We start from the raw sequence: 40,706 nt of genomic DNA on the forward strand, positions 1-40,706 counted from the left end.
GGAGGCCTTGGTCGCGATTATATGAGGGGCGATGCGGGTACCGATCTATTCATCATCGGAGTCGAGGCAAACCAATATGATGTTATCAATTCATTTGCTCCCGCTACAACGGCAGATAAAGTGGATATTTCAGCCTTTAGTGATATTTATTTTGATGATGCTCTGAGCCAAGTGAGTGCACATGTTTATGTAGACCTTGGTAATGGACAGGAGATACGTTTCTATAACGTAAATATTGCTGACTTTACCATTGATAACTTTATTGGCATGAATCCAGGAAGCGGCGTTTCCACTTCTCCAACGCTAGGGAATGATAGCATTACGGGTACTGCTGCTGCTGATATTATTGATGCCCTAGCGGGAGACGACACTCTAAACGGTGGCGATGGTAATGATTATTTATCTGCCGGACTTGGCAATGATAGTGTGACTGGTGGCGATGGTAATGACACGATTGCTGATGTTGATCTCTATAGTTCAACAATAGAAGTGGGTGGAGATGACTATCTCTATGGAAATAACGGTAATGACTCTCTGGTAAGCACGGGGGGGAATGATCACCTCTTTGGTGGAAGTGGAAATGATGAGTTCATGTTTCTTCCCTATAACGGAAGCCTCGGTGCTGTTGCTGAAGATTTTATTCAGGGCGAAGATATTATCTATATTTTAAGTATCTCAGGCTCAGGCACTCTTATTCTAGAAGTAGATTTCTCCACATTAAATATTTCTGAAAGCGGCGGAGACTCAAATATCTCTTTTGCTAACGGGAGTGCAATCCAAATTGCAGGAGTTACTGGACTTACTGAAGCCGATTTCTACACTATATAGGCTGAGCACACCTCAAAACTAGATAGCATTATTTCTCTAGAAACAGTCATAAAACTGTAACTCTTTGTTGATAAGATGGATATATATTTCTTTTCTAGAACCTGTTGCTGCAAGGGTTGGGGCTTCAACAGATTTCGAAAGACTAGCTATTTACCGCAATAGAAGCGGTGGTGGAGCGGCTGGCAGGAGTTTGAATAACTTCTGCAGGATTACAATCTACAGCCCTGATTAAGCATTCCACGTGTGGATGTGCCGTTTATGGGCGTCGGCAATAGAACGATAGCGCTTCGCAACGATCTCTTGAGCCTCAAGTGTTTCGGTCTCAGAAGAGAATGCTGCATCAAAAACGTTCCCAATCACACTCTTTCCTGTCGCTTCTTCAAAAACGGTGTCGATCGCAGAAAGAGCAAACCCCACCGGACCGCCCAATAAAGCACTACCAACCATACGCACGACCGGCGAAACAGGGTTATCCTGCAAGTCAGAAACAAGAGGAATATGGTTAAGCGGGTTCATCACCTCCAACACATCATCAAAGGTGATCTGTGCAATCTCATGCGTTTGCTTTTGCACAGAGTGCCATCCGCGCGGGCGCACAGAGGAGTTAATCGAAAGTGTTCCTGTATCCATAACAGATAACAAGAAGCAAGGAACGTGCCAGAAGTAGGGAGATTACAGGGCGTAAGCGACTTGGTAAGCACCACCAACAAAAGCGAAAGCGCTAAAGGCCATCATCCAACCGATCGGTTTGACCGTCGTGCGATCACGACGATGCACCGCCTCACACAAAACCGGCATAAAGAAATCAAAGCAAAGCCATAAGCCAATGAGAGAAACAAAACCAAGCACAACGATAAAGTCTGCAAAAGGATTATGCAAACCAAGCAAGATCGTTTTCGTACTGCCATACAGCACAAAATGCATCAACAAGAACATCAAGTTAAGCTGTAGGACCTTATTTAAACGGTTCCGCGTGGTATCTATTTCCCCATACATAGTCCAACCTTAGATTAAACCCGTTAAGATTTCATTAATAAATTGCTCTCAGCCACTACCGAGGCGCTTTTTTCTTGCCTCCTGTCGCTTGACTCTCATAGTGAGCGCATGAAATTATTGATCTCTGTTCTGTTCCTCCTCGCCAACATGCTGTCGCCCTGCTGGGCAGAAGTAAAACCAATCACTCTGCCTAACGGACAAAGCATCTTGACGCTCCCGGCCCAAAGCTTGCCCATGGCCGTTATCCAGATTAGCTTTCAGGATGCAGGCAGCATTAGCGATAGTGACGGCAAAGCTGGACGGGCTTACGTAGCGGCCGCCATGCTTAAAGAGGGTGCCGGCACCTTAAATAGCCCCGCACTGAGCCGTCGCTTGGAAGATAAAGCGATTGAGCTATCGGTTTCGGCCAACCGCGAAGAAACGACACTCACCTTGCAAGCATTAACCAAACATATTCCGGAAGCGCTCGATCTCGCCACTCAGATACTGACTCAGCCGCGCTTTGAGACAAATTCATTTGAGAAAATACGCTCGCAGGCTTTGACCGATTTGAAACAGCGGTCGCAAAGCCCAGGCTGGTTAGCTTCGATTCACTTTGATGCAGAAGCGTTTGGTGAGCATCCCTATGCCTTACCGACAGTGGGGACTGAAAAATCCATTAAGGGCCTGACCGTCGATGACTTACGTCATTGGCATAAACACTTAACCGCACAAAATATGATAGTAAGTGCCGCCGGTGATATTGACGAAGATAGCCTCTCACAAGCCATTACGAAGCTATCCCTCGCATTACCCAAGAAGGCTAAAATCACGAAACTTACGTCCGCGCCGGCCATCCCGCAAAAAATAGAACCAACTCTTATCAAACAGACCGTGCCGCAAACGGTTGCAATGTTTGGCTTAGCCGCTCCAAAGCGCAATGACCCCGATTTCTATGCTGCCTATGTGATGAATCATATTTTAGGCGGTGGAGGCCTGACAAGCCGCCTATCCAACGCAATCCGCCAACAACGAGGGCTCGCTTACTATGCCTCCACCTCCCTCTCACCAGGACGTTACAGCGCGGCTATTTACGGGAGCTTTGCCACACGCAACGAAAGCGCGTTAGAGGCACTCAACGTCGCAAAAGAGGTGTTATCAACTTTTGCCGAAAAAGGGGCGACTCAAGAAGAGGTTCAAAATACCATTGATTACCTCACCGGCTCTTTCCCACTGGCGCTCGACAATTTACGCACGCAAGTCAGCTATCTCACCTCGATACAGCGCTACGGGCTCGGCACCGATTATCTCAAAAAACGCAATGCTTACTTCAAGGCGGTGACGCTTGACGAAGTAAACCGCGCCGCCGCGAAAATCCTTGCCAAGCCGCCGCTAGTAGTGTTGGTAGGCGACCCTAAATAATGACAAATCGTGCGAGCTTCTTATGACTCTTCCTTATCTCCAAGATATCTCTTCTTCCCTTTCTCATACAATAGCCACTGAGGGCGTATCTCAGGCCGATATTGATACGGCTTTGGCGCGCATTCCAAACATCATCGCTAGCTTAAAAGCACGTAATAAAGCTGGTGAGCTTTCGGTCATTTCGGAGCCGTTTAAAACCGACGACCTACCGCTCATCCTGCACAAAGCCCAAAAAATTCGCGAGGATTTCTCGCATTTGGTCGTGATGGGAACAGGCGGTTCAAGCCTCGGCGCACTCACTTTGTGCAGCACGAAACAGCCCCGTTTCGGCACGAGCGGCATGACAACGCATTTTGTCGATAACACCGACCCAGACAGCATGGACCAGCTCTTCAGCCAGTTACCTTTAGCTAACACTTACTTCCTACTGGTTAGTAAATCTGGAAATACGGTCGAAACTATGATGCAAGCGATGCTCGTCATCCAACGCCTTGAGGCGGAGAGCCTTCCCGTTAAGGAACATTGCATGGCGGTTAGTATGCCTATCGATAGCGCATTGCGCAAAATGGCGACAAAATACGAGATGGAAATTTGGGAACATGACCCTGAACTGGGCGGACGTTTCTCCATACTTTCATGGGTTGGCCTGCTCCCCGCAGCGGTCGCCGATCTTGATATCCACGGATTACGCAACGGTGCCAAAGCCGTTATGGAGCAAATTGCTGAATCGCCAGAGACCTCTCCTGCCGCCATTGGCGCCGCGCTGAATTACACACTCAGCCTTAAAGGCAAGAGTATCTCGGTCGCCATGCCTTATGTCGATCGCTTGCAAAACCTTGGTCGCTGGTATCAGCAGCTTTGGGGCGAGTCTGTCGGCAAGCAAGGCAAAGGCACCACCGCCGTTGCGGCTTTGGGTGCGGTCGACCAGCACAGCCAGTTGCAGCTTTATGCTGAAGGGCCCAAAGACAAGCTCATCACCTTCATCACACTCGAAAATGCGGGTAAAGGCGATAAAATCAACCCGGAGCTCGCGGCAAGTATCGGCATGAATTATCTCGGCGGCCTCACCATCGGCGATGTGATCGACGCCCAAGCGAAGGCAACGCAACAAAGCCTTATCAATTCTGGCGTCGCAACACGCCATATTGGATTGAAAGATGATTCCGAATTCTCAATCGGCGCCTTACTCCAGCATTATATGATGGAAACTATCTTCATGGCCGGTCTGATGGAAGTGGATGCTTTTAACCAACCCGGCGTCGAAGAAAGTAAGAATATTACCCGCGAAATTTTATAGGGCTATTGCCTCTTCCCTAATAGCAGCTTAAACTTTTGGGCATGGATGCGATTCTTCAACTTTTAATTTTACTAGCGGCGGCCGTTGGCGTTGTGGCGGTGTTTCGTAAATTACGCCTTAGTTCTGTTTTGGGCTACCTTGTCGCTGGCGCACTGATTGGCCCTTTTGGCTTTAGTATCATTGAAGATGTGGCAGAGATTTCACATATTGCAGAATTAGGCGTCGTTCTGCTCCTGTTCGTTATCGGTACCGAGCTTTCTTTCACCCAGATGCGCGCGATGCGTACTCAAGTCTTCGGCTTTGGTGGGCTGCAAGTGCTGCTTTCAGGCATTATCATCGGTTGGCTTGCCCATCTGACAGGACAATCCGTTGAGGCCTCGATCATTATCGGCTTTGGTCTTGCGCTTTCATCCACCGCTTTGGTTCTGCAAATTGTCGCGGAGAAGCGCAAACAGCAGGCACAATTGGGGCGTTTATCGCTTTCCGTGCTGCTCATGCAGGATCTCGCCGTCGTGCCATTGTTGGTGCTCGTACCGCTATTGGCGGTTACAGACTCCTCCATTACCCAAGCCCTGCAAGAGGCTGGGCTAAAGGCAGTCATCACCTTCGCGCTTGTGTTTATCGGCGGTCGCTTATTATTGCCACCGATCTTCCGCCTGATCGCTTCTTTGGAACAAAGTGAAGTTTTTTCCGCGTTTACCTTACTGGTCGTACTCGGCATCAGCTACGGTTTTCATGCCGCCGGCTTATCCATGGCTTTGGGCGCCTTTGTCGCAGGCTTACTCGTCGCCGAAACCGAATATAAACATCAGGTTGAAGCCGATATTCTGCCCTATAAGGGGATCTTACTAGGCCTCTTCTTCATGGTGGTCGGCATGTCGGTCGATATTGCCTTGCTCATCAAAGAACCGGTAACCATCTTCGGACTCGCCTTTGCTCTCATGCTCGGCAAAGCCGCCGTTATTGTTGCCCTCTGCCGCCTCTTTCACTTCAGCATGGGCGCCTCCATGCATGCCGGCTTACTTCTGTCGCAAGGCGGAGAATTCGCCTTCATTCTCTTCGGACAGGCCCTCACAACCGGATTGTTAAGCGCGGAACTTGCCCAACATCTGATGCTGGTCGTTGCCGTAACCATGGCACTGACCCCGCTGGCTTACGCTCTAGGTGCGCATCTCGCGCAGAAACGCCGCTTGCCGGAAATTCCTGAAGCGACCGATAGCACCGGCGAAACGCTCGATCTTGCTAACCACGTCGTGATCTGTGGCTATGGCCGCGTAGGACAAACGGTCGCCAAACTTCTGGCAGCCGAAGGCATTAACTATATCGCCCTCGATACCGACCCATCTATCGTCAATCTCTGCCGTAAAGACGGAAAATCCGTCTATTTTGGGGATGGCACCCGCCGCGAGGTACTGCACGCCGTCTCCCTTGAAAAAGCCAGCGCAGCTGTGGTGACCATGAATGATTTCCCCAGCGCCCATAAAACGGTGATTGCCATGCATAGTATGGCTCCAGACCTTCCCATTATCGCGCGAGCCGATGATTTGCAAAATCTGCTTAAGTTGGAAGGGGCTGGCGCGAGCCTCGCCGTTTCGGAAATGTACGAGGCTAGCCTGCAATTAGGGGCCGCTGTTTTGGGCCGCATGGATATTGCCGAACATGAAATTAGCCGCATAACTTCGCTTTACCGCGAACGTGATTATGCCCTCACACGGGCCAATGAGATTAAGAGTGTCGAAGATGCAAAGCCCGCAAAGACACAGAAATCCTTGCTTTTTAGGACAATTAACTCCATAAACACCCCTCAAGATAAATGAGTGGAGCGTTCTAAAATGCAAGTTTACTACGATGCCGATACAAATTTCGGCCTTATTAAAGATAAAAATATCGCCATTATTGGTTATGGTAGCCAAGGTCACGCGCATGCGCTGAACCTTAAAGATAGCGGCTGTACGAATGTGAAAGTCGCATTGCGTGAGGGCTCAAGCTCCGCAGTGAAAGCCAAGAATGCTGGTTTTGATGTGACGACTCCTGCGATGGCCGCACAATGGGCTGATATCGTGATGATCCTCGCACCGGACGAGAACCAAGCGGAGATTTTCGCCAACGACATCGCGCCTAATTTGAAAGACGGCGCCGCGCTTGCTTTCGCGCACGGTTTTAACGTTCACTTCGATTATATCAAAGCCCCTGAAAGCTCTGACGTGATCATGATCGCTCCGAAAGGCCCTGGCCACACAGTACGCGGTGAATTCCTCAAAGGCGGCGGCGTGCCTTGCCTGATCGCAATCGCACAAGATGCCACTGGCAATGCAAAAGAGATCGCACTGGCATGGGCAGCAGGCGTGGGCGGCGGCAAAGGCGGCATTATCGAAACTACCTTTAAAGACGAATGCGAAACCGATCTATTTGGCGAGCAAGCCGTGCTTTGCGGTGGCCTAACCCACCTGATCCAAGCCGGCTTTGAGACGCTAACAGAAGCGGGTTACCCACCTGAAATGGCTTACTTTGAGTGCTTGCACGAAACGAAATTGATCGTTGATTTAATGTATGAAGGCGGTATGGCCAACATGCGTTACTCTATCAGTAACACCGCTGAATATGGCGACTATGTAACGGGTCCACGCATTATCACTTCGGAAACCAAAGCCGAAATGAAACGCGTCTTGGAAGATATCCAATCGGGTAAATTCGCTGAGAACTTCATGAAAGATCGCGCCACACAAGGCCCTCATGAGCTTGAACAATATCGCGAGAAACATGCAAAACACCCGATCGAAGCCGTCGGCGAGAAACTCCGCAGCATGATGCCGTGGATCAATAAAAACAAAATGGTCGATAAAGCGCAGAACTAGTTTCTGACTTCCATTTAAACAAAATAAAAGCCCCTGCAGCACGTTGCTCAGGGGCTTTTATTTTGTCAGACTCTTTTGAACCTATATTTAAGAACTATCACCCTTTTGGGAAAGCCGGAAGAGAGAGATTTAAACTAAAATTAAAGTTTCGCAACCGCCGCAGCAATACGTGTACAAGCTTCTTCGAGGGCTTCGTCGCTGGTGGCGTAGGAGATGCGGAAGTGACCGTCCATGCCGAAGGCTTCACCCATGACGACGGCGACTTTGGCTTCATCCAGCAAGTAAGCGCTAAAATCGGTTGCCGTTTTGAGTGTGCCGCCTAGCAAGGCTTTGCAGCTTGGGAACACGTAAAATGCGCCTTCAGGAGTGAGGCAATCGATACCTTCAATGGCGTTCAATTTGCTCACGACGAGATCACGGCGACGCGCGAACGCAGTACGCCACTCCTTAAGGAAGCTTTGGTCGCCATTTAAGGCTTCCACCGCTGCCGCTTGAGAGATGGAGCATGGATTGGACGTGCTTTGCGACTGAATCTTGCTCATGCCTTTAATCAAGGCTGCCGGGCCACCCGCATAACCAATACGCCAACCAGTCATACCATAGGCTTTCGATACGCCATTGACGGTAAGGATACGTGATTTTAACTGCGGGGCGAGCTGCGCGAGCGTGTAGAATTTCGTATCGCCATAAACCAAATGCTCGTAAATATCATCAGACATCACCATGAGGTGCGGGTGGCGTTCAATCACGGCGATAAGCGCGAGCAGCTCGTCCTTAGTATAAACGGCACCGGTTGGATTTGATGGACTGTTAAGAATGAGCCATTTTGATTTGCTCGTAATCGCCGCTTCTAGGCTGTCAGCCGTTAGTTTGAAGCCTTGCTCTGCCGGACAATCCACCATTACGGGCAGGCCTTCTGCAAAACGCGTCATATCCGGGTACGACACCCAGTATGGCGCGGGAATGATCACTTCATCACCTGGGTTTACGCTGGCAAGCAATGCATTAAATAGCACTTGTTTACCGCCACAGCCGACGATGATTTCGTCCGCCGCATAGTCAATGTCATTTTCGCGTTTAAATTTAGCAACAATCGCTTGTTTTAACGCAGGAGTCCCACCCACTGGCGTATAGCGCGTCTGACCCTCGTCCATCGCCTTTTTCGCGGCATTACGGATCGGCTCTGGTGTATCGAAATCAGGCTCACCCGCACCAAGGCCAATCACATCAATGCCTTCAGCCTTCATCTGTGCTGCTTTTGCCGTTACCGCCATGGTCGGCGAAGGTTTCATCGAATTTAAGCGATCAGCAAGGACGAGTTCAGACATGTTATTTACTTTTCAATTTGAGGGTTAATGACAGGCGCTTGCGTAGCAGGGCTTTGCATCTGAGGCAAGCGTGGGCTTGCGGCAGCCGGCAGTTCTTTTGGATAATCAATATCGACCAAAACCATCTGACCTTCCGGCAATTCTAAATCCATCGGGAACGCTTGCACCGCGTAAGGCGGAGGCGGACTTACCGTGCCTCCTTGTACGAGAGGCTTCATCAGCTCTGGCGAGAGTGCAAGGCTATATAAACCCTCCGGCGCCATTTTCAGCACGCCGCGCTCAATCCCGTAAGGCGCTTTCCCTTCACCCAGATAAAAATAAACCGGCGCGCCACCAAGCGAGCTAAAGAGTTTTTTACCTTCACCACTCCAGAGCGTTAAATGCATAATTGCGAGATCACCGCATCGTAGCGGAAACCCGCTCCCACCACGTATCAAGAAGCGGCGCAATGGCATTTCTGCTTGCGGCACCTCGCCGGCAATCTTTTGCAATTCTGCCGTGACATGGGTTACTTGAATGGGCGGCCCTTCTGTTGGGCGAGCGCCCGTCCAAAGCGCTGGCGGAATGCCTATTTTGCGCACTTCGCCTACACGCATGCCTTCCAAGCCGAGCGTTAAACCCTGCGGCGCATCAACGCTACCAAGCCTTAGGGTTTTCGGTTCGCTCACCGTCTGGTCGCTACCAAATCCGCTAATTAAACGATAGGTCACTTCTTGCCCACAACTTGCCGGAGCGCCGGCACCCTCTTGCAGTGCCTGCCATGTTACGCTTGAACGTTCCTGTGGGAAAATACGCGAAAGCGCATTAGCGCGTTGATGGTGCTTTAACCGATCAATACGCGGATCTCCTGCGCGCGGCGTTTCTATGACATCGAGCTGATCGCCCAACTCATTGAGTATGCCTGCATCTCCGCCCCTTTGCATATAAAGATAAAGAGCATAGGCCATAAAGGCGAGAATAAAGAGGTTAAACGCTTTATTCGCAGGGTGCGATTTTTTGCGCTTTTCAATATGCGGCAACTTACCCTTTGGGCGACTGCCGCCTAAGCGAGCATCTTTTGGTTCTTTATCCGTCATCATGGGTCCTTTTAGAAATGTTTCAAACCCTGCACGAGGTAATTATACCCAGTATAAAGCGTTAAGGTAGCGGCAAGCCACAATAGTAGCAGGCCAAAACTATCGCCGCCCAGCCATAAGGGCGTGATCGGCCCAAGCAGCATGAAAAATAACGCACCCATCTGCACGCCGGTTTTCCATTTCGCCAAATTCGTCACAGGTACGACCACTTTTACTTCGGCCAGAAACTCACGTAAGCCGGACACGAGAATCTCACGGCAGAGGATCGCAATAGCCGGCAAAATATGCCAACCCTCAACCACTCGCGCATCAACGAGAAGGATTAAAATAGCCGCGATCAATAGCTTATCGGCAATCGGATCTAGAAAGCGCCCCATAGAAGATTGCACATTCCATTTGCGCGCTAAATAGCCATCGAAGAAATCTGAAATGCTCGCCAACACGAATAAACCCGCCGCAACCACGTTGCCTATACCGTCCGGGATCACGAATACCGCCAGCATAAGCGGGATAATCGCAATCCGCAGAGCCGTCAGATAATTCGGTATATTTTGTTTTAAGATCATGTTCCTAATTTAAACATAAAAGATAAGCTATTGCCATGCCAATCCTATCTGCTAAATCTAGCACCATGATAAAATGGATAATGATAGCAACCACCGCCCTTTTCCTAAATGGCTGTGATGTATTAAAGGGCGGTGTAAATGACACCCCCCTTACCCCTGAAGATGCACGTGAAGAGCGCCGCGGCAAGTTAACGGGCTCCGATGGATGGAATATCCTTGGCGGCGATGGTGGCGCAAGCGAAAGCGGCGCTCGTCTCGGTGTGAACAGCTTCCTATGGCGCGCAACCCTTGATACGCTCGCTTTCATGCCCTTCACCGCAGCGGATCCTTTTGGTGGCACGGTATTAACTGATTGGTACGAAGATCCGAACAGCCCGGGCGAACGTTTTAAAGTTAACGCCCTGATTTTAGATTCCACCTTGCGCGCAGATGCGATTAAATTGACGCTCTTTAAGCAAGCAATCGGCAGCGAGGGCAACTGGCGCGACATTAAAGTTAGCCCTGATTTGGCTCGTAAGCTTGAAAATACCATCCTCACGCGGGCACGCGAATTACGTGTTAACCGCTTGAGGGATGAATCTTAACCCTAAATTATCCTAGAATATTATGATTGATACTCCTGAGCGTTACCCCTTCCGCGCCGCTGAAACCAAGTGGCAAAAACGTTGGGATGAGAAAGAGTGCTTCAAGGCTGAAAGCAATAGCGACAAGCCCACTTACCATGTGATGGAAATGTTCCCATATCCTTCGGGTAATATCCATATGGGACACGTGCGTAACTATACGCTCGGCGATGTTGTTGCGCGCGCGCGTAAAGCTCAGGGCTATAATGTACTGCACCCTATCGGTTGGGATGCGTTTGGTTTGCCGGCAGAAAATGCGGCGATTGAACGTAACGTGCATCCGGGTGACTGGACTAAACAAAATATCGACACCATGCGCGAGCAGCTTAAGGCTATCGGTTTTTCTTATGATTGGAGCCGCGAGCTCGCCACCTGCACGCCCGAATATTACCAGCATGAGCAAAAGTTCTTCCTCGATTTTGTAAAGAACGGCCTCGCTTACCGCAAAGAATCCTACGTCAATTGGGACCCGGTCGATAATACCGTACTCGCCAATGAACAAGTCATCGATGGCCGCGGGTGGCGCTCTAACGCCTTAGTTGAGCGTCGCAAGCTCAATCAGTGGTTCCTTAAGACGACTGAATTTTCTGAAGAACTTCTCAGCGCGCTAGATGAGCTACCCAACTGGCCTGACCGTGTTAAAATCATGCAGGAAAAGTGGATCGGCAAGTCGATCGGCGCCACCCTTAAGTTCGACCTTAGCAGCGGCGAAAAACTGGAAGTCTATACAACCAGACCCGATACACTGTTTGGTATGAGCTTCGCGGCACTTTCTCCGGGCCACCCAATCGCCATAGAGCTCGCTAAAACCAATGCGGAACTGCAAGAATTTATTGATGATTGCAACCGCAGTGGCACCTCTGAAGAGGCCATTGAAACAGCGGAAAAGCGCGGCTTTGATACGGGCCTGACCGCCACTAACCCTTTCACCGGCAAGGCGCACCCGCTCTATATCGCGAACTTCGTGTTGATGGATTACGGTACCGGCGCCATTTTCGCCTGCCCCGCGCATGATCAACGCGATTTCGATTTCGCCAAGAAGTACGATTTACCCATTCTTCCCGTCATTCAAGGTGATGAAAAAGGCGAACTCACTGAAGCCTATACAGGCCCCGGCGCGTTGATAAATTCAGAATTCTTGAACGGCCTAACGAGCGATGAAGCAAAAGCAACAGCGGTTGCAAAACTAGAAGCGCTTGATATCGGCACCAAACAAACCAATTATCGCCTGCGTGATTGGGGTATCTCTCGTCAGCGTTATTGGGGCTGCCCAATCCCGATGATTCACTGCGAAGACTGCGGTATCGTGCCGGTTCCAGAGGATCAGCTCCCCGTAGAACTCCCCGAAGATGTTACGTTCGATAAGCCCGGAAACCCGTTGGACCATCACGCAACCTGGAAGCATGTCGATTGCCCAGAATGTGGCACCGCCGCGCTGCGCGAAACCGATACGTTCGATACGTTCTTTGAATCGAGTTGGTATTTCGCACAATATGCCTCCGAAGACCAGAATCGTCTTTTCACTCCTGAAGAAGCCAATAAATGGCTGCCGGTGGATCAATATATTGGCGGGATCGAACATGCGGTGCTGCATCTGCTCTATGCACGATTCTTCACGAAGGCATTAAAGAAATGCGGCTATCTTAACGTCTCAGAGCCATTTAAGGGCCTAATGACCCAAGGCATGATCTGCCACGAAACCTATCAAGATGCCAATGGCGACTGGCTTTACCCTGACGAAGTGGAAAAAGATGATTCCGGCATATGGGTGAAGATCGAAAGCCAAAAGCCAATCATCCTCGGTCGTATCGAGAAGATGAGTAAATCCAAGCGCAATACGGTCGACCCGCGCGGCATTATTGAAGGCTACGGTGCCGATACCGCCCGCCTCTTCATGCTGTCCGATTCGCCGCCAGAGCGCGATCTGGAATGGACTGAAGCCGGCGTTGAAGGTGCATGGCGCTATCTCAACAAGCTATGGCGGTTGGCTAGCACCCCTGCTGAAGGCAAAGCCTCCGACGGCGAAGTGCTGGAGTTACGCCGCACAACGCATAAGACAATTGAAAGTGTGACAGCCGATATTGACGGCTTCCACTTTAACAAAGCGGTCGCCCGTTTGCGTGAGTTAACCAACGCCATCACCGCGCACCAAGGTGCATCTAATGCACGGTCAGAGGCTATCTGTGCTCTATTACAAATGCTAAACCCGTTCCTACCTCACTTTACAGAAGAATGCTGGGAGTTGCTCGGCAATAAGGAATGGTTGGTGGATACGGCTTGGCCAAAAGCCAACCTCGAATTCCTAGTGGAAGATAAAATCACGCTCGGCATTCAAGTCAATGGCAAGCTGCGCGGCACGATTGACGTCCCAGTCGATCATCCCAAAGACGCAACAGAAGAAGCAGCACTTAAAGTGGATAATGTCGCCAAATTCCTCGAAGGCAAAACCGTGCGTAAAGTGATTGTTGTGCCTAATAAGATTGTGAATGTCGTCGCCGCTTAGATTCTTTACTCTCATCGCCTACAAACGTGTTTCTCAGCACATGCTAACAAATTTTACGTTAAGGTAATCTGATTATGACCCAAAACAAAATCCACATCATCGCCGGCCCCACCGCTAGCGGAAAATCTGCACGAGCCATTGAGTTAGCGACCGCCGCAAATGGCGTGATTTTAAATGCCGATGCCACGCAATGTTACGCAGATTTACAGATTCTTTCTGCGCGGCCAAGCGCGGAAGAACTCGCACAGGCTGATCATCGCCTTTACGGTATTTGGTCCGGCGATAAAGTCGCGAGCGTCGGCGATTGGCTCAGCATGCTTAAACCTGAAATCGAACAATGCTGGACTGAGAATAAATTACCGATCGTCTGCGGCGGCACAGGATTTTACTTAAAAGCGCTGATGGAAGGCCTCTCACCGATCCCCGATATTGCGCCTGAAATTCGCGCAGAAATCACCCGAGAAACAGAGTCAGACGGTAACTCTAGCATTTATGAGAAACTCTCTAGAGTTGATCCGAAGGTCGTAAAGAACATCCCGCCGGCCAATACTCAGCGCATGATTCGTGCCTATGAAGTCTATCTGGGAACAGGCAAACCAATGAGCGAATGGCAAGCCATGCCAAAAGAACCGCCCTTCCCACAAGCGACCTTCGAATTAGACATTATCGAACTGCCCCGCAAAGAGCTTTATGAACGCTGCGATACTCGATTTGAGAGCATGCTAGCCGCCGGAGCCTTGGATGAGGTGAAGGGCCTACTTGCCAAGAAATATGCGCCGGATGTGCCCGTGATGAAAGCGGTTGGAGTGGCGGAGTTAGCCTCTCACCTTGCCGGAGAGCTCTCCATCGAAGAAGCGGGCGCCCTGTCTAAACAGAACACCCGCCACTATGCAAAACGCCAATTAACTTGGCTTCGCAATCAGTTCTAGTTCTTTACTTCGAACGTGATTTTTACGTTCACGCGAAATTTAGTCACTTCGTTATCTTCAACAACGGTGCTAAATTCTTGTACGTAAGCAGAACGAATGTGCTTGATGGTTTTGCCAGCATGTTTAACGCCTTTTTTCGTCGCGTCTTCCCATGATTTTTCTGACTCAGATAGTAATTCGATAACTTTAAGCATGATATATTCTCCTATTTACTTGGAGCGCACTTATAGGTGCTTAAGTATTTCGCTGTAAAGAGAAACCTCTGTTGAATTGGGCTGCGCGCCCCTATCCATTGCCGTGACAAGCGCTGGAATCTGCGGGATTTGCGCTAGTAACGGCACGTCTATTGCTTCCGCCAGCTTTGCTCCCCCCCCCTCGCCAAATAGGGCGTGGTGGTTACCTTGCGCATCTTCAAACCAGCTCATATTCTCGACCACGCCTAGGATGGGAATATTCACCTTCTGGAACATATCAGCTGCTTTGCGCGCATCGGCCACTGCGACATCCTGCGGCGTCGTGACGATAACCACACCATCCATCGGCACTTGCTGCGCCATCGAAAGCTGCACATCACCGGTTCCTGGCGGGAAATCGACAAGTAACTTCGTCTGCTCACCTTGCGCCGTCCACCGCGTGCCGCGCGCTAATTTAGCCAGCGCCTTAGTGACCATTGGCCCGCGCCATACAGCAGCAGTCTCTTCTGGCAACAAAAAGCCCATGGAGTTGCAGCCAATGCCGTAATTGGCTGGCGGAATCATCAGACCCTCTTCTAGCTCAGGCTGACCGGCAAGGTTCAACATTCGCGGAACGGAAGGGCCGTAAATATCAGCATCTAGAATGCTAATCGACTGACCTTGTGCGGCTAAAGCATGCGCAAGCATGACGGTGGTTGTTGATTTTCCAACACCGCCTTTGCCTGAAGCAATGGCAATAACACGCTCGACTCCATTGAGCGGGAGATGATTTATCTGCGGGGGCTTCAGTGCCATTTTATTCTCCTGATCTTAAAGGTAGGTGAACAAGGACGTAAATAAAGCGACCAATCGTCGAGATATCCTTGAACCAGTGAGTTGAATGCCTATATATGGAGCATCACAACAAAAACACAAGCAGGGTAAATATGGCGAATGATTCAGGCCCATGGGGTCGTCCAAAACCAGGAAGTTCAGGCGGCGGCGGTAAACGTCCCCCTCCTCCAGGCAACGATTTTGATGATATGTTCCGTAAAGGACAGGATCAATTCAAACATATGTTCAATAAAGGCGGTGACGAACCTGATCAGAAAAAAGGGATAATCCTTGCGGTTGTCGCAATTTTCGTATTGTGGCTTGCTTCAGGCATCTACCGTGTCGGTGCTGATGAACAGGGCGTTGTGCTTCGCTTCGGTCAATATACGAACTCGACGGGTCCAGGCTTACATTACCACCTACCTGCCCCGTTTGAGACGGTTTACACACCTTCGGTTACCAGTATCAACAAGGTAGAAATTCGTGGCGACCAATTTAGCCGTAACGAAGATAACCGCATGCTCGCCGGTGATTTGAACCTCGTAGACATTAACTTTGATGTTCAGTGGAAAATTGATCCAAACCGGACGGCAGATTTCTTGTTTAACATCCGTCAACCGGTGGAAACGATCCGTCCTGTTGCAGAATCTGTGATGCGCGAAGTGATCGGTCAAATGCCTTTAGCCTATATTATTGACAAAGGTCAGGCAGAAATTGCGGAACGCAGCACGAAAAGTATCCAAGACGTTCTCAACCAATATAAGGCCGGTATCACGATTGTCGGCGTTAACTTGCGTAAGCCTGATGTGCCCGATGAAGTCATTGACTCCTATCAGGACGTCAAAAAGGCAGAGCAAGATTTAGAGACCGAAGTCAGTAAAGCGAACCGTTATAAAAACCAGATCATTCCGGTGGCCAAAGGTAAGGCGGCTCAAATGGAGCAGCGTGCTTTAGCTTATAAAGCGGAAACGGTGGCTGAGGCTAAAGGTCAGGCTTCACGCTTCTTATCGGTTTATAACGAGTATAAAGTGGCAAAAGATGTCACGCGAAAGCGTATGTATTTGGAGTCTATGGAGAAAATCATGGCGGACATGCCAAAAGTGATTATCGACAAAAAAGCCTCTGGCGGGGTGCTGCCTTATTTGCCGCTGCCAGAAGTGCAAAATAACCGTTTGAAGAAAGCTGGTAATTAAGATGAAAAAAACTCCTTTCCTCATTGGTATTTTGGCTGTTGGCGCATTTGCGTTGATGCAGGCCGCGTTTATTGTGCATCAAACCGAGCAAGTGCTGGTGCTACAATTTGGTAAACCGATCCGTAGCATACAAGAGCCTGGGCTTTATTTTAAAACACCGTTCATTCAGGATCTTACGCGTTACGACAAACGGATCTTGGAATTTAACGCCAAACCCGAAGAGATCAACATGGTCGATGAAAAGCGCGGCATTCAAGAGCGTGTCGTCGTCGATGCATTCGTGAAATACGTGATTGTTGACCCGCTCCTTTTCTATCAATCGGTGCGTAATGAACGGAACTTGAACGAGCAACTTCGCTCTATCGTTTTCTCTTCTGTGCGTGAAGTCTTGGGTAAAAAGGGTCTGCGCGATCTACTTTCGGATCAACGGGTGCAAATTATGCTCGATATCCGTAAGGAAGTGAACCGTCGTCTCCTTCGCTCCGCGCGTGAAACCGTAGAGAGTCTTGCAGCAGCAGCGGTCGATGGCTTCGTAAAAGAAGAAGTGGCGCGTCGTGGCTTCGGTATTGATGTGGTTGATGTTCGTATCAACCGTGCCGATTTACCGGAAGAAATCTCGCTCTCTACCTTTAACCGTATGCGGGCAAATTTTGCTGAAGAAGCACAGAAATTCCGCTCGCAAGGTCAAGAAGAGTCGTTGAAGGTTAAATCAACAGCGGAACGTGAGCAGGCTGAGATCATGGCCGATGCGAACCAGAAAGCTCAAACCATCCGTGGTGAAGGCGAAGGAATAGCAACGAAGATCTATGCGGAAGCATTTGAACAAGATGCTAGCTTCTTCGAGTTTTACCGTGCGCTACAAGCTTACGAAACTTCTATCGATAGCGATGATACGACGATGATTCTCTCTCCCGATAGCGACTTTCTTAAGTATTTGGGGAACTAATTGATGATGCGTCTTTTTAGCTCAATTTTTGCTGGTTTATTCATGTTAACCGCCCCCGCCTTTGCGCGGGGCGCGCCGGAAAGCTTTGCCCCTTTAGTGGAAAAGCTTACTCCAGCCGTTGTTAACATCTCAACCACGCAGAAGGTGAAGCAAAAGAAAGGCGAAATGGCCGGCATGCCGTTCATGTTCCAGCTCCCGGATGATCCACAATTTGATCCGTTCCGACAGTTTTTCGACCAGCTCGAAAAACAACAAGGCGGTCGCGGTGGCATGGCCAAACCCAAAGAGCGCGAGGTCACGTCACTCGGTTCCGGCTTTATCATCGATGCAGCAGGCTATGTCGTGACCAACAACCACGTGATTGCGGAAGCGGATGAAGTGAGTGTTATCCTGCAAGATGACACATCGCTAAAAGCCAAAGTTGTAGGTCGCGATCCTAAAACTGACCTCGCCTTGCTCAAAGTAGAGAGCAAAGAGCCACTGCCTTTCGTACGTTTCGGAGGCTCTGATAGCGTTCGTGTGGGTGACTGGATTATGGCAATCGGCAACCCGTTTGGCCTTGGCGGAACGGTCACTGCGGGGATTATCTCTGCGCGCTCTCGTTCTATTAATGCCGGCCCGTTTGATGATTTCCTACAAACCGATGCTGCGATCAATCGCGGCAACTCCGGCGGCCCTATGTTCAATATGGACGGCGAAGTGATTGGTATCAACACGGCTATCTTCTCGCCTTCAGGCGGTAATGTCGGAATCGGTTTTGCCGTTCCTTCTGCATTAGCAAAGCCCGTGCTCGATCAATTACGCGAACATGGCCGGACCTATCGCGGCTGGTTGGGCGTCAAAATTCAAGAAGTCACCGATGAAATGGCCAGCGCCGTTGGGTTAACGGATGCCGCCGGCGCGCTCGTATTGGAAATCACCAAGGATTCTCCCGCCGCTAAAACAGACCTCAAACCCGGTGATATTATTCTCAGCTTTGATGGCAAGCCCGTCACCGGAATGCGCAAATTACCGCGTATTGTGGCAGAAACGAAAGTCAGCAAAGAAGTCGCAATCGCGTATTACCGCGATGGAAAGAAGCGCTCAACCAGCGTTATCCTTGGCGAGCTAGACGAAACGAGTGAATTGGCCGACGGTAAAGACGCTAAGCCAAAGGCCGATATGCCCGCAGGCGTAAAAACGAAAAAACTCGTAGGTCTGGAGCTTGCCACGATCGATGGCGTGATGCGCAAGAAATACCGCTTACCCGAAGCATTAAGCGGCGTGCTGATTGTTGATATCAAAAACGATTCGGCGGCCGCGAAGCAAAACCTGCGCATCGCCGACATTATTGTTCGTATTAACGATCAAGAGATCAAAGTGATCGCAGATGTTGAGAATGCTCTAAGCTCTGCACGCAAAGCCGGTCGCGATTATGCACTCACCCGCCTTATCCGCGATAAAAACGAGCTCTTCACGACCATTCCAACCGGGAAGTAATGAGCCCCGGGTAAGCGGCTTAGGCTAGAGCAGCGTATCAGCGAGTACTCTAAGGCGCTTAATATGATTCGTGATAATGCCCAGAGGCAGGCCACATTTTGAAACTCTCTCAATCACTCCCATAATTGTGGCGTCCATCGCTTCATTCGCATTCTCTTGTAAGCACCACGTATTAACAGCGAGCTTCTTACCTATCGGCGAACGGTAGCACTTATCTTGACTCAGCGCCGTCAAAAGATCGCGCGCGTCATCTGGCCTTACCAAATGTGTCATTTCTGGATGCACGGCGCAGAGCTCTAATTGCGCATGCAATTGCCTCACTCGGTCAGATGCAAACGCGTCATAACAGGATACATCCCCGTTATCTGCCTCATGCAGAAACGTCTTTTGTCCGTATCCTTGATCTTCCACCGCCGTAAAAAGCATGCCGCGCGCAATGTTCGGCATAACCTCTTTCGTCTCTTTTAAGTACGTCTGCACAAAGGAAGACAATAAAATATGCTCCGGCTGTAACTCGCTCGCCTCTATCGCTTTGTGCACTGCCTCGGCCAAATGGGGAGATTTCCTGCGCGGGGCATCAGTTCCCCGCACACCTTTCAGTTCGATATTGAGCATAATGGCAGGTCGATCCCGTGACTTTGAGGCACGATTACGCTTTGCCAGCATTTCCATCACTTGCATTAACGTGGGGATCGTCGCATCGCGAGATTCTCTGCGACCAACACGCATTCCCTGCAGCTCTTGACTGGTATATTGCCCGACAAAATATTTATCCTCGGGCAGCTCCTGCTTAAACACATGCTCGCGCAGATCGTTACCGTGAATCACCATCGGAATGGCATCTTTGGAGAGCACGACATCTATTTCGATAAAATCGGCGCCCGCTTTAATCGCGGCTTCAATTGAGGCAAGCGTATTCTCAGGGTACTTCTGCACGTAGTCATTCGCGTTCAAATCGGGATGGTCCGTTTGGCCGTTTCCGCGATGCCCGCCAATGCTCAACTTATACTTTCGTTTTGGGTTATTCTTTGTCATTCGGCCCCTCAACGCATGAGACTATCAGCAAAAGCCTACCATAAAGTTAAACGAATCATCATTGGCATAAGAATTATTCCTGCGTTATAGCATTAGGCCATGCGCATTTTATTTTTACTCCTTTTTCTATTGCCGCTTTCAACGCAAGCCGCGAGCTGGAATCATGCACTCGTGCTGTTTGGCAGTCCGAAATATTCAGCGGATTTCACGCATTTTGACTATGCCCACCCCAACGCGCCTAAAGGCGGCACGGCGAAGATGGCGAGCTCCTCTAGTTTCGATAGTGTGAATGCCTTTATCCTCAAAGGCGTCAAAGCGCCTGGATTAAACCTGATTTATGACTCACTCATGACAGGTGCGCTGGATGAGCCGCAAACCTATTACCCCTTGCTCGCCAAACGCTTCAAGCTGGCAGATGATAAAAGTTGGATTGAGTTTGAGCTCAATTCTAAAGCAACGTGGCAGGACGGAAGACCGGTCACACCCGAAGATGTGATCTGGACGCTAGAGACCCTTAAGACAAAGGCTGACCCTGTTTATCGCATCACCTATCAGCCACTGGAGAAAGCCGATAAAACCGGCCCTAATCGCGTGAGAATCACCTTCACCGATGACACAAATCGCGAAGCGCCCATCCTCGCCGCGACCCTGCCGATCCTACCAAAACACTATTATGAAACGGTCGAGTTTGAGAGAACCACCCTCACTCCCCCCGTTGCAAGCGGCCCCTACCGCATATCTCAGGTCGATGTCGGGCGCAGCATCACCTATCAACGCAACCCTGATTACTGGGGTAAAAACCTCCCCGTAAATCGCGGTCATTATAATATGGATACGCTGCGTTACGATGTGTATCGCGATTCGACCATACAGCTGGAAGCGCTCAAAGCCGGCGAGTTCGACATTCACCGTGAATACATCTCACGCAATTGGGCCACAGCTTATGATTCTCCAGCCGTCAAAAACGGGCGTCTGATTAAAATCGCACTGCCCGATGCCACGCCGCAAGGTATGCAGGCATTTTTCTTCAATCTACGCCAACCGGACTTATCCGATCGTGCCGTGCGCGAAGCCATTGCACTCACCATGGATTTTGAATGGACCAATAAAGCACTCTTTTACGGTGCTTATTTGCGCAACGCGAGCTTCTTCGGAAAAACGCAATTTGCGGCTACTGGCCTGCCCTCAAAAGCTGAACTTATACTGCTAGAGCCATTTAGAGACTCATTGCCTGCTGAACTTTTTACACAAGAACATAAGGTGCCCGCCTCCGATGGCAGCGGCCAGAATCGCGACAATTTACTCAAAGCGCAGGCAATTTTGAAGGCGGCTGGCTATGAGCTAAAAGAAGGCAAGCGCATCAACCCTGTGACCGGAAAACCTCTAAGTATCGAGTTCATGCTAAACCAGCCGACCATGCAGCGTGTGATTATGCCTATGCTGCGCGGGCTTAAGAAACTCGGCATTGAGGGGCGCATTCGCTTAGTTGATGATGCACAATATCAGCGCCGAGTCGAAACCCGTGACTTCGATATCGTCAGCAACTGGATCAATCTGGGCGTCGTCTTCCCCGGCATTGAGCAGGTCAATTACTGGCATTCGAGCCAAGCCAAGGTGGAAGGCAGTAATAACATGACCGGCATGAGCCACCCTGCTGTGGATGCAATGCTGACGCGCATTAGCCAAGCCCGAACTTTGGAAGATTTAGAACCTGCCGCACGCGCCTTAGACCGTATTCTACTGCATGAGCAGGTTATTATTGCGCATTGGTATAGCGGTAGCTTCCGCATGGCTTTTTGGAATAAATTTGGCCGCCCGAAAACTCCGCCGCAATATGGGCTCGGCTTCGATACTTGGTGGATTAAACCTGAAAACTAGGCTAGAAGACCCTCATGGACGCAAATCTCTATCTCACGCTTAAAGCGCTGCACATCATTAGTTTCACTGCATGGATGGCCGGGTTATTTTACCTGCCGCGTCTTTATGTTTACCATGCGGAGGCGAAGGTCGGTTCAGAACTCTCTGAAACACTGAAGGTGATGGAAAATAAGCTCCTACGTTACATCATGAACCCTGCGATGATTCTTACCTTCGGCCTCGGTATCTGGCTTGTGGTGATCACCGGCTATGGCGGCCCGGGTACCGGCGCGTGGATTCACGCAAAATTAGCGCTCGTGCTTGGCCTTGCCGGCTTTCACGGTGCCTGTTCTGTTTGGCGCAAAAAATTCGCCGCCGATACCAACACAAAAAGCCATAAGTTCTTCCGACTCGCCAATGAAGTACCAACCGTGCTGCTGATTCTGATTGTCTTTCTGGCGGTGCTGAAACCGTTTTAATCTTTATGGAAAGGTGATCTCCTTCTCACCAGATTTTCCGTTTGCAATTTGCTCTCCGATTGCTTCTCTCCAGCCAGACGGGGAGAAATTTCTTTTATTAAGAACAGCGTTTTTCTCTTCAATTCCTAAGCGACTTTGGTGCGTTGCTACCTTATCAGGCTCTGAAGTGGCAAACATGATCGGGGTTGTTACCCCCCCCTACGCAAACTGAATTGAGCGTTAACGCCCGTTCTTTCCGTACCCTCCTGTAAGTTATAGTCACTGACAATAAGATCGTACTTTCCATTGCCTTTTTGTATCGCCTCATCGTAATTCTCTGCAAATTCAATGTCAAAATTGCGTTCAAAAGCAAATCCCATATTTATTCTCATATTCTTGTCATCTTCGATCCAAAGAATTTTAGGTTTCTTTTCTTCCATTTCAAATACTCCTTTACTATCAGTTATTTAAAATACCTCACTTTTGTTAAAGATTCATTAAGTAAGTGCCTCTCTTGACTTTTCCCGCCTAATCCTATACTCATGCTCCTGCAGCGCATTCGCGCTCTTTGTCCTTTTTCTCATTTTTTCATTTTCTAAGGTTTTTCCATGTCTGCTAGTATTAAAGAACTCAAACGTAAGTCTTCTGACGAACTCCTCAAATTAGCCGAGGAGCACAATGTCGAAGATGCCTCTGGTATGCTCAAACAGGAGCAAATTTTTGCGATTCTAAAAGCGATGGCAGAATCAGGCGAAACCGTGGTCGGCGAAGGCGTGGTTGAATTTCTGCAAGACGGATTTGGTTTCCTACGCTCATCACAATCTAATTACCTAGCGGGCCCGGATGATATTTACATCTCTCCAAAGCAGATAAAGACTCACGGCCTAAGAACCGGCGATACGGTTGAGGGCGAATTGCGCTCTCCCAAGAATAACGAACGTTATTTCGCGATGGATACAATCACTGCGATTAACTATGACCCCCCTGAAATGGCGCGCAAGAAAGCAACTTTCGATAACCTTACGCCGCTCTATCCTGACCAACGCATGCGTCTGGAAATAGAGCAAACAGAGGTGGTCAAGAAGCCCGACCTCTCGATGCGTGTTGCCGATTTGGTTTCACCGCAAGGCAAGGGCCAGCGTACACTGATCGTCGCACCGCCGCGTACGGGTAAAACTGTTTTGCTGCAAAATATTGCCCATTCTATCACCGCCAATCACCCAGAATGCTATCTCATCGTTCTACTCGTTGATGAGCGTCCGGAAGAAGTGACGGATATGGATCGTTCCGTGAAAGGCGAAGTAGTTTCTTCGACCTTTGATGAACCCGCCCACCGCCATGTCGCGCTGGCCGAAATGGTGATTGAAAAAGCCAAACGTCTTGTGGAGCATAAGAAAGATGTCGTCATCTTGCTTGATTCCATCACCCGCTTAGGCCGTGCTTATAACACCGTCGTGCCGAGTTCTGGTAAAGTCCTCACCGGGGGTGTAGATGCGAACGCATTGCAACGTCCGAAACGTTTCTTCGGTGCGGCACGTAACATCGAAAATGGTGGTTCTTTGAGCATTATTGCCACGGCCCTTATCGAAACCGGTAGCCGCATGGATGAAGTGATCTTTGAAGAATTCAAAGGAACCGGTAACTCCGAGCTCGTGCTTGATCGCAAACTCTCTGATAAACGCGTCTATCCTTCAATGGATATCGCTAAATCAGGCACGCGTAAGGAAGAGCTGCTCTATGATAAAGACGAGTTGGCTAAAGTTTGGGTCTTACGCAAAATCCTCAATCCGATGAGTCCTTTGGATGCAATGGAGTTCCTAACCAGCAAGTTGAAAGACACGAAATCTAACGACGATTTCTTCCAACAAATGAATAGCTAAATTCGGCGATGGATCTTGGTTTCGAGCTTTTGTTAAAAATGACAGGGCTTTACCTATGTATTGCGCTTGGTTTTTACGCTGCTCGAAAGCTGGAGATAGAGGGTAAGGGCATATCTCGCCTACTTTTCTACATCATTGTTCCCTTAATGTTCTTGGGCGGAATCAGCAAAGCACAGATCGAGCAGCAATATTTGCTCCTTCCGGTCTTCATCTTTCTGATTTCTTGCACACTGAGCCTTGGCCATTACCACATTGCACGCCGCATGTTTCACGATAAATCGGCCAATATTCTGGCCTTCACCAGCGGTAATGGCAATCTCGGTTATTTTGGTATCCCTGTAGCAGCACTGCTGTTCGAACCAGACGTTCTCGGCATCTATATGATGATGATCATCGGCACCATGCTTTATGAGACGACGCTTGGCTATTATATCACCACCAAGGGTGATTTTTCGACCCGTGAGGCCCTGCAAAAGATGATCCGCCTGCCCATGCTGCATGGCGCGCTGATTGGCCTGCTGCTGAGCTTGCTAGAGACTCCCCTGCCGCATTTCCTGGAAGGATTCTTCACCGCCATAAGCGGGGCCTATAGCACGCTGGGCATGATGATGGTCGGCATTGCACTGGCCGGCGTCACCTCGCTCAAGCTTGATTGGAAATTCATTAGCATGGCCTTCGCCGTCAAGTTCATCGCATGGCCGCTCATGGTACTTGGGCTTATCGCGCTAGACAGCCACGTGATGCATCTGTTTAACGAGGATATACACCATGTTGCGCTGCTGCTTTCCTTTATGCCGCTGGCCGTCAATTCCGTCATATTCGCCACCTTGCTAGAAGCTGAGCCAGAGAAAATGGCCAGCGCCGTATTCCTCAGCACCGCCTTCGCTCTGTTCTTCGTCCCCGCTATGGTCAGCTGGTTGATTTTATAGATTCTACGCCACCTGTGGCAGGCAGGCCTTGCTCCCCCATCCTTCAAACATCACGCTTCCTATTTCTCAACAAACTGCTAGGCTCGCAAAAAAAGGAAATGAGCTTATGCGTTTTTTCAATTGGTTTCAGAATCTCTGGCGTCGCCCACAATGGGGTGGCTGGTGGGCTATTAAGCGAACAAAGGTCGACGACTCAGATGAGTGGCGCGACATGAATAATCACTTTTAACTTAAGCATTCAAACATCGCGCCGCCTCACCTTGTTCGTCTATCCTTGAGATCAAGATTTTTAGAGAGTCGCTTTGCCGCTATGGCTTGTTTTGAGCTGATTTAGACGATCCTTAAATTCTTCACGCGTCATTTCCAACAAAGAGGTTGGTTTTGCTTTTAACGTGTTTGGTTTAGCCGTGCTGCGCATGAAGCTCATCGTGAGCAAATCATTGTGCTTTTTTCTTACGATAATTTCCGTATCCATAGTGTGTTTCCCGCTTTCTTGTTTTTGGTATTTAACGCCTCTATGTGCGCTATACCTAAGCAGTAACAGCCAAATATTAAGGCTTCATTACTTTGGGGAAATACCGTTCGAAACAGAACTTATCCACAGGCGCTGTGCTGTTATTGCACCAGAATGTTCCATTTACCCACAATACCAAGGGCAAGGGCGCTAGCAGCGCTCAAAAGATCTCTGACGCAGCATGTGTGGGTGTACGGGCACCCCTTTCATCACCGATAGAAAGTAAAAGCTTAACCGATCGCCTCCACATTACGCAAGGCAATCACCAGCATCGGGAAGGTCACTTCTTCAGCCTTCTTCAGATCATCAATGAAAAGGCGGAAACGCGAGAGCGTCTTATCATATTCCGCTTCCCATTCATCCAACGCATCGGACGGGCACTTGCCATTAGAGCAGACTCTCACAATGGCAGTGGATGCCAGGCGGCGCTGCTGATCGAACATTTCACTAATCATCGCTTTAGCCGCCAAACGCTCCCAATAGCTATTGACCGGCATACGGGACGCCTCACGACGCAACCAGCCAAGGCGCAAACGTGCGCCAAGCTCGAAGTAAATCTTCCCGGCCTGTTCCTCTTTTAACTTATGATCCTGTGCAAGCTTCAACACATCCAGCGCGGAGGAAGCGATCTCCAAACGTGCAATGCGGCTCGCCAGTTTTGGAGACACCTTCATATCAATAAAGCGCTGCTTCTTATCACCATAAGCCTTCTTCAGCGTATCGGTAATAAGGCTCTCGCAGATTTTAAGATACTTAATAATACCATCAGAGAATTGTGCCATGGTATCGTCAACCTTCAGCGGTTGCGGCTGATTGCGTAACATCCAGATCACCACACGCTCAAGAAACATGCTCGTTTGGGCGAACATCTCTGCACGGGCGGAGGCCGGTATGTTATCATCCTCTTCAATATCACGCCAAAGTTCGCGAATCCCAAATGCATCACGTGCCACAATATAGGCGCGGGCAATGTCACATGGCGGAAGACCAGTATCTTCCTGAATCTGGAAGAAGAACGTAATACCTGCGCGGTTCACAATTGAATTCGTCACGCTCGTCGCCACAATCTCACGCTTTAGACGGTGAGACATAATCTGCTCAGCAAAGTCTTTGCGCATCTGCTTAGGGAAATAGCGAAGCAGGTCCTGCTCTAAATACGGCTCATCCGGAAAACTTGAATCTAGCAGACTTTGATAGATCGACATCTTCGCATAGGAAATCAAAACGGAAAGCTCTGGACGAGTAAGAGACTCACCACTTACTTTACGTTCTTTCATCTGCTTAGAGTTTGGTAAAAACTCCACTTTTCGATTAAGCAGTCCCTTTTGCTCAAACGCCGCCATCATACGCGCTTGCGACTCTAATAGATCAAGACCCTGTATCTGTGCCGTTGTGATCGCCTGTGTTTGCAACATATTATCGCGCAATACCAAACGGGAAACCTCATCCGTCATTTTCTCTAGCACGCTATTGCGGCGCTTCATGGTTATGCCGCCCGCCTCTAACAATTGACGGAAGGCAATCTTGATATTCACCTCATGATCCGAACAATCCACCCCAGCGGAATTATCAATCGCATCGGTGTTAATACGACCGCCCTGGCGTGCATATTCAATACGTCCAAGCTGGGTGAATCCGAGATTTCCGCCCTCGCCTATCACTTCACAACGAAGTTCGTGTCCGTTAATACGCAAGGCATTGGTCGCGCGATCACCCACTTGCTCATGTGTTTCAGACTCGGCTTTCACATAGGTTCCGATACCACCATTCCAAAGCAGCTCCACCGGCGCCTTAAGCATCGCACGGATTAATGCATTCGGAGAGAGCGTTTTCACATCACTCGCTAGATCGAGCATCTTACGCACTTGCGGCGTAATCTTGATGCTTTTCTCTTTCCGTGAGAAAATGCCGCCGCCTTTGGAGATAAGCTTACGGTTATAATCCTGCCATGAGCTGCGTGGCAGCTCAAACAGGCGTTTGCGTTCTTTAAACGTCTTTTTCGCATCCGGCTCTGGATCAAGGAAAATGTTCAGATGGTTAAACGCACCTTGCAAGCAAATATGCTCGCTGAGCAACATGCCATTGCCGAACACATCACCCGACATATCGCCAATGCCCATAACGGTAAAATCTTCAGTTTGGGTATCAATGCCCATCTCGCGGAAATGGCGCTGAACCGAAATCCACGCGCCTTTCGCGGTAATCCCCATCGCTTTATGATCATACCCAACCGAGCCACCCGATGCGAAAGCATCATCAAGCCAGAAATCATATTCCGTTGAAATCGCATTTGCATAGTCGGAGAAAGTGGCTGTGCCTTTATCTGCAGCGACAACGAGATACGGATCATCATCATCATGGCGCACGACATCTTTGGGCGGTACGATCTTGCCTTTCACCAAATTATCCGTGATATCAAGCATGCCGCGCAAGAAGGTTTGGTAGCAGGCAATACCCTCTGCCATAAAGGCTTCGCGACCGCCACTGGTTGGCGCTTGTTTCAACACAAACCCGCCCTTAGAGCCAACGGGCACGATCACCGCATTCTTGACCATCTGCGCCTTCATGAGGCCCAAGACTTCGGTACGATAATCCTCGCGGCGATCGGACCAACGCAGCCCCCCACGCGCCACTTTACCACCGCGCAAGTGAATGCCTTCAACGCGGCGAGAATAAACAAAAATCTCTGCAAGCGGCCTTGGAAGCGGTAACTCAGGCACTTTACTCGAGTCGAATTTGAAGGAAATATAATCTTTCACATCACCATTCGCATCTTTTTGGTAATAATTCGTACGCCAGGTCGCGGCGATTAGTTCACGGAAGATGCGCAAAATCGTATCTTCTTCAAGATTTGAAACACCCTCTAATAGAGACTCAACCTCTTTCTCAAACTTCTCAACATGCGTAGAGACGGTTTTCTTCTTATTTAATACTGGATCAAAGCGAGCTTTAAAATACCCCATGAGTGCGCCAGCAATTTTTGGATTTGCCGTCAACGCACTTACCATCGCTTTATTTGAATAGCTCATCTTTGTTTGGCGGGCATAGCGGCTATAGGCGCGTAACAAACTAATTTGCCGCCAATCGAATCCACCAAGTAAGGCAAGCGCATTAAAGCCATCATTATCGGCTTGGCCTTCCCAAATACGCAGGAGAATTTCCTCCAAAAGTGGTTTCAATGCCTCGATATCTAAATCGGGTTGCGCTGATTTAAGCTCCAGCGTAAAATCACGTACCCAAACTTCTTTCACGCCTTCATTAAGCGGAACCACGCGGAACGGGTGCTCATCAATCACATGAAAACCAAGATTCTCCAACATAGGAAGAATCTCCGATAGAGCCGCCTGCGATTCTGGATTATAGAATTTTAAATGCAGCGTGCCTTCCGGTTCATGCTTCGTATGATAAAGCTCAATCCCCATACTTGAAGACGCAATAATCTGGCGAATTTTCGTGATATCATGCATGCCATTGCGCGGTTCATAATATTGCCCGTAAGAGGTGCTAAATGCGTCTTTATAGGCTTGAAATATAGACTGAGACTCTTTCTCACCATGTTGTTTCACCAACTCCCGGCGAAGTTTTTCTTGCCAATCATAGGTAACGGTTGCAATTTCTCTTTCCAATGCATCAATCGGTAAAGACGGAATATCACCCGGCGTGGTTTTGATAATTAAATGCACACGGGCCAAAGGCGAATCAGTCATCTGCGTATAGAAATCGCTCACCTCGCCTTGCAATCTATCGGCAAGAATCTTCTGAATTTTCTCACGCAGCGCCGTGTTAAAATGATCGCGCGGGACGAACACCATACAGCTCACAAATCGTTCAAAAATATCACGACGGACAAAGAGATGCACTTGCGGGCTAGACTCAACCGAGAGCACACCAATCGCATAATTAAACACATCCTCATCAGACATTTGGAAGATCTCATCACGCGGCGCGAATTCAAGAATCGTCTTAAGTGCTTTGCCATCGTGACTGTTCGGATCAAAATTCGCACGGGCCATCACTTGGCCTAACTTGCGGCGAATAATAGGAATCCGCTCCGCGCTCTGGAAATAGACGTTCGACGTAAATAAACCAAGGAAGCGACGCTCGCCAATCACTTTGCCCTTTTTATCGAAACGTTTAATCCCAATATAGTCCATCTGCACCGGGCGATGAACCACCGAGATCGTATTAGATTTGGTAATTTCAAGCAGGTTTGGCTGCAGAGCAAAATGCTGCGATTCTGCCGGCATCGCCGTATAGCCTTTTGGTTTTAGAGGGAAATCATCCATCGCAAAAACACCCTGTTCGGTATTTTTCACAATGCGGAACGCATTTTTACCATCGCTAAAATCGTAATCCACCGCACCGAGAAAAATGAAATTTCCGTCCATAAGCCAATTGAGAAAGTCGGTGACTTCCGCGACTTCATCACTGTTTTTCGGGTTATCTTCAAGCAGGGTCGCCACCGTCTGACGGGCGCGCTCTACCATTGGCTCCCAATCAACCACCACTTGATGCAGAACTTTCAAAATGCCTTCTAGCTTGCTTAGGAGTTCCTTCTTTGCCAAGCCTTCCGGCAGGCTTACAAACTCAAACCGAATAAAGGACTCTCGCGACGCGGCCTTATTTGTTTGCGCTGCGATAGAAACATATTTGCCTTTCGCGTCACGAACCATATGCAAGATAGGATGAATGACGCGAGACGGTGTCAAGCCCAGGCGACTTAACTCAGCCGAAACCGAATCAACCAGAAACGGCATATCATCGTTCAACAGCGTCAGAACGACTTTTCCCGTCACGCTTTCCGATAAGTTCGCTTTTATCTGCTTTAATTTACGCTGCCCAACGAATTTATACGCCTCTTTAACCACCACCGCCGCCTCTTCGGGGGGCAGGTTTTTCAACTCTTTGACTGGCATTTTCTGATAGAAGTCGCGAGTAAAGTCGTGCAAATCTTTGCTTACTCTTCCCCCCAGTGCCTTATCAATTTTTTTCAGATGGCTCGTCATTTGACTCGTGTAATTCTTTGGCATCCGTGCCTACCCCAAACCTCTCGATTTAGGCTCCCTATTATTTCAACTCACGATGGCGCGCCTTTTTCGCCTAAGCAAGCCAAAAACATAATCATTAGATTTATGAGTTACGATAATTGAAACTTCGCGGCGCTTAGGTTATACCCCTACCATGTTATTCGGTCTTTACAGTATCACTCTGGTTATTTCTGCCTTTCTGTTTTCATGGATTGGCTGTCACGTAGCACGTTATTTACTCAGCTCGGCACAGCTCATGGACGAGCCGAATGAGCGCAGTAACCACGACACACCGGTTCCACGTGGCGGCGGTATTGCGGTGATGACCTCGATCGTTGGATTTTTATGCGTCGCGGGCACGCCTTCTACTTTGCTGCTCGCCGCAACCGGAATCGCCATCATCTCCTTTATGGATGACCGCGGTGGTATCAGTATTAAATGGCGCCTACTCATTCAAACACTCGCCGTCCTATTGCTTTTCTTGCCAAATGGCATGATCGCGACTGTGTTTGATGGCCCGGTCTTCCAAGGCCTGCTTTCACCGCTCGCCGATAAACTGCTCGCTGGATTCTTACTTATCGGATTCATGAACCTGTTTAACTTTATGGATGGCATTGACGGCATTACCGGTGTTGAAACAATTTCCATCGGCCTTGGTCTCTTCATTTTATCCTTCTTTGTTGTTGGCATTCGCATCCTCGGTGTAGAAGGCTTAATCTTAGCCTCTGCAATCGCGGGCTTCTTATGGCTCAATTGGCACCCGGCTAAATTATTCCTCGGCGATGTGGGTAGCGTTGCGCTTGGGTTCCTTCTCGGGTTCTTTCTGTTGCAGCTGGCAGCAGAAGGTTACTGGGCGGCCGCGCTTATCCTACCAGCCTATTATTTAGTGGATGGCGGATTAACGTTCCTCAAACGCCTGTTCACCGGCGAAAAGGTCTGGGAAGCTCATTCGCAGCATGCTTATCAAAAAGCGGTCCGCAGCGGATACGGGCATGATTGGGTCGTCATCCGTATCGGCTCGCTCAATGTTGCGCTGGTTGTTCTCGCTGTTTTCGCATGCGTCGAGCCCGCTTACGCGCTCCAGTTCACCGCTGCCGCTTATGGTATTAGTCTCGTCGGTTGGTTCATTTTGCTAAACGCGAAAAAGCCTGCAACTCAAACCATTATCACGCCACAAGGCAATGCACTTTCCACGTAACTGGCGTAGCGGTTCGGCGCTCATTCACGATTTAATCGTCGCTGGGGCGAGTTTCTGGCTCGCGCATTATTTGCGACTGGGCGATTTGATGATGGATTTCAGTGGCGAGCTTCTCACCCACGCGATCCTCCCTTTCATCGTATTTTCAGGCTTTGTTTTCATCGCCGCAGGGCTTTACCGTGGCCTTTGGAGATACGCTTCCATGCAGGATTTGCTGACCTTGAGCAAAGCAGCAACGATCATCATTGTCATTTTCTATCTCACCCTTTTCTTCGCAACTCGTTTGGAAGGTGTACCGCGTTCCGTCCCTGCTATTCATTGGCTACTACTGCTTGCGATGCTCGGCGGGCCTCGCTTCTTATACCGTATGGCAAAAGATCGCCGCTTAGGGATCGATTTTACCCTCGCCGCGCCACATAAGGTGCCCGTTCTGCTTATCGGCGCGAATGACGCCGCAGAGCTTTTCATCCGCGAATCTCGGCGCAATGCCCAGGCGCCTTACCATGTCGTGGGGCTGGCCGATGATGATGAAAAACGCCGGGGCCAACAAGTGCATGGCGTACGTATTTATGGCGGCAGCGATGTCCTGACCCGCATTGTCGGAAAATTGGAACGCAAAGGCCGTAAGCCACAGCGTGTTATCTTGGCTGAATCTCGCCCCTCAGGTGAGCGCGTCCGCGCATTGCTCGAAGAGTGCGATACACTTGGCCTGCCACTTTCACGTATTCCCCAAACATTAGAGCTACAATCCAACACGGTTGAGAAGCTCGAGACCAAGCCGATTCAGGTGGAGGACCTCTTACGTCGTCCGCAAAAAGTGCAGGATGTTTCCGGCGTCAAAACGCTGGTCGATGGCAAAACGGTGCTCGTAACCGGCGCCGGTGGCACAATTGGCGGCGAGCTTATTCGCCAATTAGCCGGCTTTAAACCCAAAGAAATTATCCTGTTTGAGCAATGCGAGTACCTGCTTTACTTGATGGAGCGCGAGCTGGTCGATCACTTCCCAGACTGTCAGTTCCAAGCCTATCTCGGCGATATTCGTAATGCCGCACGGGTGGATGAGGTGTTTAAATCTCACACCCCGCAGATCGTGTTCCACGCAGCCGCCCTTAAGCATGTGCCACTCGCCGAAGCCAACCCGATTGAAACCATCACCACTAACGCACTGGGAAGTTTCGCTATTGCTCAAGCCGCGGCGAAATATAAAGCCGAGGCGATGGTACTTATCTCAACCGATAAAGCCGTGCGTCCAAGCAGTGTGATGGGCAGCACTAAACGCCTTGCCGAAACCATCATGCAGGCGATGGCCACTGAGAAAGGCGATACACGCTTTGTAGCCGTGCGCTTTGGTAATGTGTTGGGCAGTACGGGCTCCGTCGTTCCGCGCTTCCAAAAACAACTAGAGCGTGGCGGCCCACTCACTGTTACCCATAAAGACATGACCCGCTATTTCATGACCGTTCGCGAAGCGGTAGAGCTTGTTTTACAATCTGCCAGCCTCGGCTTTGAGGCCGAAGAAAAGGGCGGACTCTATGTGTTAGACATGGGCACACCGGTCAAAATTGATGATCTCGCGCGCCAGATGATCCAACTTGCCGGCCTTTCCGAGGTTGATATCAGCATCGAATATACCGGCCTTCGTCCCGGCGAGAAAATGCATGAGGAGTTGTTCTATGAGGCGGAAGATCTAACCAAAACCTCGCATGCAGGCATTACGCTTTCCAAAGCCGATAAAATTAGCCTGCCGGCTTTAAAGAAAAAGCTGACTGCTCTTTCTAACCATTGCGAAAAGCGCGCTAACGATAAAGCCCTCGCTGCCTTAGAAAAACTGGTAAAAAGCTAAAACTTTCTTGCACTTCGCGCAATATCGCCTATCACACGCGCATGACTATTAAACGCGCGCTGCTTTCTGTTTCTGACAAAACAAACCTCGTGCCTTTTGCGAAAGCATTGGCCGATAAAAATATCACTCTCCTTTCCACGGGCGGCACGGCCAAAGCCTTACGCACCGCCGGGTTGGAAGTAACCGATGTTTCTTCTGTGACCGATTTCCCCGAGATTATGGATGGCCGCGTCAAAACGCTTCACCCGAAAATCCACGGCGGTATCCTTGCTAACCGCGATAAAACAGAACATCTAGCCGCAATGGATAAGCATGGCATTACCGGCATCGATCTCGTCGTGCTGAACCTCTACCCCTTTGAAGCAACCGTCGCTCGTGGCGCGGATTACGCCGAAACGGTTGAGAATATCGATATTGGCGGCCCTGCTATGTTGCGCGCCTCTGCCAAGAACCATGCGCATGTGACCATCGTCACGGATCCAGTGGATTACGATACGGTACTCGCGGAACTAGACACCAATAATGGCGCAACCACATTAGAGTTCCGCAAAACCCTCGCATTGAAGGCATTTTCACTCACCGCGCATTACGATTCTGCCATTTCTAAATGGTTGGCGAAAAGCCAAGATACGCAGTTTCCTGCACGTTTCAGCCAATCGGCACAACTTGAGTCTGTTCTTCGCTATGGCGAAAACCCGCACCAAAATGCGGCGCTTTATAAAACGGATGCTAAACCCGGTACCCTCGCTGGCGCGAAGCAACTTCAGGGCAAAGCGCTTAGCTATAATAATCTGAACGATACCGATGCCGCTTGGGCGCTGGCTAACGAATTTAGCGAACCCTGTGTCGCGATCATCAAACACGCCAACCCGTGCGGCGTCGCACTTGGCTCTAACATTGTAGAGGCCTTCCATAAGGCACTCGCATGCGACCCAACATCGGCTTATGGTGGCATTATTGCAACCAACCAGCCGCTCACGGCAGAATTTGTCGAAGCGATGGGCAAGCTCTTCGCCGAAGTTGTGATCGCACCTTCTGTTGAGCCAGCAGCAGCCGATGCGCTAACAAAGAAAAAGAATCTCCGCTTGCTCGATGCCGGTGGCTTGCTTCCGAAAGATTCTAAGCCCCTGCTAACGACGCAAATTTCAGGGGGAATTCTACTGCAAGATACTGACTCAAAGCGTATTAGCGAGTCTGACCTTACCATCGTTTCAGCAGCACAGCCCGAAGTAGCGCAGCTAGAAGACCTACTCTTCGCCTTCCGTATTTGTAAACATGTGAAATCCAACGCAATCGTAATCGTACGTGACGGCGCAACGGTTGGCATTGGCGCCGGTCAAATGAGCCGTGTCGATTCTGTTCGCATCGCGTGCTGGAAAGCCGGTGAGGCCGGTCTATCAACCAAAGGCGCCGTACTCGCCTCCGATGCCTTCTTCCCCTTCGATGATAATGTCCACCGCGCCGCCGATGCAGGCATTGCCGCGCTGGTTCAGCCTGGCGGGTCGATTCGTGATAATGAGGTGATCGCCGCTGCAGATAAGCATGGCATGGTGATGGTTACGACGGGTATTCGTCACTTTAGGCATTAAAAAAAGTTCTGCCTGCATTGTGAACGCGCTGAAGAATCCTCGGATCCTTCTCGTCGCAGAAGCTCCTCAGAATGACAATTAAGCTAGTAAGTCGAGAATGTTGCCTTGATTGCCGAAAAGCTCAGCTGCAGCTGTTGAGCCACTGCTTTCGCTCTCACTCACCACGCCATTGAATTTATCAATCGCAGCGATATCAGCGAGTAAAGACTCTGCCGCGCCCTCGTCTAGATTATCGGTGATGAAGTTTATCAATTCCTGACTAAAGCTCGTCGTCACTGCCGGTTGCGTAATATTAAATTCGGCATTTAGCAGATTTGTCGTAATAGTCGCAAGTGTCGCATCTTGCTGGTTAAAGATAGACGGAACCTCATTATTACCCAGCACCGAAGATGCTGAACCTAAAAGAGCAGAGGTCTGTAAGATACTAACCATGCATCCATATTAACACAGATTAACGTTTTTACCTATTTCTTTACGATAGGGTCTTTTTTCCAGAACCTTAGCTTGCCGAAAGACCCACCCGCTTTACGAAAAGCAAAGCGAACGATTTTCACAAGCAACCATCCACCGATAAACCAAATCGGAACCCACGGGATGATCTTCAGCACAAAGGATATTACATCAGATACGGAGCGTAGGAAGCCGTTCCAAGCATATCTAAAGCTGTTCTCAATATCGTGATATTCAATCTCTATGCCTTTAGGAGGAATGGTGTAATTCACGTTCACAGTCGCCTTACTGGTGACTTTCTTTAGGGAACGCATCTGACCGGTTAGAGAATCAATCTGACTCTGTACGCGCGTTAACTCACGTTCAATATTCAGAATTTCCTGAATCTTTCTTGCTTTCAAACTATCAAGCAACTTAAGCAGGCGATCGCGCAGCGCAACTTGGTTCTTCAGTTTGGATTCTGTATCTACGTATTGCATAGTTTTATCGGTCGCCGAAACCTGATGGCTCTCTACTTCACCCGGACCGCTACTTAAAAAGTCGAGATATTCCCCGAGCTTCTCCGGCGAAACACGCGCATTAAGATAGCCGCTACCACTACTTTGAATACGTGAACCGGTCATATCGCACCCTAGCGCGATACATTGCTGCATATCGCGTTGATAACGCGCCTGCAGCGACTCTTTCGCTACCTTTACCTGCATATGATGGTTCTCAGCAATGCGGCGCCCTTCAAATTTTGAACGGTCCAGCACCATATTGGATGCTTTCATCGCTCGCTTAGCCATTCTCGGCGCAGCAGCAGGAGCAAAATCCATCGCCCCTTCCATTTCCATCGCATAGCCACCGACCATATCAGCCTGTGCTACCAAATTATGGGAAATACGATCTTCATCGTCAAAACATGCGGTCAGGCTTAGCGCCCATAAAACAATAAGTAGCTTTTTCATCATGGCGCCATGTTAAAACAATTTCTAAGATTCAGCAAGCTCGCGAAACATTGCCCGCTTTTTCCAAAAGATAAAAAGGCACGGCAACCCTAGCACGGCGGAAAGAGCAAACATCGCTGTCCAACCATGCTCCTGCGCGATCCAACCGGCGCCCCCTGCCATAACGATACTGCCAAGACTTGCCAATGAAGCCAGTAACGCATATTGCGTTGCCGTATAATGATCGCTCTGACATAAGCGCATCATAAAGGCGATGGCCGCCGCCGTAACCATGCCCCCGGAGAGATTATCCATAGTAATCGCAAAGGTGAGTGCCCCAACATCTTTACCAACAATAGAAAGCGCTAAATACGCTAAATTGGCGACAAGTTGGAAAAGAGCAAAGCTCCAAAGCGAAGTAAAGAGCCCAAGCTTAGCAATCATCGCCCCGCCCAAGAACATGCCACCTAACGTCGCGCCAAAACCAAATAGTTTGGCGATACCCGCAATGGTCGGTTTATCAAACCCGATTTGTAGGAAGAATGGCGTTGTCATAAAGCCGATAAATCCATCCGACAAACGATAGAATAAAATAAATGCCAGCAGCCAAACCCACGCCGGAAAACGCGTTATGAAGTCTTTAAACGGCGCAATAATAGCTCCCTTGAAAAACCCCTCTTCGCTAGAGTGAGTGGTTAACTTAGCGCGCTCTTGCGGATTCGTAACCAGTAGGGTGGTAATCATCCCCACGATCATACAGGCAGCCATCGTCAAATAGGCACTCGACCAATCAACCATTTCAGCCATATAGAGTGCGCCAGCACCCGCGACCAACATGCCCAGACGATAACCAAACACTGCCATAGCCGCGCCCTCGCCATATTGTGATTTATCAAGATACTCCGTGCGAAAAGCATCAATCACAATATCTTGACTAGCCGAGAGAAAAGCGACCAACAAGGCAGCAGCAGCCACATAAAACGGCGCTTCAGCTGGATTAACAAAGGCCAGAAGCACAAGGGAAGCCATCAGTAAAACTTGCGTCAAAAACATCCAACTGCGGCGGTGACCCAGTTTCTTGGTAAGATACGGAATGGAGAAATAATCCACCAAAGGTGCCCAAAGAAAGTTGAAACTGTAAGGCAATGCAACATAAGCAAACAGGCCAACTGTCGCCATTTCCACCGCATTATCGGTTAATAATGCTCCAAGCGTCGAGGCGACTAATAGACGTGGCAAACCACTCGAGAAACCTAAAAACATGATAGCCAAAACCCTCGGATGAAAGTAAATTTTACACCAATTAAAGACTTTGTTGATCATTCTCTCGTAATTCTCCTTAAATTAGATTAGTTTAGACGCTACTATGGAACCTAAAGAACCTAAAGAACCTAAAGAAGATATCAGCGATCCGTACCGGAATCTCGCGAAAAAATATTATCATCGCTTTTTGGAAAAAGAGGGGATGCCTCTTTATATGGATAATAACACCTGTGACCGGCTCGAAAATCATTTAAAAGTTTCTTATAAATTTGATTGGGATGCTGAAATTGTTGAAAAAACAACAAATGATATCAGCGCCTTAAGTCCAAAGTCGCATTTAGTGCCAGCGGGTTGGAAAGAAGTTGAAAAGTCCTGCTATCAATTCCTAGAGACCACACACCCTAAAGAAAGCCTGAACAACCCTCAGGACGACCTAGAGAAGCTTTTTGAGGTTAAAGCTTTTTCATCCTCTAGTGCGAAAGATACGGTCTTAAACTACAAAAAAACAAAAATGCAGCCTCAACAAAATTTACTTTCTACTTTACTAAAGAAGCTAGGTTTTTAGTAGCCTCACCTAATTAAGCGGCATCCCGGCAGGCGCAATGGATAAATTCAGGTGGGCACAAACGTCCTCCCGTATGCGATCCTGTATGATCCAACTTAGCCTCTAAGCAAAGCTTCTTAAGCGCTTTAATATAGTACGGTTGAGTTCCAAGGGATGGCACACGCTCATAGCCCTTAATACCGTGTGTTTCAGCCAACTCACGATATTCAATATCGAGCTCTACCAATGTTTCAGAATGCTCTGACACAAAGGCAATAGGTAGAATCACGACCGGGACACCGTCTTTCGCTGCACGCTCAATTTCCGTCTCAGTCGATGGTTTTAACCACTCTAAAGGCCCCACCTTACTTTGATAACAAACGACCGTATCTAAAGGCTCTTGCTCGTCCTGCTGGCCATCCTTCATTGTTTTTTCAAGTTCTTCTACAATCGCGGCGGCTGTTTGCTGGATTTGCCATTGATAAGGGTCGCCACCATCCACAATTTTTTGTGGCAAGCCATGCGCCGAGAATAAAATCCGCGGAGTGCCGTATGATTTGGCTTTCTCATACGTCTTCTTAATCAAAACAGCATGCGACTTAATAAAGTCGCTTTGCGTTGGATAGCATCCAACACGCGCCACCGGCACATTTAAGCCTTGTTGTTTGGCCTGTTTCTCCCAGTCTTTGAAGGAGCTCCCTGTCGTCGTCGTTGAAAATTGCGGATAGAGCGGCAATAAAATTACCTCATCAGGTCCCCAGTCTTTTACCTGAGATACCGACTCAGCCGACATTGGATGCCAATAACGCATGCAAAGGAAGCTTTTATACTCCGCCTTTTTATTCGTTTTTAAGGCTTTATCTAATGCAACCGCCTGCTCCTGCGTCAACTCAAGTAAGGGCGATTTCCCCCCTAAATACTCATAAATTTCGCGAGCAATGGGCGCGCGACGGGTTGAAATAAGTTTCGCTATCATCCAACGAATCGGCTGTGGTGCGCTAATAATGGCTTTATCGTTAAAAAGATTAAACAAGAATGGTTGTACCGATTCTAGCTTATCTGGGCCGCCTAGATTAAGTAAAACAACAGCAATTTTTTTCATGATTTTAGTAATTCCACTAAACGCTCTACATTTTTAATCGGGGTTTCCGGAATAAAACCGTGACCTAAATTAAAGATAAATGACACATCCCGGTACGCTTTTAACAGTGACTTCGCTTGCTTTATCGCTGCATCGCCATCGGTTGCGAGTAAGATTGGATCTAAATTTCCTTGAACCACCGCAAATTCGGATAGATGGGACTTCGCCCAAGCAGGTGAGATTTGCACATCAATACTCACACCATCAATGCCAGTTTGCTTCACATAACGACGATAGCCCGTTCCGGCCAAACGCGGAAAACCAATAATCGGAATGGTTGGGTGTTTCGCTTTTAACGCTGCTACAATCCGTTTAGTAGGTGCCACAACCCAATCATCAAATTCTTGTTCAGAACATACCCCTGACCAACTATCAAAAAGTTGAATCACCTCAGCACCGGCTATAATTTGGCGACTACAATAATCAATAATCGCATATTCAAGTTTGGCTAAAAGTTGTGAAAAAGCAGCGGATTGAAGATGTCCAAATTTACGAGCTTTCGCAAAATCTTTGCTCCCTCCTCCCTCAATCATATAACAAGCTAACGTCCAAGGGCTGCCGGAAAATCCGATAAGGGTTTTATCTTTCGGTAACTCTTTCGATAAAATCCCCAAGGTTCCATAAATCGGAAAGAGCTTTTCTGGATTATATCTCAGAGCTTCAATCTCACCCGAAGACGTGATGGGAGGAAGTTTCGGTCCTTCCCCTTTCACAAAACCAACTTCCTGTCCCAGAGCCAACGGAATAACTAAAATATCGGAAAACAGAATTGCCGCATCCATATCAAAACGATTAATCGGTTGTAACGTTACCTCAGCGGCTTTTTCAGGTGTAAAACAAAGATCTAGAAAACCACCACATTTTGCTCGTGTTTCAAGATATTCAGGTAGATACCTCCCAGCTTGACGCATAAACCAAAAAGGAGGTCTATCAAGAATTTCACCAGAAAGAGTTTGTAAGAATCGTTTTGCTATCATGGCCGATGGTTTAAACCAGATTCCTCAATGAAACAAATAATATAA

General features: G+C 49.0%; 35 protein-coding genes and 1 pseudogene. 19 read left to right on the forward strand and 17 right to left on the reverse strand.

The window, feature by feature from the left end:
* The coding region (locus tag P8P30_10670; protein MDG1288003.1) for a calcium-binding protein at window positions 1-828 on the forward strand (828 nt) is incomplete at its 5' end.
* Window positions 829-1,056: 228 nt separating this feature from the next.
* Here P8P30_10670 and P8P30_10675 read toward each other — a convergent pair.
* Window positions 1,057-1,458 carry a hypothetical protein gene (locus tag P8P30_10675; GenBank protein ID MDG1288004.1) on the reverse strand — a complete coding sequence of 134 codons (402 nt, stop codon included), beginning with the start codon at window positions 1,456-1,458 and terminating at the stop codon, window positions 1,057-1,059.
* A gap of 42 nt (window positions 1,459-1,500) precedes the next feature.
* Window positions 1,501-1,764 (reverse strand): hypothetical protein, encoded by a 264-nt coding sequence (locus P8P30_10680; protein ID MDG1288005.1) that lies wholly within the window; start codon window positions 1,762-1,764, stop codon window positions 1,501-1,503.
* Window positions 1,765-1,932: 168 nt separating this feature from the next.
* Here P8P30_10680 and P8P30_10685 point away from each other — a divergent pair, with 168 nt between their 5' ends.
* The 4 genes from P8P30_10685 to ilvC are packed head-to-tail and all read left to right on the forward strand — an operon-like array spanning window position 1,933 to window position 7,377.
* Complete coding sequence (locus P8P30_10685) at window positions 1,933-3,225, forward strand: pitrilysin family protein (protein MDG1288006.1); 1,293 nt, start codon at window positions 1,933-1,935, stop codon at window positions 3,223-3,225.
* Between the two features lie 22 nt (window positions 3,226-3,247).
* A complete protein-coding gene (locus P8P30_10690) occupies window positions 3,248-4,522 on the forward strand; it encodes a hypothetical protein (GenBank protein MDG1288007.1) in 1,275 nt (424 codons plus the stop codon).
* A 41-nt stretch (window positions 4,523-4,563) separates the two neighbouring features.
* Window positions 4,564-6,339, forward strand: coding sequence for a monovalent cation:proton antiporter-2 (CPA2) family protein (locus P8P30_10695; GenBank protein ID MDG1288008.1), 1,776 nt, complete (start codon window positions 4,564-4,566; stop codon window positions 6,337-6,339).
* Window positions 6,340-6,354: 15 nt separating this feature from the next.
* Window positions 6,355-7,377, forward strand: coding sequence for a ketol-acid reductoisomerase (ilvC, locus tag P8P30_10700; protein ID MDG1288009.1), 1,023 nt, complete (start codon window positions 6,355-6,357; stop codon window positions 7,375-7,377).
* 140 nt (window positions 7,378-7,517) lie between these two features.
* Here ilvC and P8P30_10705 read toward each other — a convergent pair whose 3' ends face one another.
* Genes P8P30_10705 through pgsA form a run of 3 tightly spaced genes read right to left on the reverse strand, consistent with a single transcriptional unit; the run spans window position 7,518 to window position 10,347 of the window.
* Window positions 7,518-8,705: a pyridoxal phosphate-dependent aminotransferase gene (locus P8P30_10705; GenBank protein MDG1288010.1), complete on the reverse strand. Its 1,188-nt coding sequence runs from the start codon at window positions 8,703-8,705 to the stop codon at window positions 7,518-7,520.
* Window positions 8,706-8,710: 5 nt separating this feature from the next.
* On the reverse strand, window positions 8,711-9,784 hold the full coding sequence (locus P8P30_10710) for an FKBP-type peptidyl-prolyl cis-trans isomerase (GenBank protein ID MDG1288011.1): 1,074 nt from the start codon (window positions 9,782-9,784) through the stop codon (window positions 8,711-8,713).
* Window positions 9,785-9,792: 8 nt separating this feature from the next.
* Window positions 9,793-10,347: a CDP-diacylglycerol--glycerol-3-phosphate 3-phosphatidyltransferase gene (gene pgsA, locus P8P30_10715; protein ID MDG1288012.1), complete on the reverse strand. Its 555-nt coding sequence runs from the start codon at window positions 10,345-10,347 to the stop codon at window positions 9,793-9,795.
* Between the two features lie 65 nt (window positions 10,348-10,412).
* Here pgsA and P8P30_10720 point away from each other — a divergent pair, with 65 nt between their 5' ends.
* From P8P30_10720 to miaA, 3 genes are all read left to right on the forward strand, one after another.
* On the forward strand, window positions 10,413-10,931 hold the full coding sequence (locus P8P30_10720; GenBank protein ID MDG1288013.1) for a DUF3576 domain-containing protein: 519 nt from the start codon (window positions 10,413-10,415) through the stop codon (window positions 10,929-10,931).
* A 22-nt stretch (window positions 10,932-10,953) separates the two neighbouring features.
* Window positions 10,954-13,473 (forward strand): leucine--tRNA ligase, encoded by a 2,520-nt coding sequence (leuS, locus tag P8P30_10725; protein ID MDG1288014.1) that lies wholly within the window; start codon window positions 10,954-10,956, stop codon window positions 13,471-13,473.
* Between the two features lie 74 nt (window positions 13,474-13,547).
* A complete protein-coding gene (gene miaA, locus P8P30_10730; GenBank protein MDG1288015.1) occupies window positions 13,548-14,402 on the forward strand; it encodes a tRNA (adenosine(37)-N6)-dimethylallyltransferase MiaA in 855 nt (284 codons plus the stop codon).
* On the opposite strand, the gene P8P30_10735 is transcribed toward miaA, so the two are convergent.
* Window positions 14,399-14,596: a dodecin family protein gene (locus P8P30_10735; GenBank protein ID MDG1288016.1), complete on the reverse strand. Its 198-nt coding sequence runs from the start codon at window positions 14,594-14,596 to the stop codon at window positions 14,399-14,401. The two genes, miaA and P8P30_10735, sit on opposite strands and share 4 nt — an antisense overlap.
* Window positions 14,597-14,626: 30 nt before the next feature.
* Window positions 14,627-15,391 (reverse strand): Mrp/NBP35 family ATP-binding protein, encoded by a 765-nt coding sequence (locus tag P8P30_10740; protein ID MDG1288017.1) that lies wholly within the window; start codon window positions 15,389-15,391, stop codon window positions 14,627-14,629.
* A gap of 131 nt (window positions 15,392-15,522) precedes the next feature.
* Between P8P30_10740 and hflK the strand changes: the two genes are divergently transcribed.
* The 3 genes from hflK to P8P30_10755 are packed head-to-tail and all read left to right on the forward strand — an operon-like array spanning window position 15,523 to window position 19,027.
* Complete coding sequence (hflK, locus tag P8P30_10745; protein MDG1288018.1) at window positions 15,523-16,602, forward strand: FtsH protease activity modulator HflK; 1,080 nt, start codon at window positions 15,523-15,525, stop codon at window positions 16,600-16,602.
* Between the two features lies 1 nt (window position 16,603).
* A complete protein-coding gene (gene hflC, locus P8P30_10750; GenBank protein MDG1288019.1) occupies window positions 16,604-17,548 on the forward strand; it encodes a protease modulator HflC in 945 nt (314 codons plus the stop codon).
* Window positions 17,549-17,551: 3 nt separating this feature from the next.
* On the forward strand, window positions 17,552-19,027 hold the full coding sequence (locus P8P30_10755; GenBank protein ID MDG1288020.1) for a DegQ family serine endoprotease: 1,476 nt from the start codon (window positions 17,552-17,554) through the stop codon (window positions 19,025-19,027).
* Between the two features lie 24 nt (window positions 19,028-19,051).
* On the opposite strand, the gene P8P30_10760 is transcribed toward P8P30_10755, so the two are convergent.
* Window positions 19,052-20,062: a glycerophosphodiester phosphodiesterase gene (locus P8P30_10760; GenBank protein ID MDG1288021.1), complete on the reverse strand. Its 1,011-nt coding sequence runs from the start codon at window positions 20,060-20,062 to the stop codon at window positions 19,052-19,054.
* Between the two features lie 99 nt (window positions 20,063-20,161).
* Here P8P30_10760 and P8P30_10765 point away from each other — a divergent pair, with 99 nt between their 5' ends.
* Together P8P30_10765 and hemJ are read left to right on the forward strand one after the other, a co-directional pair.
* Window positions 20,162-21,940: an extracellular solute-binding protein gene (locus P8P30_10765; protein MDG1288022.1), complete on the forward strand. Its 1,779-nt coding sequence runs from the start codon at window positions 20,162-20,164 to the stop codon at window positions 21,938-21,940.
* 14 nt (window positions 21,941-21,954) lie between these two features.
* Window positions 21,955-22,398 carry a protoporphyrinogen oxidase HemJ gene (hemJ, locus tag P8P30_10770; protein MDG1288023.1) on the forward strand — a complete coding sequence of 148 codons (444 nt, stop codon included), beginning with the start codon at window positions 21,955-21,957 and terminating at the stop codon, window positions 22,396-22,398.
* 3 nt (window positions 22,399-22,401) lie between these two features.
* On the opposite strand, the gene P8P30_10775 is transcribed toward hemJ, so the two are convergent.
* The gene (locus tag P8P30_10775; GenBank protein ID MDG1288024.1) at window positions 22,402-22,575 is read right to left on the reverse strand and encodes a hypothetical protein; all 174 of its coding nucleotides are present in this window, start codon (window positions 22,573-22,575) and stop codon (window positions 22,402-22,404) included.
* Between the two features lie 11 nt (window positions 22,576-22,586).
* Entirely contained in the window at window positions 22,587-22,817 is a 231-nt protein-coding gene (locus tag P8P30_10780) for a hypothetical protein (protein MDG1288025.1), read from the reverse strand.
* A 177-nt stretch (window positions 22,818-22,994) separates the two neighbouring features.
* Here P8P30_10780 and rho point away from each other — a divergent pair.
* Window positions 22,995-24,257 (forward strand): annotated as a pseudogene (gene rho, locus P8P30_10785) (transcription termination factor Rho).
* Window positions 24,258-24,265: 8 nt separating this feature from the next.
* Window positions 24,266-25,186, forward strand: coding sequence for an AEC family transporter (locus tag P8P30_10790; GenBank protein MDG1288026.1), 921 nt, complete (start codon window positions 24,266-24,268; stop codon window positions 25,184-25,186).
* Between the two features lie 289 nt (window positions 25,187-25,475).
* Here the strand turns inward: P8P30_10790 and P8P30_10795 are convergent, their stop codons facing one another.
* Both P8P30_10795 and P8P30_10800 read right to left on the reverse strand, forming a co-directional pair.
* Window positions 25,476-25,661 (reverse strand): hypothetical protein, encoded by a 186-nt coding sequence (locus P8P30_10795; protein ID MDG1288027.1) that lies wholly within the window; start codon window positions 25,659-25,661, stop codon window positions 25,476-25,478.
* Window positions 25,662-25,930: 269 nt separating this feature from the next.
* The gene (locus P8P30_10800; GenBank protein MDG1288028.1) at window positions 25,931-30,730 is read right to left on the reverse strand and encodes an NAD-glutamate dehydrogenase; all 4,800 of its coding nucleotides are present in this window, start codon (window positions 30,728-30,730) and stop codon (window positions 25,931-25,933) included.
* Between the two features lie 151 nt (window positions 30,731-30,881).
* On the opposite strand from P8P30_10800, the gene P8P30_10805 reads away from it, so the two are divergent.
* Genes P8P30_10805 through purH form a run of 3 tightly spaced genes read left to right on the forward strand, consistent with a single transcriptional unit; the run spans window position 30,882 to window position 35,357 of the window.
* Complete coding sequence (locus tag P8P30_10805; protein MDG1288029.1) at window positions 30,882-31,925, forward strand: glycosyltransferase family 4 protein; 1,044 nt, start codon at window positions 30,882-30,884, stop codon at window positions 31,923-31,925.
* Window positions 31,909-33,768 carry a nucleoside-diphosphate sugar epimerase/dehydratase gene (locus P8P30_10810; GenBank protein MDG1288030.1) on the forward strand — a complete coding sequence of 620 codons (1,860 nt, stop codon included), beginning with the start codon at window positions 31,909-31,911 and terminating at the stop codon, window positions 33,766-33,768. The genes P8P30_10805 and P8P30_10810 overlap by 17 nt, the downstream gene beginning before the upstream one ends.
* Window positions 33,769-33,809: 41 nt before the next feature.
* Window positions 33,810-35,357, forward strand: a complete 1,548-nt coding sequence (gene purH / locus P8P30_10815) for a bifunctional phosphoribosylaminoimidazolecarboxamide formyltransferase/IMP cyclohydrolase (protein MDG1288031.1) — start codon at window positions 33,810-33,812, stop codon at window positions 35,355-35,357.
* A gap of 78 nt (window positions 35,358-35,435) precedes the next feature.
* Here purH and P8P30_10820 read toward each other — a convergent pair whose 3' ends face one another.
* The 3 genes from P8P30_10820 to P8P30_10830 are packed head-to-tail and all read right to left on the reverse strand — an operon-like array spanning window position 35,436 to window position 37,999.
* Window positions 35,436-35,789 (reverse strand): hypothetical protein, encoded by a 354-nt coding sequence (locus tag P8P30_10820; GenBank protein ID MDG1288032.1) that lies wholly within the window; start codon window positions 35,787-35,789, stop codon window positions 35,436-35,438.
* Between the two features lie 32 nt (window positions 35,790-35,821).
* Window positions 35,822-36,760, reverse strand: coding sequence for a DUF4349 domain-containing protein (locus P8P30_10825; GenBank protein ID MDG1288033.1), 939 nt, complete (start codon window positions 36,758-36,760; stop codon window positions 35,822-35,824).
* A gap of 21 nt (window positions 36,761-36,781) precedes the next feature.
* Window positions 36,782-37,999, reverse strand: a complete 1,218-nt coding sequence (locus P8P30_10830) for an MFS transporter (GenBank protein ID MDG1288034.1) — start codon at window positions 37,997-37,999, stop codon at window positions 36,782-36,784.
* A gap of 103 nt (window positions 38,000-38,102) precedes the next feature.
* On the opposite strand from P8P30_10830, the gene P8P30_10835 reads away from it, so the two are divergent.
* Complete coding sequence (locus P8P30_10835; GenBank protein MDG1288035.1) at window positions 38,103-38,564, forward strand: hypothetical protein; 462 nt, start codon at window positions 38,103-38,105, stop codon at window positions 38,562-38,564.
* A 13-nt stretch (window positions 38,565-38,577) separates the two neighbouring features.
* Here P8P30_10835 and hemH read toward each other — a convergent pair whose 3' ends face one another.
* Together hemH and hemE are read right to left on the reverse strand one after the other, a co-directional pair.
* Complete coding sequence (hemH, locus tag P8P30_10840) at window positions 38,578-39,645, reverse strand: ferrochelatase (protein ID MDG1288036.1); 1,068 nt, start codon at window positions 39,643-39,645, stop codon at window positions 38,578-38,580.
* On the reverse strand, window positions 39,642-40,661 hold the full coding sequence (gene hemE / locus P8P30_10845) for a uroporphyrinogen decarboxylase (protein MDG1288037.1): 1,020 nt from the start codon (window positions 40,659-40,661) through the stop codon (window positions 39,642-39,644). The genes hemH and hemE overlap by 4 nt, the downstream gene beginning before the upstream one ends.
* Window positions 40,662-40,706: the final 45 nt, after the last annotated feature.

Source organism: Rickettsiales bacterium (genome assembly GCA_029252805.1).
Lineage (GTDB): Bacteria > Pseudomonadota > Alphaproteobacteria > Rickettsiales > JALZUV01 > JALZUV01.

Coding starts and splice junctions, on each gene's coding strand:
- P8P30_10675 (MDG1288004.1), bottom strand. CDS start 1,458: ATGGATACAGGAACACTTTCGATTAACTCCTCTGTGCGCCCGCGCGGA.
- P8P30_10680 (MDG1288005.1), bottom strand. CDS start 1,764: ATGTTCTTGTTGATGCATTTTGTGCTGTATGGCAGTACGAAAACGATC.
- P8P30_10685 (MDG1288006.1), top strand. CDS start 1,933: ATGAAATTATTGATCTCTGTTCTGTTCCTCCTCGCCAACATGCTGTCG.
- P8P30_10690 (MDG1288007.1), top strand. CDS start 3,248: ATGACTCTTCCTTATCTCCAAGATATCTCTTCTTCCCTTTCTCATACA.
- P8P30_10695 (MDG1288008.1), top strand. CDS start 4,564: ATGGATGCGATTCTTCAACTTTTAATTTTACTAGCGGCGGCCGTTGGC.
- ilvC (MDG1288009.1), top strand. CDS start 6,355: ATGCAAGTTTACTACGATGCCGATACAAATTTCGGCCTTATTAAAGAT.
- P8P30_10705 (MDG1288010.1), bottom strand. CDS start 8,705: ATGTCTGAACTCGTCCTTGCTGATCGCTTAAATTCGATGAAACCTTCG.
- P8P30_10710 (MDG1288011.1), bottom strand. CDS start 9,784: ATGATGACGGATAAAGAACCAAAAGATGCTCGCTTAGGCGGCAGTCGC.
- pgsA (MDG1288012.1), bottom strand. CDS start 10,347: ATGATCTTAAAACAAAATATACCGAATTATCTGACGGCTCTGCGGATT.
- P8P30_10720 (MDG1288013.1), top strand. CDS start 10,413: ATGATAAAATGGATAATGATAGCAACCACCGCCCTTTTCCTAAATGGC.
- leuS (MDG1288014.1), top strand. CDS start 10,954: ATGATTGATACTCCTGAGCGTTACCCCTTCCGCGCCGCTGAAACCAAG.
- miaA (MDG1288015.1), top strand. CDS start 13,548: ATGACCCAAAACAAAATCCACATCATCGCCGGCCCCACCGCTAGCGGA.
- P8P30_10735 (MDG1288016.1), bottom strand. CDS start 14,596: ATGCTTAAAGTTATCGAATTACTATCTGAGTCAGAAAAATCATGGGAA.
- P8P30_10740 (MDG1288017.1), bottom strand. CDS start 15,391: ATGGCACTGAAGCCCCCGCAGATAAATCATCTCCCGCTCAATGGAGTC.
- hflK (MDG1288018.1), top strand. CDS start 15,523: ATGGCGAATGATTCAGGCCCATGGGGTCGTCCAAAACCAGGAAGTTCA.
- hflC (MDG1288019.1), top strand. CDS start 16,604: ATGAAAAAAACTCCTTTCCTCATTGGTATTTTGGCTGTTGGCGCATTT.
- P8P30_10755 (MDG1288020.1), top strand. CDS start 17,552: ATGATGCGTCTTTTTAGCTCAATTTTTGCTGGTTTATTCATGTTAACC.
- P8P30_10760 (MDG1288021.1), bottom strand. CDS start 20,062: ATGACAAAGAATAACCCAAAACGAAAGTATAAGTTGAGCATTGGCGGG.
- P8P30_10765 (MDG1288022.1), top strand. CDS start 20,162: ATGCGCATTTTATTTTTACTCCTTTTTCTATTGCCGCTTTCAACGCAA.
- hemJ (MDG1288023.1), top strand. CDS start 21,955: ATGGACGCAAATCTCTATCTCACGCTTAAAGCGCTGCACATCATTAGT.
- P8P30_10775 (MDG1288024.1), bottom strand. CDS start 22,575: ATGTTTGCCACTTCAGAGCCTGATAAGGTAGCAACGCACCAAAGTCGC.
- P8P30_10780 (MDG1288025.1), bottom strand. CDS start 22,817: ATGGAAGAAAAGAAACCTAAAATTCTTTGGATCGAAGATGACAAGAAT.
- P8P30_10790 (MDG1288026.1), top strand. CDS start 24,266: ATGGATCTTGGTTTCGAGCTTTTGTTAAAAATGACAGGGCTTTACCTA.
- P8P30_10795 (MDG1288027.1), bottom strand. CDS start 25,661: ATGGATACGGAAATTATCGTAAGAAAAAAGCACAATGATTTGCTCACG.
- P8P30_10800 (MDG1288028.1), bottom strand. CDS start 30,730: ATGCCAAAGAATTACACGAGTCAAATGACGAGCCATCTGAAAAAAATT.
- P8P30_10805 (MDG1288029.1), top strand. CDS start 30,882: ATGTTATTCGGTCTTTACAGTATCACTCTGGTTATTTCTGCCTTTCTG.
- P8P30_10810 (MDG1288030.1), top strand. CDS start 31,909: ATGCACTTTCCACGTAACTGGCGTAGCGGTTCGGCGCTCATTCACGAT.
- purH (MDG1288031.1), top strand. CDS start 33,810: ATGACTATTAAACGCGCGCTGCTTTCTGTTTCTGACAAAACAAACCTC.
- P8P30_10820 (MDG1288032.1), bottom strand. CDS start 35,789: ATGGTTAGTATCTTACAGACCTCTGCTCTTTTAGGTTCAGCATCTTCG.
- P8P30_10825 (MDG1288033.1), bottom strand. CDS start 36,760: ATGATGAAAAAGCTACTTATTGTTTTATGGGCGCTAAGCCTGACCGCA.
- P8P30_10830 (MDG1288034.1), bottom strand. CDS start 37,999: ATGTTTTTAGGTTTCTCGAGTGGTTTGCCACGTCTATTAGTCGCCTCG.
- P8P30_10835 (MDG1288035.1), top strand. CDS start 38,103: ATGGAACCTAAAGAACCTAAAGAACCTAAAGAAGATATCAGCGATCCG.
- hemH (MDG1288036.1), bottom strand. CDS start 39,645: ATGAAAAAAATTGCTGTTGTTTTACTTAATCTAGGCGGCCCAGATAAG.
- hemE (MDG1288037.1), bottom strand. CDS start 40,661: ATGATAGCAAAACGATTCTTACAAACTCTTTCTGGTGAAATTCTTGAT.